Source organism: Actinomadura sp. WAC 06369 (genome assembly GCF_003947565.1).
Classification (GTDB): Bacteria; Actinomycetota; Actinomycetes; order Streptosporangiales; family Streptosporangiaceae; genus Spirillospora; species Spirillospora rifamycini.
Window position 1 is genome coordinate 1 of the sequence record NZ_QHJN01000036.1, and the last position, 54,507, is coordinate 54,507.

At 73.1% G+C, this 54,507-nt stretch carries 60 protein-coding genes and 2 pseudogenes (1 of these 62 only partly in view); 21 read left to right on the top strand and 41 right to left on the bottom strand.

Annotated elements, in window-relative coordinates; translation table 11 throughout:
• Positions 1–170: 170 nt before the first annotated feature.
• The gene (locus tag DMH08_RS12470; RefSeq protein ID WP_233617553.1) at positions 171–1,178 is read left to right on the top strand and encodes an AI-2E family transporter; all 1,008 of its coding nucleotides are present in this window, start codon (positions 171–173) and stop codon (positions 1,176–1,178) included.
• Here DMH08_RS12470 and DMH08_RS12475 read toward each other — a convergent pair.
• The 4 genes from DMH08_RS12475 to DMH08_RS12490 all read right to left on the bottom strand — a co-directional run bounded on the left by DMH08_RS12475 (position 1,138) and on the right by DMH08_RS12490 (position 4,699).
• Complete coding sequence (locus DMH08_RS12475) at positions 1,138–1,959, bottom strand: alpha/beta fold hydrolase (RefSeq protein ID WP_125613896.1); 822 nt, start codon at positions 1,957–1,959, stop codon at positions 1,138–1,140. The two genes, DMH08_RS12470 and DMH08_RS12475, sit on opposite strands and share 41 nt — an antisense overlap.
• A 91-nt stretch (positions 1,960–2,050) precedes the next feature.
• Positions 2,051–2,773: an alpha/beta hydrolase gene (locus DMH08_RS12480; RefSeq protein WP_125613899.1), complete on the bottom strand. Its 723-nt coding sequence runs from the start codon at positions 2,771–2,773 to the stop codon at positions 2,051–2,053.
• Between the two features lie 13 nt (positions 2,774–2,786).
• Positions 2,787–3,104, bottom strand: coding sequence for a hypothetical protein (locus DMH08_RS12485; RefSeq protein ID WP_026402488.1), 318 nt, complete (start codon positions 3,102–3,104; stop codon positions 2,787–2,789).
• A 23-nt stretch (positions 3,105–3,127) separates the two neighbouring features.
• Complete coding sequence (locus tag DMH08_RS12490) at positions 3,128–4,699, bottom strand: 3-hydroxyacyl-CoA dehydrogenase family protein (RefSeq protein WP_125613902.1); 1,572 nt, start codon at positions 4,697–4,699, stop codon at positions 3,128–3,130.
• 55 nt (positions 4,700–4,754) lie between these two features.
• On the opposite strand from DMH08_RS12490, the gene DMH08_RS12495 reads away from it, so the two are divergent.
• Positions 4,755–5,729, top strand: a complete 975-nt coding sequence (locus DMH08_RS12495; RefSeq protein WP_026402486.1) for an LLM class flavin-dependent oxidoreductase — start codon at positions 4,755–4,757, stop codon at positions 5,727–5,729.
• A gap of 58 nt (positions 5,730–5,787) precedes the next feature.
• Here the strand turns inward: DMH08_RS12495 and DMH08_RS12500 are convergent, their stop codons facing one another.
• The 3 genes from DMH08_RS12500 to DMH08_RS12510 form a co-directional block, all read right to left on the bottom strand.
• The gene (locus DMH08_RS12500; protein ID WP_026402485.1) at positions 5,788–6,177 is read right to left on the bottom strand and encodes an SCO5389 family protein; all 390 of its coding nucleotides are present in this window, start codon (positions 6,175–6,177) and stop codon (positions 5,788–5,790) included.
• A 104-nt stretch (positions 6,178–6,281) separates the two neighbouring features.
• Positions 6,282–6,479 (bottom strand): hypothetical protein, encoded by a 198-nt coding sequence (locus DMH08_RS12505; protein ID WP_125613904.1) that lies wholly within the window; start codon positions 6,477–6,479, stop codon positions 6,282–6,284.
• Between the two features lie 131 nt (positions 6,480–6,610).
• Complete coding sequence (locus DMH08_RS12510) at positions 6,611–8,752, bottom strand: MMPL family transporter (RefSeq protein ID WP_125613905.1); 2,142 nt, start codon at positions 8,750–8,752, stop codon at positions 6,611–6,613.
• A gap of 122 nt (positions 8,753–8,874) precedes the next feature.
• Between DMH08_RS12510 and DMH08_RS12515 the strand changes: the two genes are divergently transcribed.
• The 5 genes from DMH08_RS12515 to DMH08_RS12535 all read left to right on the top strand — a co-directional run bounded on the left by DMH08_RS12515 (position 8,875) and on the right by DMH08_RS12535 (position 12,873).
• Positions 8,875–9,483, top strand: a complete 609-nt coding sequence (locus tag DMH08_RS12515; RefSeq protein WP_026402482.1) for a TetR/AcrR family transcriptional regulator — start codon at positions 8,875–8,877, stop codon at positions 9,481–9,483.
• Between the two features lie 41 nt (positions 9,484–9,524).
• A complete protein-coding gene (nucS, locus tag DMH08_RS12520) occupies positions 9,525–10,205 on the top strand; it encodes an endonuclease NucS (RefSeq protein ID WP_026402481.1) in 681 nt (226 codons plus the stop codon).
• 45 nt (positions 10,206–10,250) lie between these two features.
• A complete protein-coding gene (locus tag DMH08_RS12525; protein WP_125613908.1) occupies positions 10,251–11,018 on the top strand; it encodes a WD40 repeat domain-containing protein in 768 nt (255 codons plus the stop codon).
• Positions 11,019–11,043: 25 nt separating this feature from the next.
• Complete coding sequence (locus DMH08_RS12530) at positions 11,044–12,336, top strand: preprotein translocase subunit SecY (protein ID WP_158642297.1); 1,293 nt, start codon at positions 11,044–11,046, stop codon at positions 12,334–12,336.
• Positions 12,337–12,426: 90 nt separating this feature from the next.
• Positions 12,427–12,873 (top strand): hypothetical protein, encoded by a 447-nt coding sequence (locus tag DMH08_RS12535; protein ID WP_034517843.1) that lies wholly within the window; start codon positions 12,427–12,429, stop codon positions 12,871–12,873.
• Between the two features lie 685 nt (positions 12,874–13,558).
• Here the strand turns inward: DMH08_RS12535 and DMH08_RS12540 are convergent.
• Entirely contained in the window at positions 13,559–14,446 is an 888-nt protein-coding gene (locus DMH08_RS12540; protein WP_125613914.1) for a LysR family transcriptional regulator, read from the bottom strand.
• A gap of 171 nt (positions 14,447–14,617) precedes the next feature.
• Between DMH08_RS12540 and DMH08_RS12545 the strand changes: the two genes are divergently transcribed.
• On the top strand, positions 14,618–15,067 hold the full coding sequence (locus DMH08_RS12545) for a carboxymuconolactone decarboxylase family protein (RefSeq protein ID WP_233617554.1): 450 nt from the start codon (positions 14,618–14,620) through the stop codon (positions 15,065–15,067).
• Positions 15,068–15,175: 108 nt separating this feature from the next.
• Here DMH08_RS12545 and DMH08_RS12550 read toward each other — a convergent pair whose 3' ends face one another.
• From DMH08_RS12550 to DMH08_RS12560, 3 genes and pseudogenes are all read right to left on the bottom strand, one after another.
• Complete coding sequence (locus tag DMH08_RS12550; RefSeq protein ID WP_125613919.1) at positions 15,176–16,414, bottom strand: RNA polymerase sigma factor; 1,239 nt, start codon at positions 16,412–16,414, stop codon at positions 15,176–15,178.
• Positions 16,411–16,782 carry a YciI family protein gene (locus DMH08_RS12555; RefSeq protein ID WP_125613921.1) on the bottom strand — a complete coding sequence of 124 codons (372 nt, stop codon included), beginning with the start codon at positions 16,780–16,782 and terminating at the stop codon, positions 16,411–16,413. The genes DMH08_RS12550 and DMH08_RS12555 overlap by 4 nt, the downstream gene beginning before the upstream one ends.
• A gap of 44 nt (positions 16,783–16,826) precedes the next feature.
• A pseudogene (locus tag DMH08_RS12560) lies at positions 16,827–17,477 on the bottom strand (DUF998 domain-containing protein).
• A 154-nt stretch (positions 17,478–17,631) separates the two neighbouring features.
• Between DMH08_RS12560 and DMH08_RS12565 the strand changes: the two are divergent.
• Positions 17,632–18,054: a hypothetical protein gene (locus DMH08_RS12565; protein ID WP_125613924.1), complete on the top strand. Its 423-nt coding sequence runs from the start codon at positions 17,632–17,634 to the stop codon at positions 18,052–18,054.
• 102 nt (positions 18,055–18,156) lie between these two features.
• Positions 18,157–18,888, top strand: coding sequence for a maleylpyruvate isomerase family mycothiol-dependent enzyme (locus tag DMH08_RS12570; RefSeq protein WP_125613927.1), 732 nt, complete (start codon positions 18,157–18,159; stop codon positions 18,886–18,888).
• Here DMH08_RS12570 and DMH08_RS12575 read toward each other — a convergent pair whose 3' ends face one another.
• A complete protein-coding gene (locus DMH08_RS12575; protein ID WP_125613930.1) occupies positions 18,889–19,068 on the bottom strand; it encodes a DUF397 domain-containing protein in 180 nt (59 codons plus the stop codon).
• Positions 19,028–19,879 (bottom strand): helix-turn-helix domain-containing protein, encoded by an 852-nt coding sequence (locus tag DMH08_RS12580; RefSeq protein WP_158642298.1) that lies wholly within the window; start codon positions 19,877–19,879, stop codon positions 19,028–19,030. The genes DMH08_RS12575 and DMH08_RS12580 overlap by 41 nt, the downstream gene beginning before the upstream one ends.
• A gap of 111 nt (positions 19,880–19,990) precedes the next feature.
• Between DMH08_RS12580 and DMH08_RS12585 the strand changes: the two genes are divergently transcribed.
• Complete coding sequence (locus DMH08_RS12585; RefSeq protein ID WP_233617557.1) at positions 19,991–20,383, top strand: ATP-binding protein; 393 nt, start codon at positions 19,991–19,993, stop codon at positions 20,381–20,383.
• 221 nt (positions 20,384–20,604) lie between these two features.
• Here DMH08_RS12585 and aac(3) read toward each other — a convergent pair whose 3' ends face one another.
• From aac(3) to DMH08_RS12600, 3 genes are read right to left on the bottom strand one after another with little or no spacing between them, the layout of a single operon-like run.
• On the bottom strand, positions 20,605–21,480 hold the full coding sequence (gene aac(3) / locus DMH08_RS12590; protein ID WP_125613939.1) for an aminoglycoside 3-N-acetyltransferase: 876 nt from the start codon (positions 21,478–21,480) through the stop codon (positions 20,605–20,607).
• Positions 21,481–21,532: 52 nt separating this feature from the next.
• Positions 21,533–22,489: a class A beta-lactamase gene (gene bla / locus DMH08_RS12595; RefSeq protein ID WP_125613942.1), complete on the bottom strand. Its 957-nt coding sequence runs from the start codon at positions 22,487–22,489 to the stop codon at positions 21,533–21,535.
• Between the two features lie 50 nt (positions 22,490–22,539).
• Complete coding sequence (locus DMH08_RS12600; RefSeq protein WP_125613945.1) at positions 22,540–23,409, bottom strand: LysR family transcriptional regulator; 870 nt, start codon at positions 23,407–23,409, stop codon at positions 22,540–22,542.
• A 130-nt stretch (positions 23,410–23,539) separates the two neighbouring features.
• Between DMH08_RS12600 and DMH08_RS12605 the strand changes: the two genes are divergently transcribed.
• A complete protein-coding gene (locus DMH08_RS12605; RefSeq protein ID WP_125613948.1) occupies positions 23,540–24,409 on the top strand; it encodes an NAD(P)H-binding protein in 870 nt (289 codons plus the stop codon).
• On the opposite strand, the gene DMH08_RS12610 is transcribed toward DMH08_RS12605, so the two are convergent.
• Positions 24,322–25,344 carry a LysR family transcriptional regulator gene (locus tag DMH08_RS12610; protein WP_233617555.1) on the bottom strand — a complete coding sequence of 341 codons (1,023 nt, stop codon included), beginning with the start codon at positions 25,342–25,344 and terminating at the stop codon, positions 24,322–24,324. The genes DMH08_RS12605 and DMH08_RS12610 overlap by 88 nt on opposite strands.
• Here DMH08_RS12610 and DMH08_RS40960 point away from each other — a divergent pair.
• The 3 genes from DMH08_RS40960 (at position 25,300) to DMH08_RS12620 (ending at position 27,199) form a co-directional block, all read left to right on the top strand.
• Positions 25,300–25,746: a hypothetical protein gene (locus DMH08_RS40960; RefSeq protein WP_199747759.1), complete on the top strand. Its 447-nt coding sequence runs from the start codon at positions 25,300–25,302 to the stop codon at positions 25,744–25,746. The two genes, DMH08_RS12610 and DMH08_RS40960, sit on opposite strands and share 45 nt — an antisense overlap.
• Positions 25,747–25,818: 72 nt before the next feature.
• Positions 25,819–26,409: a TetR/AcrR family transcriptional regulator gene (locus tag DMH08_RS12615; RefSeq protein WP_026402463.1), complete on the top strand. Its 591-nt coding sequence runs from the start codon at positions 25,819–25,821 to the stop codon at positions 26,407–26,409.
• Between the two features lies 1 nt (position 26,410).
• Positions 26,411–27,199, top strand: a complete 789-nt coding sequence (locus DMH08_RS12620) for a site-2 protease family protein (protein ID WP_034517839.1) — start codon at positions 26,411–26,413, stop codon at positions 27,197–27,199.
• A 9-nt stretch (positions 27,200–27,208) separates the two neighbouring features.
• Here the strand turns inward: DMH08_RS12620 and DMH08_RS12625 are convergent, their stop codons facing one another.
• The gene (locus DMH08_RS12625) at positions 27,209–27,817 is read right to left on the bottom strand and encodes a TetR family transcriptional regulator (protein WP_026402461.1); all 609 of its coding nucleotides are present in this window, start codon (positions 27,815–27,817) and stop codon (positions 27,209–27,211) included.
• Between the two features lie 102 nt (positions 27,818–27,919).
• On the opposite strand from DMH08_RS12625, the gene DMH08_RS12630 reads away from it, so the two are divergent.
• Positions 27,920–28,741, top strand: a complete 822-nt coding sequence (locus DMH08_RS12630; protein ID WP_026402460.1) for an NAD(P)H-binding protein — start codon at positions 27,920–27,922, stop codon at positions 28,739–28,741.
• Between the two features lie 60 nt (positions 28,742–28,801).
• Here DMH08_RS12630 and DMH08_RS12635 read toward each other — a convergent pair whose 3' ends face one another.
• Positions 28,802–29,338, bottom strand: coding sequence for a PadR family transcriptional regulator (locus DMH08_RS12635; RefSeq protein ID WP_125613954.1), 537 nt, complete (start codon positions 29,336–29,338; stop codon positions 28,802–28,804).
• Positions 29,339–29,472: 134 nt separating this feature from the next.
• Here DMH08_RS12635 and DMH08_RS12640 point away from each other — a divergent pair, with 134 nt between their 5' ends.
• Entirely contained in the window at positions 29,473–30,843 is a 1,371-nt protein-coding gene (locus DMH08_RS12640) for a carotenoid oxygenase family protein (RefSeq protein WP_125613957.1), read from the top strand.
• Positions 30,844–30,861: 18 nt separating this feature from the next.
• On the opposite strand, the gene DMH08_RS12645 is transcribed toward DMH08_RS12640, so the two are convergent.
• The 3 genes from DMH08_RS12645 to DMH08_RS12655 all read right to left on the bottom strand — a co-directional run bounded on the left by DMH08_RS12645 (position 30,862) and on the right by DMH08_RS12655 (position 34,868).
• Positions 30,862–31,350, bottom strand: coding sequence for a GNAT family N-acetyltransferase (locus DMH08_RS12645; protein ID WP_125613960.1), 489 nt, complete (start codon positions 31,348–31,350; stop codon positions 30,862–30,864).
• Positions 31,351–31,352: 2 nt separating this feature from the next.
• Positions 31,353–32,855, bottom strand: a complete 1,503-nt coding sequence (locus DMH08_RS12650; protein ID WP_125613963.1) for an aldehyde dehydrogenase family protein — start codon at positions 32,853–32,855, stop codon at positions 31,353–31,355.
• A gap of 432 nt (positions 32,856–33,287) precedes the next feature.
• Positions 33,288–34,868 carry a GMC family oxidoreductase gene (locus DMH08_RS12655; protein WP_125613966.1) on the bottom strand — a complete coding sequence of 527 codons (1,581 nt, stop codon included), beginning with the start codon at positions 34,866–34,868 and terminating at the stop codon, positions 33,288–33,290.
• Positions 34,869–34,981: 113 nt separating this feature from the next.
• Between DMH08_RS12655 and DMH08_RS12660 the strand changes: the two genes are divergently transcribed.
• On the top strand, positions 34,982–35,608 hold the full coding sequence (locus DMH08_RS12660) for a cob(I)yrinic acid a,c-diamide adenosyltransferase (protein WP_125613969.1): 627 nt from the start codon (positions 34,982–34,984) through the stop codon (positions 35,606–35,608).
• A gap of 75 nt (positions 35,609–35,683) precedes the next feature.
• Here DMH08_RS12660 and DMH08_RS12665 read toward each other — a convergent pair whose 3' ends face one another.
• The 19 genes and pseudogenes from DMH08_RS12665 to DMH08_RS12755 form a co-directional block, all read right to left on the bottom strand.
• Positions 35,684–37,213, bottom strand: a complete 1,530-nt coding sequence (locus DMH08_RS12665; RefSeq protein WP_125613972.1) for a M28 family peptidase — start codon at positions 37,211–37,213, stop codon at positions 35,684–35,686.
• 130 nt (positions 37,214–37,343) lie between these two features.
• Positions 37,344–37,811, bottom strand: a complete 468-nt coding sequence (locus tag DMH08_RS12670; RefSeq protein WP_034517838.1) for a DUF2550 domain-containing protein — start codon at positions 37,809–37,811, stop codon at positions 37,344–37,346.
• A gap of 30 nt (positions 37,812–37,841) precedes the next feature.
• Entirely contained in the window at positions 37,842–38,228 is a 387-nt protein-coding gene (locus DMH08_RS12675) for a F0F1 ATP synthase subunit epsilon (RefSeq protein WP_026402453.1), read from the bottom strand.
• Positions 38,229–38,315: 87 nt separating this feature from the next.
• The gene (gene atpD / locus DMH08_RS12680) at positions 38,316–39,746 is read right to left on the bottom strand and encodes a F0F1 ATP synthase subunit beta (RefSeq protein WP_026402452.1); all 1,431 of its coding nucleotides are present in this window, start codon (positions 39,744–39,746) and stop codon (positions 38,316–38,318) included.
• 3 nt (positions 39,747–39,749) lie between these two features.
• On the bottom strand, positions 39,750–40,643 hold the full coding sequence (locus DMH08_RS12685) for a F0F1 ATP synthase subunit gamma (protein ID WP_026402451.1): 894 nt from the start codon (positions 40,641–40,643) through the stop codon (positions 39,750–39,752).
• A gap of 6 nt (positions 40,644–40,649) precedes the next feature.
• Entirely contained in the window at positions 40,650–42,287 is a 1,638-nt protein-coding gene (atpA, locus tag DMH08_RS12690) for a F0F1 ATP synthase subunit alpha (RefSeq protein ID WP_026402450.1), read from the bottom strand.
• 40 nt (positions 42,288–42,327) lie between these two features.
• Positions 42,328–43,155 carry a F0F1 ATP synthase subunit delta gene (locus DMH08_RS12695; RefSeq protein ID WP_026402449.1) on the bottom strand — a complete coding sequence of 276 codons (828 nt, stop codon included), beginning with the start codon at positions 43,153–43,155 and terminating at the stop codon, positions 42,328–42,330.
• Positions 43,152–43,709, bottom strand: coding sequence for a F0F1 ATP synthase subunit B (locus tag DMH08_RS12700; protein ID WP_125613975.1), 558 nt, complete (start codon positions 43,707–43,709; stop codon positions 43,152–43,154). Before DMH08_RS12700 ends, DMH08_RS12695 begins: the two co-directional genes overlap by 4 nt.
• Positions 43,710–43,741: 32 nt before the next feature.
• Entirely contained in the window at positions 43,742–43,975 is a 234-nt protein-coding gene (atpE, locus tag DMH08_RS12705; protein WP_026402447.1) for an ATP synthase F0 subunit C, read from the bottom strand.
• A 106-nt stretch (positions 43,976–44,081) separates the two neighbouring features.
• Positions 44,082–44,879, bottom strand: coding sequence for a F0F1 ATP synthase subunit A (atpB, locus tag DMH08_RS12710; RefSeq protein WP_026402446.1), 798 nt, complete (start codon positions 44,877–44,879; stop codon positions 44,082–44,084).
• A 61-nt stretch (positions 44,880–44,940) separates the two neighbouring features.
• Positions 44,941–45,165, bottom strand: a complete 225-nt coding sequence (locus DMH08_RS12715) for an AtpZ/AtpI family protein (RefSeq protein WP_034517835.1) — start codon at positions 45,163–45,165, stop codon at positions 44,941–44,943.
• A 108-nt stretch (positions 45,166–45,273) separates the two neighbouring features.
• Entirely contained in the window at positions 45,274–45,693 is a 420-nt protein-coding gene (locus DMH08_RS12720) for a hypothetical protein (protein WP_026402444.1), read from the bottom strand.
• 284 nt (positions 45,694–45,977) lie between these two features.
• Positions 45,978–47,222, bottom strand: a complete 1,245-nt coding sequence (locus DMH08_RS12725) for a glycosyltransferase family 4 protein (protein WP_233617556.1) — start codon at positions 47,220–47,222, stop codon at positions 45,978–45,980.
• 91 nt (positions 47,223–47,313) lie between these two features.
• A complete protein-coding gene (locus DMH08_RS12730) occupies positions 47,314–48,267 on the bottom strand; it encodes a DUF2207 domain-containing protein (protein ID WP_125613978.1) in 954 nt (317 codons plus the stop codon).
• Between the two features lie 863 nt (positions 48,268–49,130).
• Positions 49,131–49,758: pseudogene (locus DMH08_RS41585) on the bottom strand (L-threonylcarbamoyladenylate synthase); the annotation flags it as partial.
• 84 nt (positions 49,759–49,842) lie between these two features.
• Positions 49,843–50,703 carry a peptide chain release factor N(5)-glutamine methyltransferase gene (gene prmC / locus DMH08_RS12740; RefSeq protein ID WP_026402442.1) on the bottom strand — a complete coding sequence of 287 codons (861 nt, stop codon included), beginning with the start codon at positions 50,701–50,703 and terminating at the stop codon, positions 49,843–49,845.
• Positions 50,700–51,764, bottom strand: coding sequence for a peptide chain release factor 1 (prfA, locus tag DMH08_RS12745; RefSeq protein WP_026402441.1), 1,065 nt, complete (start codon positions 51,762–51,764; stop codon positions 50,700–50,702). Before prfA ends, prmC begins: the two co-directional genes overlap by 4 nt.
• A gap of 117 nt (positions 51,765–51,881) precedes the next feature.
• Positions 51,882–52,100, bottom strand: a complete 219-nt coding sequence (gene rpmE / locus DMH08_RS12750) for a 50S ribosomal protein L31 (RefSeq protein ID WP_026402440.1) — start codon at positions 52,098–52,100, stop codon at positions 51,882–51,884.
• Positions 52,101–52,259: 159 nt separating this feature from the next.
• The gene (locus DMH08_RS12755) at positions 52,260–52,913 is read right to left on the bottom strand and encodes a response regulator transcription factor (protein ID WP_125613981.1); all 654 of its coding nucleotides are present in this window, start codon (positions 52,911–52,913) and stop codon (positions 52,260–52,262) included.
• A 69-nt stretch (positions 52,914–52,982) separates the two neighbouring features.
• On the opposite strand from DMH08_RS12755, the gene DMH08_RS12760 reads away from it, so the two are divergent.
• The 3 genes from DMH08_RS12760 to DMH08_RS12770 all read left to right on the top strand — a co-directional run.
• Entirely contained in the window at positions 52,983–53,807 is an 825-nt protein-coding gene (locus DMH08_RS12760) for an SMI1/KNR4 family protein (protein WP_125613984.1), read from the top strand.
• 49 nt (positions 53,808–53,856) lie between these two features.
• Complete coding sequence (locus DMH08_RS12765; RefSeq protein ID WP_125613987.1) at positions 53,857–54,495, top strand: TetR/AcrR family transcriptional regulator; 639 nt, start codon at positions 53,857–53,859, stop codon at positions 54,493–54,495.
• 2 nt (positions 54,496–54,497) lie between these two features.
• The coding region annotated (locus DMH08_RS12770; protein WP_125613989.1) for an enoyl-CoA hydratase-related protein crosses the window boundary (this coding region is incomplete at its 3' end): on the top strand, positions 54,498–54,507 show 10 of its 650 nt. 640 nt of the annotated region lie beyond the right edge of the window.

Sequence of the window (54,507 nt, forward strand, 5' to 3'; positions counted from 1 at the left end):
GATCCGCGTTCCTCGACCGGCCGAAGCGGTTTCCGATCGCCGCGGCGACATCCGTATTAGCGGCGCCCGCAGCCCCGCGACCGGATTCCGGCGGACGCGCGAGTGACGGGGTTCGACGGCGGTTCCCGTTCGGGCGGCCGGGGCAGCCGCTCGGCCGGCACCACCCGTTCGTGTTCGGGTTCACCGCGGCCCTCGGCGTGATCACGGCGTGGATGCTGGTGCAGGCGGCGACGAGCGCGCGGTCGACGATCGTGATGATCGTCGTGGCGCTGTTCCTCGCGATCGGGCTGAATCCGGCGGTGGAGCGGCTGAGGCGGATCGGGCTCCCCCGGGGGCTGGCGGTCGGGGCGGTGTTCTTCGGGGTCCTGCTGTTCTTCGCGGGCTTCGTCGCGTCGCTGGTGCAGCCGGTGACCGAGCAGGTCAACGAACTCCGGGAGAGCATCCCGCAGTTCGTCGAGCAACTCCAGAACAACGACCAGCTCGTCGAATGGGACAAGCGGTACGGGCTGCTGGAGCGGGCCGAGACGTTCGTGAACGGCGAGGACTTCCAGAAGCAGGTCACGGACGCGGCCACGGGAATCGGCCGGGTCGCCATAAACGGTGTGGTCCAGACCGTGACCATTCTGATCCTGACGCTGTACTTCCTGGGGTCGCTGCCGCAGATCAAGACGTTCTTCTACAAGCTCGCCCCGCGGACGCGGCGCGCGCGCGTGGCGCTGCTCGGCGACGAGATCCTGGACCGGATCGGCGGGTACGTCGCGGGCCAGTTCATGATCGGGTTCATCGCGGGCGCGGCGTCGTACGTCTTCCTGTCGATCGTGGGGGTGAAGTACGCGCTGGCGCTGTCGCTGATCGTGGCGGTGACGGCGCTGATCCCGCTGGTGGGCGCGACGATCGGCGCGGTGGTGGTGTGCCTGATCGCGTTCCTGACGGGGTCGCTGACGGACGTGATCGCCTGCGTGGTCTTCTACGTCGCGTACCAGCAGGTGGAGAACTACCTGATCTATCCGCGGGTGATGAAGCGGACGGTGGACGTCCAGCCGGCGGTGACGATCGTGGCGGCGCTGGTGGGGGCGGCGCTGCTCGGGGTGGTGGGGGCGCTGCTGGCGATCCCGACGGCCGCGGCGGTGTCGCTGCTCATCCGCGAGGTCGTCCTGCCCCGTCAGGAGACTCTTTAGCCGTCCGGGCGAGGGCGGCGGTGAACTCGGCGACGGCCTGGTTGAACAGGTCGGGCTGCTCGACGGCGCACAGGTGCCCGGCGCGGGGGATGACGAGGAGTTCGGAGTCGGGGGCTGCGTCGGCCATGGCGCGGGCGTCGGCTTCGGTGGCGAGGGCGTCCTCGTCGCCGACCATGACGAGGGTGGGGACGCGCAGCTCGCGGAGGGTGGCGAAGGAGTCGGGGCGGGCGGCCATGGCGCGCTGCGCCCAGGCGGCGGCGCGCGCCGGGGTGGCCTGGACGAGCCCGCGGACGCGCCCGTAGACGAGGGCGCGCTGCCGCATGGTGGTGGGGCCGACGAGGCCGGGGAGCACCTCGTCGATGAGCACCTGGACGCCGCCGCCGTCGAGGGCCTCGGCCTGCCGGAGCCGGTTCGCGCGGACGGCGTCGGTGTCGGCGGACGCGCGGGTGGCGGCGAGGACGAGCCCGAGGACGAGGTCGGGGTGGCGGCGGCAGAGCGCCATGGCGACGTAGCCGCCCATGGACAGACCGCCGACGACGGCGCGGCGGACGCCCTGGGCGCGGAACATGCGGGCGACGTCGTCGGCCATCGCGTCGATGGACGGTTCGCCGGTGCCGAGCAGGGACCCGCCGAAGCCGCGCAGGTCGGGGGTGATGATGCGGAACCGTCCGGCGAGGCCCTGCCGCTGCTCGAGCCACATCGCGGACGAGAGGGGGAAGGCGTGCAGCAGGACCAGCGGCATGCCGGAACCGACGTCTCTGGCGTAGAGCTGCACGGTCATGCGGGTTCCTCACCTCGGGTCGGGTTCCCGGTAATGGGTACCCGCATCGCGCCCGAGATGATCAGGTCTGGCCGTCATCGGCCGCTCGCGATTACGCGGCGGGGCCGTCCCATTCGGTGGGCAGCGGGTGGGCGGCGGGCGCGACGCGGCGGACGATCTCGTTGAGCACGGTGCGCACGTAGGGTTCGCCGACCCACAGGTGCTTGGCCTTGTCGACGCCGACGACCTCTGCCTGCGGGACGCGCTTGAACCGTTCGCGGGCCTCGTCGGGGCGGAGGTAGTCGTCGAACTCGGGGACGAGCGCGAGGACGGGGCGTCCGTCGGCGCCCCACGCGTCGAGGTCGGCGTCGGTCGCGCGGTGCAGCGGGGGCGACAGCAGGATCGCGCCCTCGACGAGCGGGTCGCGGCCCCACTTGAGCGCGAGTTCGGTGCCGAACGACCAGCCGAGCAGCCAGGGGCGGGGCAGGTCGTGGTACTCGGTGTACTCGAGGGCGGCGGCGACGTCGAACCGCTCGGTCTCGCCCTCGCCGAACTCGCCCTGGCTGGTGCCGCGCGCCGAGGCGGTGCCGCGGGTGTTGAACCGCAGGACGGCGAGGTCGGCGAGCGCGGGCAGCCGGTAGGACGCCTTGCGCAGGACGTGGCTGTCCATCATGCCTTCGGCGGTGGGCAGCGGGTGCAGGCAGACGAGGGTGGCCGCCGGGGGGTTCTCGGGGGGCAGCGCGAGTTCGCCGACGAGTTCGAGCCCGTCGGAGGTGTGCAGGGTGATGTCCTCGCGGCGCGCCGGCAGGACGGTCGCGGCCCGGATCTCCGCCATCGGTCTCCTTCGGTCAGTGGCGCGGGGCGTTGCGGCTCCGCTGGACGCGGGGCGAGCGGCGGGTGCGGGCCCGCCAGCAGGGGCGGTGCCAGTGCCGCCGGTCGTCGGCGCCGCCGCGCTCGTCGGCGGGCCAGGCGACGACGTGCCCGACGCCGGGCGGGATCTCCTGGTCGCAGCCGGGGCAGCGGTACGGTTTGGCCGCGTTCGTCCCGGCGACGTTGCGGACGATCCAGGTGCCGTCCGGCCCGTCCTCGGTGTCCTGAGCCCACATGCCGCCGCCGCCCCGCGGCGCGGGTCCGGGGGCGGAGCGGCGGTTCTTGCGGGGGCTCATGCTTTCCAGGGTAGGGCCGGGTGTCAGCGGAGCGGACGCCCGGCGGTGACGTGCTCGACGAGCAGGGGGGTCGGGGCGAGGGCGGGTTCGCGCGTTTCGGCGTGCAGGGCGCGCAGGGCGCCGACGGCGCGGTCGAGGCCGAGCCGGTCGAGGTCGGCGATGGGGCCGGTGGGGTAGCCGCAGCCGAGCGTCATGGCGGCGTCGATCGCGTCGGGGCCGGCGTATCCGGCGCCGAGCATGGCGGCGGCGTCGTTGAGGTAGGGGAAGCGGAGCGCGTCGACGATGAATCCGGCGCGGTCGCGGCAGCGGACGGTGGTGAGGCCGAGGGCGGCGAGGAGCGCGGCGGCGCGGTCGGCGGTGCCGGGGGCGGTCGCGACGGTCGCGGCGATCTCGGCGAGGTCGCCGTCGGGTTCGGGGAGGCGGAGCCCGACGACGTCGCCGGGGCGTCCGGACGCGACGGCGTGCTCGACGGCCTGCCCGGCGGCGGAGGTGACGGCGAGGACGGTGCCGTCCTTGAGGTTCGCGGTCGCTTCGGCGAGGAGGGCGCGTCCGGTCTCGGCGTCCTGCGCGGCCTCGACGACGAGGTCGCAGTCGGCGAGCCCGTCGGCGGACGTCCGGACCTGCGCGCCCGCGCGGTCGGCGCGGGCGGCGACGGCGTCGGCGAGCGGGCCGGTGCCGAGGACGCCGACGACGGGTGCGGCGGCCGCGCGGGCGTCCGCGGCGGGGGCGGCGGGGTTCGCGTGGTCGTAGAAGCCGCGGCCGGTCTTGCGGCCGAGCAGCCCGGCGGTGACGAGTTCGCGGAGCAGCGGGGAGGGGGCGTGGCGGCGGTCGCGGGACTCGGCGTAGATCGCCTCGAGGACCTCGAGGCAGGTGTCGAGGCCGATGAGGTCCATGAGGGTGAACGGGCCCATCGGCAGCCCGGCGCCGGCGGTCATCGCGGTGTCGATGTCGTCGCGGGTGGCGTGCCCGGACTCGAGCATGCCGGCCGCCTGGTTGAGGTAGCCGAACAGGAGGCGGTTCGCGACGAACCCGGCGCGGTCGCCGATGCTGACGGGCGTCTTGCCGAGGCTCTGGACGAGCGCCGCGACGCGCTCGGCGGCCTGCGGCTCGGTGCGGACGGTGCGGATGACCTCGACCAGCTTCATCACCGGCGCGGGGTTGAAGAAGTGCACGCCGACGATCTTGTCGGGGCGTCCGGTGGTGACGGCGATGTCGGTGACCGACAGGGACGAGGTGTTGGTGGCGAGGACGGCGTCGGCGCGGCACACGCGGTCGAGTTCGGCGAACACGGTCCGCTTGAGGTCGAGCCGCTCGGGGACGGCCTCGATGACGAGGTCGCAGTCGCCGAGGTCGGCGAAGTCGGTGGACAGCGCGATCCGGTCGAGGATCTCGCGCTGCGCGTCCTCGGTCAGCCGGCCGCGCTTGACCGCGCGTCCGGTCGAGGACTCCAGGTGCCCGCGCCCGCGCGCCAGCGCGTCCGCGTTGATCTCGATGCCGACGACCGCGAGGCCGCCGCGGGCCAGCACCTCGGCGATGCCCGCGCCCATGGTGCCCAGTCCGACGACCCCGACCTTGCTGAACGAACCACTCGTCATGGTTCGCAGTCTGGCAGAGGGCTCCGCCGGGGCCGATGCCGGGTACGACCGGGACGTGCGCTTCGGAATCTTCCTTCTCGCCGCCCGCTTCCCCGGCCAGGACGACGCCGCCGCCCTGGCCCGGACGGTCGACGCGGCCGTCGCCGCGGAACGGGCCGGCTTCGACGACGTGTGGCTGGCCGAGCACCATTTCATGACGTACGGGGTCGTGCCGTCCGCGACGGTCATGGCCGGGCATCTGCTGGGGGTGACGCGGCGGATCCATGTGGGGACGGCCGTGAGCGTGCTGTCCACGCAGCACCCGGTGGCGCTCGCGGAGCAGGCGGCGCTGCTGTCGCTGGTGTCGGGCGGCCGGTTCCGGCTCGGTGTCGGGCGCGGCGGCCCGTGGCGGGACCTGGAGGTGTTCGGGACCGGGCTCCCCCGCTACGAGGGCGGCTTCGCCGAGTCGCTCGATCTCCTGCTGGAGTGGCTCCGCTCGGAGCGGGTGGCGTGGGACGGCGAGCACTTCCGATTCCGCGAGGTGCCGGTCGTCCCGCGCGCGCTCGCCCCGCCGCCGGTGGCGGTGGCTTGCACGTCGCGCGAGACCGAGCGGCTGGCGGCGTCCCGCGGGCTGCCGATGCTGCTGGGCATGCACGTGGGCGACGCGGAGAAGGCCGCGGCGGTCGAGCGCCACGGCGTCCCGGACGTCCCGCACGTCTCGGTGCACCTCGCGCAGGTCGCGGACACGCGGGACGAGGCGGTGGGGCTGCTGCTCGACGGGATGCCGCCGTGGCTCGGGCCCGGTCTGGACGGGTACGTCCCGGTGGACGATCGTCCGCGCCCGTCCCGCGACCCGGTGGGCTACACGCGCCGCATGTGCGACCTGCACCCGGTGGGGTCCCCGGACGACTGCGCGGCGGCGCTCGCCGCCACCGCGGAGCGCACCGGCATCGACCACGTCGTCCTGCTCGTCGAGGCCGCCGGCTCGCACCGCGCGACGCTGGAGAACATCGCGCGCCTCGGCGCCGAGGTCCTCCCCCGCCTCCGCTGAGCGCGGACGGCCCCGCCCGACGCGGGTCGGGCGGGGCCGCCGCGGCGGGGCCTCGGCCTCAGCAGTCGCGCAGTTCCGGCGACTGGTTGAGGATCTGCTCGCGCGCGGTGACGAACGCGGCGAGCGCCGCCGGGTCGCCGTCCGCGGGGAACACGGCGACGCGGTGGCAGTTCTGGAACGCGAGTTTCACGCCGTAGTAGCGCTCCAGGGCGCCGCGCATGGCGTCGCTGGCGAGGACGCGCAGCAGCTGGCCGCGCGCCTGCTCGTCCGGCGGCGGCGTCAGGTTGTCGGCGAAGTCGCCGCCGTCGACCTGGAGCCGCGCCACCAGGCCGCTGACCATCTCCCACGCGTACGGGAGGGACGTCCTGATGCATTCGACGAACGCGGCGTCGTCGACCTCGCCGCGCCGGGCCGTCTCGAGGAGTTCCGGGGTCACGTCAAGGGACATTCTGGGGTCCTTTCGCAGACGGATGACACCGGTGCTCGACGCTAATCACGCGTTCCGGCAATTTCCAGGCTTGACAGCGGCCCTGACTTGCGCGTGCCGGACGATCAGCGCGCGGGCGCCGTGCCGCCGCGGCGGGGCGCGGCGGCGCGCGGCCTGCGGATCCGGCCGGGGACCGGCATCCGGTCCGCCCAGTACTCGCGGGCCCGGCGCGCCGCCCGTCCGGCGCGGGCGGCGTCGCCCTCGGCCCGCATGTCCCGCGCCCGCTCCCGCATGAGCGCGTACATGATGTCGTTGTGGTACACGACGTTCCCTCCGTCCGCCGGGCCGCGTGTCCGGCCCGACATCCAAAAGGTTCGTCCTAAGGCGCCCGCCCCCGCATCGGCACGACGCCTTACTTCCGCACCACCGGACGCCTTAGCCGCGTCCCGGCCCCTTACGGCCGGGACGCGTACTCCGCGGACGGCGTCGCGCGCGCCTGCTCCGGGTCCGCGGCCTCCAGGTCGGCGCCCTCCAGGTCCATGCGCGGGACGATCCGGTCGAGCGGGCGCGGGAACCACCAGGCGGCGCGGCCGAGCAGCGCCATGGCGGCGGGCACGAGGCCCATCCGGACGACGAACGCGTCGACGGCGACGCCGACCGCGAGCGCGAACCCCATCGCCTGGACGATCGGGTCGGGCGAGGCGACGAACCCGCCGAACACCGCGATCATGATGAGCGCGGCGGCCGTCACGACGCGGGCGCCGCCGGCGAACCCCGAGACGACGGCCGTGCGGGCGTCCGCGCCCTTCGCGTACTCCTCGCGCATCCGCGACACCAGGAACACCTGGTAGTCCATGGCGAGGCCGAACAGCACGCCGATCAGCAGGATCGGCAGGAAGCTCGCGACCGGCCCGACCTTGTTGACCGGGACGAGGCCGGCGAGCCACCCCCACTGGTAGACCGCGACGACGGCGCCGAGGGACGCGGCGACGCTGAGCAGGAAGCCCGCGACGGCCTTGAGCGGGACGAGCACCGAGCGGAACGCGAGGGTCAGCAGGGCCAGCGAGATCACGGTGATGACGGCGAGGAACGGCGGGAGCGCGTCGCCCAGCTTCCGGGAGACGTCGATGTTCGCGGCGGTCGTGCCGGTGACGGCGACGCCCGGTTCGGCCCGCATCGCCTCGACGAGGTCCTCGGTGGCCGCGGTGTCGGGGCCGTGCTCGGGGATGACGGTGACCGCGGCGGTGCGTCCGTCCGGTGAGGCGCCGGGCGGCAGGACGGCCGCGACGCCGGGCAGCGCGGAGATGTGCGCGACCGCCCGCCGCGCCGCGTCGGGGCCGCCGTCCACGACGGCGATCAGCGGGCCGTTGAAGCCGGGCCCGAACCCCTCGGCCGTCAGGTCGTCGGCCTGGCGGGCGGTGGTGCTCGCGGGGAAGGAGCCGGCGCCGGGCAGGCCGAGCCGCAGGTCCTGCGCGGGGACGGCGAGGACGCCGACGAGCGCGAGGCCGCCGAGCAGGACGGGCACCGGGCGGCGCACGACGAGCCGCGCCCAGCGCGCGCCGAGCCCGGCGCCGTCCGGGGCGCCCCCGCGCAGCCCGGGGACGCGGAACCGGGTGACGGCGCGGCCCGCGAAGCCGAGCAGCGCGGGCAGCAGGGTGACGGCGGCGAGCACCGCGACGACCACCGCGCCGGCCGCCGACAGGCCCATCACGGTGAGGAACGGGACGCCCGCGACGGCGAGCCCGGCGAGGGCGACCACGACGGTGGCGCCCGCGAACACGACGGCGCCGCCCGCCGTGCCGACGGCGAGCGCGGCGGCGTCCTCGGGGTCGAGCCCGGCGGCGAGGTTCTGCCGGTGCCGGGACAGCACGAACAGCGCGTAGTCGATCCCGACGGCCATCCCGATCATCAGGGCGAGCACCGGCGCGGTCGAGATGATCTCCAGCGGTCCGGTGAGCGCGTACAGCCCGGCCATTCCGGCGCCGACGCCGGCGAGCGCGCTGAGCAGCGGCAGCCCGGCGGCGACCAGCGAGCCGAACGTGATCAGCAGGACGACGACCGCGACGCCGACGCCGATGGCCTCGCCGGCCCCGCCGACCTCGACCGCCGGCATGAAGGCGTCCCCGCCGAACTCCACGCGCAGGTCACCGGACGAGGCCCGCGCCGCGTCCCGCACCGCTTCGCGGGGCGCCTCCCCGAGGTCGTCGACGCGGCGGTCGAACACGACCTGCACGATCGCGATGCGCCCGTCCGGCGAGACCGCCCGCGCGGCGAACGGGTCGACGGCCTCCGCGACGTCCGGGACCCGCCCGACCGCCTGGACGACCGGGCGGACGTCGCGCGGGTCGAGCCGTTCGCCGTGGGGCGCCGCGACGACGACGCGTCCGGAGGCGTTCGCGTACTCGGGGAGGGTCCCGGCGATGCGGTCGAGGGTCTGCTGGGCCTCGGTGCCGGGGACGCGGTACTCCTCGCTCACCTGCCCCGAGTAGGCGGCGGCCGCGCCGCCGAGCGCGGCGAGCAGCGCGAGCCAGCACGCGAGCACGGCGGCGCGCCGCCGGTAGGCGAGGCGCCCCAGCCGGTGCAGCAGGTTCGTCATGCGGTCGTCCCCCTTGAACGTCGGTGGTCCCGCCGCAGACTGTACGTGCGACTTAGTCACTCGAACAAGTCGGATGACAAGGTGAGCGACGCCACGTCCCCGGGCGTCGGTAACCTTGGGCCATGGCGCACGTCCCCGCCGCCGAGCGGCGTCCCCAGCTCGTCGAGGCGGCCATCGACCTGATGGCGCGCAAGGGCGTCGAGGCCGGCAGCACGCGGGCCATCGCCGCCGAACTGGGCGTCGCGCAGGCGACCGTCCACTACACGTTCGGCACCAAGCGCGACCTGTACGGCGCGATCGTCGAGCGGCTCGCCGGCGAGATGGTCGACCGGGTGTGCGCCGCCGCGCCCGCCGAGGCCGCGCCGGGCGCGGCGGGGTTCGCGACGTCCGTCCGGATCATGGCGCGGGCGCTGTGGGACGCCTACGCCGAGCGGCCCGGACGGTTCCGCGTGTTCGACGAGCTGACCGTCATCGGCTCCCGCGACCCCGACATCCGGGAGGCGCTGCGCGAGCACCAGCTCGCCATGGAGCGCACCGCCGCCGACCTGGTCACCGGCCTCGCCGCGGAGACCGGCGTCGCCCTCGCCACCGACGCCGACGCCCTCGCCCGGTTCTTCCTCAACGGCTTCGACGGCCTGGTCGAGCGGCACCTGATCAGCGACGACGGCACGCACGAGGGCGACCTCGACCGGCTGATCGCCGCGGTGATCCACCTGGCCGTGCACGGCTGAACCGGGCGCCCGCACCCGCCGTCCGCACTAAGCTCGGGCGGGTGCGTCTCGTCATCGCCCGCTGCAGCGTCGATTACGCCGGCAAGCTCACCGCCCATCTCCCGATGGCCCCCCGCCTGGTCCTGATCAAGGCGGACGGGAGCGTGAGCATCCATGCCGACGATCGCGCCTACAAGCCGCTGAACTGGATGAACCCGCCCTGCTCCCTGCGCGAGGAGCCGTACACCGAGAACGGCGCCGTCGCGCGCTGGACGGTCACGCACGGCAAGTCGGGCGAGCGGCTGATCCTCACGATCGAGGAGTTCCTGCACGACAGCAGCCACGAGCTCGGGCTGGACCCGGGCCTGCGCAAGGACGGCGTCGAGGCCCACCTCCAGGAGCTCCTCGCCGAGCACATCACCACCCTCGGCGACGGCTACACGCTCATCCGGCGCGAGTTCCCGACCGCGATCGGCCCGGTCGACATCCTCTGCCGGGACGCCGACAGCGCCACGGTCGCGGTCGAGATCAAGCGCCGCGGCGAGATCGACGGCGTCGAGCAGCTCACCCGCTACCTCGAACTCCTCAACCGCGACCCGCACCTCGCGCCCGTCCGCGGGGTGTTCGCCGCGCAGGAGATCAAGCCGCAGGCGCGCGTCCTCGCCACCGACCGCGGCATCCACTGCGTGACGCTCGACTACGACGCGCTCCGCGGCATCGAGCACGAGGGCACCCTCTTCTAGGGCCGCGCGCCGCTTCACCAGAAAGACACCTTCGTTCGCCAGGCTGTGCGCCGACGCGCACGCGGACGAACGGGGTGGACGGATGACGGACCGGGTCGGCCTGCGCGGCGCGCGGGCGGCGGCGACGCCGCGATCCGGCTGTGGGATCCCCGGACCGGCGCCCTGCTGCGCACGTTCGGCGGGCCCCGCACGTCCGTGGCGTCGCTGTGCCTGAGCGCCGACGGGACCCGGCTCCTGTCCGGCGACCACTCGGGCGAAGTGCGGCTGTGGGACACCGGCACCGGCGAGTGCCTGCGGGTCCTGCCCGACAATTACGCGCTGCTCGACCCCGACCGGTGGTCGCCGGACTTCCGCGGCTGCACCCGCATCGCCCTGCCCGGCGGCGGCACCCTGCCGGACGACGTCGTCATGGGCGGCGCGCACGTCCGGTTCGGGCCCGGCGAGCGGTCCGCGGTGGTCGGCGGCGTCGACGGCATCGTCCGCATCTGGGACCTCGGCACGGGCGCGGTCGTCCACGCGATGGACTGCGCCGGCGGGGCGCGCGGGCTCGTGCCGGACGCCGTCCGGATCGAGGCCGTCGCGGTCGCGGGCGACCGGCTCGCCGTGTCGGCCCACTGGGACGGCGTCCACGTGTGGGACGTCTCCGGCGGCGGGCATCTCCGGATTCTCGGCGAAGGGGACCACGCCTCCTGCGTCGCGGCGCCCGCCGACGGCCGGTTCGTGGTCGCGGGCCACCGCGACGGCGCCGTCCGGGTGTGGGAACTCGACTGGGAGCCGTCACCGCGCGTTCACCCGGGCGGGACTGACACCTAAAGAACAATCGTGTACAAGTAAGCGGGTGAGGGCCCTCCTGCGCACCCCCCGCGTGCGGACGAAACTGCTCGTCACGGTCGTGGCCGTGCTGCTCTACCGGATCGGGCAGAACGCGCCGAGCCCCGGCGCGGACGTCGCGGCGCTCCGCGACGCCGCCGCCGCGGCCGTCCGCGACGACCCGGTGTACGCGCTGTTCGACCTGCTGACCGGCGGCGCGCTGCTGCACCTCTCCGTCCTCGGCCTCGGCGTGCTCCCGCACGTCGCCGCCGCCGTCACGATGGGTCTCCTCACCGGCGCCGTGCCCCGCCTGCGGGCGCTCGCCGCCGAGCCCGGCGGCGCCGCCCGGATCCGCCGGTACACCGATGTCCTCGCCGTCGCGGCCGGCGCCGCGATGGGCACCGCCGCGGCCGCCGCGGCCTCCCGGGGACGCCTCCCCGGCGGGGACGTCCTGACCGGCGCGGGCCCCGCCGCCGTCGCGGCGTCCCTGACGGCCGGGACGGCGGTCACCGTGCTCCTGCTCCGGCTGATCGACGCACGTGGATTCGGCCACGGCCTCGCCCTCCTGTTCTTCACGCAGGTCAGCGCCGTCTTCCCCCGCCTCCTGGCGGACGTGCGGGACACCGGGGGCACCGGCGCGTTCGCCGCCGCGCTCGCCGTCGTCCTGCTCACGGCCCTGCTCACCGTCGCCGCGCTGACCGTCCTCACGCAGGCCGAACGGCGGGTGCCCGTCCAGTACGCCCGCCGGATGGTCGGCGTCCGCGCGCCCCGCGGCGGGAAGGTCCACATCCCCGTCCCGCTCCACCGCACCGGGCTCCGCGCGGTGCTGATCGCCCTCGCCGTCCTGCACGTGCCCGCGCTCGCCGCCCGCCTCTGGCCGGGCGGCGGGCTTCCCGACGGCCTCTGGACGGCGCCCCTGCACGGCAGCGCCTGGTTCCTGCTCGCCCTGTTCACGCTCGCCGTCCTCGCGAGGTCCGCCTCCTCGCTGGGGACCCTGGACGTCGCCGGCACCGCGAACCGGCTCGCGCGCGAAGGCGCGTTCGTCCCCGGGATCCGCCCCGGACGCCCGACCGCCGACTACCTCGCGTACGTGCGGTCACGCGTCGGCTTCACCGCACCGCTCGTCCTCGGGCTCCTCGCCGTGCTGCCGCACGCCGCGCTCGCCCTCCTCGGCGTCGGCGCGCCGCACCTCGGCACGTCCGTCCTGATCGTTCTCGGCGCCGGGCTCGGCACCGCCACCCGGACCGTGCGGCAGGCCGTGGCCGAACAGAAAATGCACGAATACGCGCCCTGCCTTCGGACGGGTTCCGCCGAGAACTGAATTGTTCGGCGAACGGACCGGAGGCGTTAACGCGAAGCGCCGTCCCTGCTGCGAAACTGCGACCGTCCGACCAATCGAAAGGGTCCCCCCATGTCCCGCAAGATCCGGGCGGCCGCGGCGTGTCTGCCCGTCCTGACTATGGCCGCGGCCTGCCCGAACGAGCCCCTGAACGCGCTGTGGCAGATCCAGCCGGGCATGACCGTCTACATCGACGGATGGGACCAGGACAACGAGGTGGGCGACCAGGCATTGGTCGAGCAGAAGACCTCGCAGATGTGGGTGATCCCCCGGGACGCGGAATTCCGCAACTCCCGGAGCAACGGCTTCACCGTCGAAGTGCAGCTCGACCGCAGGCGCGGTTTCGTCGTCACCGACCTGGGCGGCGTCCGCGTCGGACGCGACCACGACTACTGCCTCGAAGAGGGCGAGACGTACGTGACCCTGGACGTCCGCCCCGAGACCCTCCGCTGGGAGCCCGCCCCGGACGACGTCGACGTCAGCGGCGACGACTGCGTCCTCGACCCCGCCGGCGACTGACCCGCCACGGGCCCGGTCGTGCCGAGGTTGCCGAGTGAAGCCCTCCGGCTCCTCCGCGACTGCGCCTGCCGCTTCTGGGACGACCGCGGCACCGGGGGGACGCCGATCCCGCCACGGTCACGATCGGCCGCTCCCTCGTCGCGTCCTTCGAGTTCCGCCTGTGCACCGACGTGGAGCACGAGGTGAATTCCGGCTGGGACCACGACTGGGACGGCCCGCCGTTCAACGGCGCCGAGGAGGAGGACGGGGACGAGGTGACCGCCCCGGCCGCCGAAGCCGCCCGCGCGGCGATCGACGCCGACCCCGGTGACCCGCTGGTGCCGATCCACCTCGGCCACGCCCTCACCTGGCTCGGCGACCGCGACGGGGCGACCGCCGCCTACCGCGAGGCACTGCGCCGCGACCCGGGCGACGGCCTCGCCGGAACCCGCCTCGAACAGCTCGACGCGGAGGTCCCGCGCTTTCCCGCGCCGGAGCCGCGCCCGTGTCGCCGCGCGGCCTGGACGTCCAATGGGTCGACCGCCACGACGAGCGCGTCCGCACGCCCGAGGGGCCCGAGCACGTCGTCGTCCCGGGCACGAAGGTCAAGGCGCGCCTCGCGTCGGGCGCCCGGATCACCGCCCGCAAGGGCACGGGCCCGCAGCCCGCAGCGCCCTACGCCGTCGCCTGGCGCCCGTCCGGTCGGTCAGGGGCGGGGGCCGAGGTCGCGGATGGTTCCGGCGAGGGCGCGGACGGCGTCGTTCTCGGCCTCACGGCGCCAGACCAGCGCGTACGACAGGGGCGGCGTGTCCGGCAGGGGCAGCCACCGGATGTGCGGCATGGACCAGTACTTCGTGACGTGGGCGGGAAAGCCGTGGACGATCTCGCCCGTGCTGACCAGGTGGATGAGGTCGTCGCCGTTGGTGACGATCTGGCTGCGCTCGATGGGACGGCCCCGCGGCGTCTGGAACGGCAGGTAGCGGTCCTCCCAGTAGTCCGGCATGGCGGGGGCGGTGGCGTGCCGGCGCCCGGCGAGCGCCTCCAGCGGCACCGACGAGCGCGAGGCCAGTTCGTCCTCGGCGGACACGGCGAGCAGCCGCGCATCGGTGAACAGGACCGGGCCCACCGCCAGGTCGGGTTCCTCCACGGGCAGCCACACGATCAGGGCGTCCAGCTCACCGGCGCGGAGCCGCGCGAACGGGTCGGTGAACGGGGCGCGGCGGATCTGCAGCCGCCACTGCGGGTGCCGGGAGCGGAAGGCGTCCCAGAAGGGGTGCAGGTCGGCGGTGTTGAACGGCAGCATGCCGACGCGCAGGACGGCGGTGACGCCGCGGGCGGCCAGCCGGGCGCGTTCCAGGCCGTCGAGCAGGCTCGCGTAGACGGGCCGGAGGTCGTCGTGGAGCTGGCGGCCCAGCGCGGTCAGGCGGATCCGGCGGCGGTTGGAGCGGTCGAACAGCCGCCCGCCCAGGTGGCGCTCCTGCCGCGCGATCGCCTGGCTGACCCGCGCCTGGGACACGTGGAGGCGGTCGGCGGTGCGCCCGAAGTGCAGCTCCTCGGCCAGCGTCAGGAAGATCTCGATGTCACGCAGCTCCACCGGCGTCCCTCTCGGGTCATAACCCCTGCGTTATCGGCATGTGCGCGAAGTTTACGTTGATCGCGGCCCGCGCCCCGACGAAGGTTGGTGATGCCGCCGGCGGCTCTTCACCGACCCGCCCCTTCGGGGGCCGTGCCACCCCCGCGAAAGGACCCGACAATGCAAGCGCGCATGACCAATCCCGCCTTCGTGCTGCCCGACGGCATGAAGGGCATCGGCGCCATCTTCAAGGCCGTGAACCAGGGCGGTATCTCCCACGAACTGCAGGAGATCGTCGGCCTGCGCGCCAGCCAGATCAACGGCTGCTCGGCGTGCGTCCACGCCCACCACGCCAACCTGGTGAAGGCCGGGGAGTCCGCCGAGCGGATCGCCGCGGTCGCCGCGTGGCGGGAGGCGCCGTTCTTCGACGACGCCGAGCGGGCGGCGCTGGAGCTGACCGAGGCGGTCACCCGGCTCGCCGACCGCTCCGGCGACGCCGTGGACGGCGAACTGTGGGACCGGGTCGCCGACCATTTCGACGAGAAGCAGCTCGCCGCGCTCATCCTGCTGATCGGCGTGACGAACATGTTCAACCGTCTCAACGCGTCCATCAAGGAGCCCGCCGGCACCTCCTGGACCTGACCCGGCGCGGCACCGAGCCCGGCGGCCGCTCCGCCCGGGCCGGTGCCGCTCCCCCGCCCGTCCCCTTCGGAGCGGCACGCGGTCACCGCGGGCCGGCGTCCCTGCCGCTCAGCCGAGGCCGTCGGCCTTGCCGAGCAGGTAGCGCTTCTCGACCTCGTTCCCGGTCAGGTCGGCCGCCCGGCGGTAGAGGTCGGCCGCGCGCGCGGTGTCGCCGGTCATCTGGAGCAGGTGGGCGCGGACCGCGTGCTCGCGCTGCACGGCGAGCGGATCCAGGTCCAGGCGGTGGCGCCGGACCAGGTCGTCCAGGAGCGCCAGGCCGCGGGCCGGACCGTAGGCGTGCGCGACCGCCACCACGCGGCTGAGCCGGACCGGCGCCGTAGGAGTGAGCCGTTCGAGCCACAGATACAGCACGGCGATCTGGGCCCATTCGGTTTCGTCGGGCGAGGACGCCGCGGCGTGCACGGCGGCGATGGCGGCCTGGATCTGGTAGGGCCCCGGCCGGTCGCGGTTCCAGACGCCGTCGATGAGGGCGGTGCCCTCGGCGATCAGGTCGCGGTCCCACCGGGTGCGGTCCTGCTCGTGCAGGGGGACCAGGTCGCCGCCGTCGGTGCGGGCGGTGCGCCTGGACTCGGTGAGCAGCATCAGCGCCAGCAGACCGGTCGCCTCGGCGTCGCCGGGCAGCGCGGCGCACAGCATGCGGGTCAGCCGGATCGCCTCGCGGGTCAGGTCGACCCGGGCGAGCCGGTCGCCGGCGGTGGCGGTGTAGCCCTCGTTGAAGACCAGGTAGAGCACCCGCATCACGGCGGCGATGCGTCCGTCGCGGTCGGCGTCGGTGGGCGGCGCGAAGCGCGCTCCGGCGCGGGCCAGCCGCTGCTTGGCGCGGCTGATCCGGGCGCCCATGGTGGACTCGGTCGTCCCGTGGGCGCGGGCGATCTCGGCTGTGGTCAGGCCGCCGACCGCCCGCAGCGTGAGCGCCACCTGGGAGGCTGGCTCCAGCGCGGGATGGCAGCACAGCAGCAGCAGGGTCAGGCTGTCGTCGGTCTCGCGGACGGGGCCCGCCCGGCGCTCGGGTGCCTGCATCGCCGACTCGGCCGCGCCGACCTCCCGCTCGCGGCGGTGGCGGGCCTGGTCGGAGCGGATCAGGTCGACCATGCGCCGGTACCCGACACGGATGAGCCAGCTCCGCGGATTCTCCGGGACTCCCTCGTCCGGCCAACTGCGGCTCGCGGCCAGCAGCGCCTCCTGCACCGCGTCCTCGGCGACGTCGAACCGGCCGAAGCGGCGGACGAGCGCGCCGAGCACCTGCGGCGCCTCGGTGCGCAGCAGGTGCTCGAGCTCCCGGTTCACGCCCCGAAGTCCTCGCCCATGATCGGGCGGATCTCGATCGGTTCGCCGAGCGCCTCGACGATGCGCGCGGCGATCTCGACGGCGCGCTCCCGGCCCGTCACGTCGATCACGGCGAAGCTGGCCAGGACCTCCTTCAGCTCGGCGAAGGGGCCGTCGGTGGCGACCACCGTGCCGCCGTCGCGGCGGACGGTGGTGCTGACCGCCGGATGCCCCAGGCCCTCGCTGGTCACGAACTCACCGGACGCGATCAACTCCTCCTCCAGCTTCCGGTAGGTCGCGAACGCGGCCAGCGCCTCTTCCGAGGGGACGTCGGCGGTGGCGGCGTCCCACGCGTCGACCGGGGTGTAGGCGAGTAGCAGGTACTTCATCGTGAATCCTTCGATCGGTCGTCGCGGGCAACGTTACGGTCGCGTCAGGCGGCGGCCCGCCGCAGCCACACCGCGAGCACGGTCGTCCAGGTAAAGGCGACCGCGCCGTTCACCGCGATCTGGATGCTCATGTAGGCGGGCGTCATCGGCACCAGCAGCACCAGCGCGGCGACACCGCTCAGCACGGCGGGAGCCGGGGCCCGGCGGCGGGCGCACCGGACGGCCAGCACGATCGCCGCGACGGCCAGCGCGGCGAACGCCACCGCCGCGGCGGCCGAGTGCGCGACGCCGTGCCAGGACATCTGCGCGACCGGCCCCTCGGGGGTGCCGGCCGGGAAGCCCTTTTCGGGGTCCATGGTGAAGACCCCAGCCGCCACCAGCCCGGCGCCGAAGACGCCTACCAGGATCGGCAGCGCCCGCCGTCCGAGCCCCTCGGTGAGCGTGCGCCGGGCGCCGGCGGCCAGCCCCAGCGCGCCCGCCCCCGCCAGGACGAAGGTGAGGATCTAAATCCACCCCAGGTCGCCGGTGGACAGCTGGCTGATGGGGTGCCGGGTGATGTCGAAGCCCTCGCGGGTGAGCATCTGCGCGATCGCCGAGGCGAAGAAGAGCGGCCCGGCCAGCGCTCCCGCGAGCAGCAGGCGCCCGGACGTCCGAACGGTCTCGCGGACGGGAACGGCGGCGGTGGTGGCGGTCATGTCGTTCTCCCTTTCGGTGGGTTCTCGCTCGCTACCTCGGACCCGGGCCGGGGTTCTTGACGCCACCCGACTGTGATTCAGATCACATCACCCAGGCGTCAAAGCCCGGCAGACCGCTCCGAGGTACCGGCGAGCAACCGCACAGGAGGACGACATGATCGAGAACCAGCAGCCCAGCCCCGCAGTGAAGGCCCTCGACCGTCTGGTCGGCACCTGGAAGGTCACCGGCGGCGCGGAGGGCACCGTCCGCTACGAGTGGATGCCCGGCCGGTTCTTCCTGGTCCAGCACGTCGAGCTCACCCAGTTCGGCGAGCCCGTCACCGGCATGGAAGTCATCGGCAACCTGCGCCCGTTCGGCGAGCCGACCGGGGCGGACGTGGTGTCGCGGTACTACGACTCGGCGGGCAACACCTTCGACTACGTCTACGAACTGGAGGGCGACAAGCTGACCATCTGGGCCGGAGCCAAGGGCAGCCCGGCCTACTACGAGGGCACCTTCGACGCCGACGGCACCACGCTCACCGGCGCGTGGGTCTACCCCGGCGGCGGGTACGCCTCCACTTCGACCCGCATTTGATCGCGATTCCCGGACAGGGCGGCACCGCGCCCGGCGCCCGACCCGCACGGGCCGGTGCCGCTCCCCTGGCCGAACCGAACCCGGTTCGGTACCGTGGCGGCCATGGACGTCTTCGACGATCTGGCCGCGGAGTTCGATCAGCTCGACGAGGTCCTCACGGGCCTGGACGCCCCCGCCTGGGACCGTCCGTCCGCGTGCGCGGGATGGTCGATCGCCGACGTGGTGATCCACCTGGCCCAGACCAACGAACTCGTGCTCGCCTCCGCCGCCGGACGCGACTCGGTGTTCGACCGCGAACCCGGCGTCGCCCTGGACGACACGGTGGACCGGCTCGTCGCGGACGACCGCGGCGCACCGCCCGAAGCCCTGCACGCCCGCTGGCGGACCTCGGCGCACGCGTCGCTCGACGCGCTGCGGGACTGCGCCCCCGGGACGAAGCTGCTGTGGGCGGCCGCGCCTCTCTCGCCCCGGACGCTCGCCACGACGCGGATCGCCGAACACTGGGCGCACGCGCTCGACATCACCGGCCCGCTCGGCGCCGCCTACCCCGACACCTCACGGCTGCGGCACATCGCCTGGCTCGCCCACCGCACCCTCCCGTACGCGCTGGCCGCGGCGGGCGAGCAGGCCGCGCCCGTCCGGTGCGAGCTGACCGCCCCCGACGGCGACCGCTGGGAGTTCGGCGACCCGGAAGCCGAGTCGGTGATCCGCGGGCCCGCGTCCGAGTTCTGCCGCGTCGGCGCCCGCCGCCTCCCCGCCGAACGATCGACGCTGGTCACGGAAGGCCCGGACGCCGCCCTCGCCCTCCGCCACCTGCGGAACTACGCGCTCTGACTACCGCTTCAGCTCGTCCAGCAACGCCCGGAACGCGGCGACCCCGAGCACGAGATGCCCACCCTCAGGCTCCTTGCTGTCCCGCACCCCGATTCCACCGGGCAAGGGGGCGACTTCCACGCACTGAGCGGACGTTCCTTCAGCGGATCGACTCGATTTCCGCCATACGGGAGCGCTCATGTTCCAAAGCCTCCATGGCTCGATGGATCGTCTTTGCCGTGGAGTCTACGGGCAGGGCCTTTGCTCCGATGCGGTCAAAGCGCACCCGCAGGCCACGCGCGGCCTCCACGTCCATGACGAGCCGACCGCCGGTCGCAGCCTCGATGTAGCCGACCTCGCCCTCTCGCACGGTGATGACCTTGAAGGAGCCGTCCAGCCCTTCAGAGGCGCCCGATTGCCGGGGGACGATGCGCATGGTGACGGTCGGCCGCTCGGCCAACTCAAGAAGGTGGGCCAGCTGGCCGAGCATGATCTCTGTCCCGCCCACCGGCCACGTGAGGATGTTTTCCGTCAACAGCACCCAGAGTTCCGGCGGGTCGGTGGTCGCCAATCGCTGTTGCCGTCCGAGGCGTTCGGTGATCGCCTTCTCCACGTCCGCGTCGGCATTTCGCCCGGCCAGCAGAAGAGCGCGGGCATACTCAGGCGTTTGAAGCAAGACGGGGACCGTTTGGCCGTCGAACATTTGGATGCGGGAGGCACGCGCCTCGAACTGCGTGTAGTTCGAGAGCCACTGCGGGTCGGGCGCCAGGCGGGCGTACCAGAGGGCCACGGTGAAGAAAGGGCCCAGCCGCCACTCTTTGTCCAGCTTCGCGGCCTGCTTGTCCTGGAGGCGCGCCTCTCCCGTCTCCAGTCTGGAAATCGTGGCGCGCGAGCAGTTGAGCAGCTTGGCCACCGCGTCGCCGGAGAGGCTGCGCTCGATGCGTTGATAGCGCAGCTGGTAGGCGATCCACGCCCACATGCTGGTCATCGGGTCGGGGGGTTCGTTCGTCATCCGGCGTGACCTTTCAAGATCAGCAGATTTGCGGGTCTTGCGGGGGCACGCGACAACGCTAAGCCGCCGAGCGCACTCTGTCACCGGAAATCGACAATCGGTGAGGTGACCATGTCCGGCGAGCCACATACCCTCGTGATCAAGGCGGATCCGGGGGCGATCAAGCAGGTGCGCGACTTCGTCGCGATGACGTTCGGGGCGTGGCGGCTGGACGACGACGTCGCCCGGACCGTGATCAGCGAGCTGGCGGCCAACGCGATCCGGCACGGGTCGCGGGCGGGCGACCCCGTGGTCGTCCGGGCCTACCGGCGGGACGACGGCGCGGCCGTGGTGGAGGCGTGGGACGTGTCGGACGCGCCGCCGATCGTCCGTCCGGTGGACTTCGCCGCGGAGTCGGGGCGCGGGCTGCTGCTCATCGAGGCGCTCGTGCGCCGCTGGGGCACCCGTCCGCTGAGCGAGGGCGGGAAGGTCGTGTGGGCCGAACTCGAACCGGTGCCCGCGTGAACGAGGGCGTGCTGCTGCTCTTCCTGCGGCGGCTCTTCCCCGAGTGGACGATCACGCGGGACCGGGGCGGCGTGTGGCGCGCGACGGGCCGCGTCCACATCTCGGCGTCCTCCGGCGACGGCCTGCTGGAGATGCTCGCCGTGGCGGAACCCGCCGCGGCGGAGCGGGTGACGCGCTTCTTCGGCTCTGGCAACGAGCCCTCCGGGAACAGGGCGCCGCGCTCAGGGCTGCACCGGGCGCTCCCGCTCCGATCGCCCGAGTCTGGTCTCGATCCAGTCGACGCCGAAGGCCACGACGTCGGCCGCCTCGAACAGGTGGCTGGTCGCGGCGCCTACCCGGCCGTGGCGTCCGTGCCCGGCGGCGATCATGTCGCGGGCGATGGCCTCGAAGGGGTCCGTCCCCTCGGGCACGACGGGGGTGTAGTCGAAGGCGCCGTTCTCGGAGTCGATGTCGTGGAAGCGCCGCCAGACGCGCTCGCCGTCCACGGTGATCGGCTGCTCGTAGTCGACGAACCGCTTCCCCGGCGCCTCGGCGAGGGCCTCCGCGTGGTGCAGGATCGTGAGGGTGTCGAGCGGTGCGCCGAGCAGCAGCACCCGTCCGCCTCCTGCGGCCAGGCGGGCCAGCGGGCTGCCGGGGCCGTGCGGGTCGTCCCACGGGTGGTCGTCCATCAGGGCGTGGGCGGCCGGGCCGAGCGCGGCGAAGCCGGCGTCGGGGTGACGGCTGCGGACCGCACCCGGCCAGCGGCGCAGTGCCTCGACCAGTCGGCCGTTGTGGTGGTCGGCCTCGCTGACCCGCGGGTCGTAGGCGGGGTGCTCGGCGCGCACGGCCGCCTGCCACTCCGCGGGCCAGTCGGTGAACTCGTAGGGCGGGGCGTCGTTCCAGCCGCAGGTGACCATGAGCGTGCCCGCCGCGCCGACCGCGTCCCGCAGCGCGTTGATGACCGTCGGGGGGCCGCCCGCGACGTACCCCAAGGCCGACATCCGGGTGTGGAACATGACGATGTCGCCCTCGGCCAGGCCCAATGCGCGCAGATCGCGGACGAGTCCGCCGCGGGTGACCGGGCCGCCGGAGCGGTCGAGGAGCTCTAGCTCATCCATGATCGGAAAATATGCGCGGCGGCCGCGGCCGGCCAACCGGTTTTCGGCGCGGTCAGAGGCGGCCGAGGGCTCGGGCGAGGGCGGTCGCGGTTTCGGCGATGGCCTTGTCGTCGTGCGGGGTGTCGTCGGTGGTGCGGTTCGTGAGGACGGCCAGGACCATCGGCTCCTCCGTTCCGGGCGACCACACGAGCGCGATGTCGCCCGCCGTCCCGTGGTTGGACGCGCCGCCGGTGCCGGTCTTGTCGCCGACCGTCCAGTCCGAGGGCAGCCCGGCCTTGATGCGGTCGGCGCCCGTGAGGCTCGCCTTCAGCCAGCCGACGAGCCGTGCCCGGTCGCTCGGGTGCAGGGCGTTGCCGGTGGTGAGGCCGGTGAAGGTGCGGGCGGCGGCCGCGGGGGTGGTCGTGTCGCGGACCTGGCCGGGCTCCCACTCGGTCAGGTGCGGCTCGGGACGGTCGAGGCGGCTCACCCGGTCGCCGTTGGTGCGGAAGAACCGCGTCAGGCCGGACGGTCCGCCGATCTGGTCCAGCAGCTTGTTGCCCGCGAAGCCGTCGGACTTGGTGATCCCCGCGCGGCACAGCTGCGCGGGCGTCATGCCGGTGTCGGTGTACTCGGTGGTTTCCGGCGAGTTCCCGGTGAGCCCGGTCATGTCGCCGGGCGTCCAGCGGACCACCTTGTCCATGAGCCCGGGGCTGTCGGTGCGCGCCTTGTGCAGGACGGCGGAGCACGCGAACACCTTGAACATCGAGTTGAACGGGAAGCGCTCGCCGGCGCGGTAGCCGACGGTCTTGCCGGTGGCGAGGTCGATGCCCGCCGCGCCGATGCGCACGCCGCGGGACTTCTCGATCTCCGCCAGCGTCTCGTCCAGGGCGGTTTTCGGGGCGATCTTGCCGGTTTCGGCCACCGGGATCGCGACGCGGGGCTCGGTCGGGGCGGCCCCGCAGGCCGCGCCGCCGAGCAGCGCGCCGGTGGTCAGTGCCGCGGCGCCCAGCCGGAGAAAGGGTCGGGTCATGCGGGCTAGAAGATCACCGACCGTTCGAGCATGTCCAATATTGATATTGCTCAGCACTCGATATGGGAAGGCATATGGTCGCTCGTCGCGAGGGACGCGGCGGCGCGGACGAGCGCGGCGACGGCCCTCGAACGGGACTGCCGCGGCCACGCGATGACGAGCACCGCGGGAGGCGCGTCGGGGACGGGACGGTAGGCGACGCCGGGGCGCGGGTACCGGGCGGCGACGGACGCGGGCAGCAGCGTGACGACCTCGCCGAGTTCGACGAGCTTCAGCAGGTGGGGCAGGTCGCGGACGCCGTGCCGCTCGACGATGCCGTCGAGGAAGCGGCGCAGCCCGTCCGGACGGGACGGCTCGACGCCGGGCAGGGCGAGGTCGGCGAGGGCGGTCCGGTCGCGCGCGGCGAGGGGGTGCGCGGCCGGGAGGGCGGCCACGCGGGGCTCGGCGGACACCGGTTCGGTGTCGAGCCCGGTGCGGTCGAACGGCTCGCCGATCAGGGCCGCGTCGGCCTCGCCGGTGCGCAGCAGCCGCGTCTGGTCGCCCCAGCCGCACAGGCGGACGGCGACCGGGAGGGCGTCCGGTTCCGTCGCGTACTTCTCCAGGAGGGTCTCCAGGAGGCCCGCGTCGCCGTCGGGTTTGGCGGCGAGGACGAGTTCGGGGGCGGCGGCGCGCCGCGCCCGGCGCCCGGCCGCGTCCAGGGCGTCGAGGGCGGCGCGGGCCTCGGCGAGCAGGACGGTCCCCGCCGGGGTGAGCGCGACGTGGTGCGTCGACCGCTCGAAGAGGGCGACGCCCAGTTCCCTCTCGAGTGCGCGGATCGCCCGGGAGAGGGGCGGGGAGGAGATGCCGAGGCGTTCGGCGGCGCGGGTGAAGTTGAGTTCTTCGGCGACGGCGACGAAGTAGCGCAGCGGCCTGGACTCCACGGACGTCCTCCGATCGGTATTGCCCTCAGGGTAATGCGCGCGTCCGAAGCGATCCTTCAGCCGCGCCGCGCGGGCGGGCATCGTCGGAGGCGCCCGGTTCCGGGCGCTCCCCTTCCGAACTGGAGATCCCATGATCGTCGTCACCGCCCCCACCGGCCGGATCGGCCGCCTGCTCCTGGACCTCCTGCTGGACGCCGGGGAGGACGTCCGCGTGATCGTGCGGGATCCCGCGCGGCTGCCCGAAGCGGTGCGCGGGCGCGTCGAGACCGTGCGGGGATCGCACGCCGACGCCGAGGTCGTCTCGCGGGCGTTCGCGGGCGCCGACCGCGTGTTCTGGCTCGTCCCCCCGGACTTCTCCGTCGCGGACGTCCGGCGGTACTACGCGGACTTCACCGCCGCCGCGTGCGACGCGATCGAGCGGCGGGGCGTCGAGCGGGTCGTCGCGGTGTCGAGCCTGGGCCGCGGCTTCCCCGGCCCCACGGGGCACCTCGCGGCGGCGCACGCGATGGAGGGCATGCTGGAGAGCACCGGCGCCGGCTTCCGGGCGCTCCGGATGCCGTTCTTCATGGAGAACCTGCTCGGCCAGACCGCCTCGATCGGGGCGGGCGAGTTCCGCCTCACCTCCGGCGCGGACCGGACGCTCGCCCTGTGCGCCGTCCGCGACATCGCCGCCGCCGCGGCCGAGCTGCTGCTCGACGGCACGTGGGACGGGCGGGACGGCGTCCCGGTGCTCGCGCCCGGCGACCTCAGCCCCGTGGACATGGCGCGCACGATGGCGGAGGTGCTGGGACGTCCCGTCCGGTACGTGGAGACGGGCCTCGCCGAGTACAGGGCCGCGCTGCTGCGGAACGGGGCGGCCGAGGGCACCGCGCAGGCCGTGATCGACATGGCGGACGCGCAGAACCGGGGCATCTACGACGTGGGGCCGGACGTCAAGCGGTCGCCGACCGGGTTCCGTGAGTGGTGCGAGGACGTCCTGCGACCGGCCGTCGCGGCCTGACCCGGGCCGCCCGGCAGGCGGGACCGGGCGATCTTGCGGAAGTCGGCGACGAGGGGGTTGCGGTCGCCGGCGCGGGCGGCCAGGGCGACGTGGCCCGGGGCGAGGCCCTCGATGGGGACCGTGGTGAGGTCGGGGCGGAGCGCGTGGTGGCGCGGGCGGGGCATGATGGCGACGGCCTCGCCGGCGGCGACGAACTCGAACTTGTCCTCGATGGCGTCCATGAGGGGGCCGTCCGGGGCGGGGCGTCCGTGGGGGCGGGGGTTGAGGCGCCAGAACGCCTCCCAGTCCGGGTCGGGATCGGGCACCCGCGGCATGGGCTCGTCGGCGATGTCGTCGAGGGTGACCGACTCCTTCCCGGCGAGGCGGTGGTCGAGGGGGACGACCAGGACGCGCGGCTCGTCGTAGAGGACGGTGACGTGCAGCCCGTCCGTCGGGAAGGGGAGGCAGGCGACCACCGCGTCGACGCGGTGGTCGAGCAGGGCGGAGCGGGGCTCGTTCCACGCGACGTGGACGGTGCGGACATCGGCGTCCGGGTGCCGGCGGCGCAGTTCGCGGACGGCCGGGGTGACGATGACGCTCGTGCAGCCGATGGTGATCCGGGACGGCTCGGCGGCGGCGCGGGTCGCGGCGGCGGCCTGCTCGGCCGAGCGCAGCAGGGCCCGGGCGCGGGGCAGGAAGACCTCGCCCGCCTCCGTGAGCCGGGTGCCCTGGGGCGTGCGGTCCAGCAGCCGGGCGCCGAGCCGCCGTTCGAGGGCGCGCACCTGGCGGCTGAGGGACGGCTGCGTGATGTGCAGGGCCTCGGCGGCGCGGCCGAAGTGGCGGTGCTCGGCGACGGCCGTGAAGTAGCGGACGAGACGGAGGCGGCGACGCTCGCGCTGGCCGATCGGGGGGTGCGGTCGTCGATCGTCCGGCTGCCGCCGTCCGTGCACGGGCACGGCGACCGGGCGTTCGTCCCGGCGCTGATCGCCTGCGCGCGGGAGCGGGGCGTCGCGGGCCACGTGGGGGACGGGGCGAACCGCTGGCCGTCCGTCCACCGGCTGGACGCGGCGCGGCTGTTCCGGCTGGCGCTCGAGGGCGCGGCGCCGGGCACGCGGCTGCACGCGGCGGACGACGAGGGGGTGCCGCTGCGCGACATCGCGTCCGTCATCGGGCGCCGCCTGGACGTGCCGGTCGTCGGGGTCCCGCGCGGGGAGGCGGCGGCGCACTTCGGCTGGATCGGCTTCATGGCGTCGCTCGACCTTCCGGCGTCGAGCGCGCTGACCCGCGAGCGGCTTGGCTGGAAGCCCGAGGAGGTCTCGCTGCTCGCCGACCTGGAGGACGGCCACTACTTCGGCTGACGGCCGGACCTCCCGCACGGGCGACTTCCTGCGCATCACGGGCAGGCGCGGGCGCCCGGTAGTGTTCAGGGCATGCCCCCGGTCGCCTCCGACGCCACCCGTGAGCGCATCATCGACGCCGCCGAAGAGTGCTTCGGCCGGTTCGGAGTGGCGAAAACCACGGTCGAGGACATCGCGGCCGCGGCGAAGCTGTCCCGGGCGACGGTCTACCGGGCCGTCACCGGGGGACGCGACGAACTGATCCTCGCCGTCGTCGTGCGCGACCTCCTGCGCTTCCTCGACTACCTCACCGAGCGGCTCCGCAAGGAGCGGTCGGTCCCGGAGGCGATCGTCGAGGGCACGCTGGACGCGGTCGAGTACGTCCGCGGCGCGCCGACGATCGCGCACTTCCTCGTGCCGGAGGCGGCGGGGCACATGCAGGCGGCCGTGGCGGGGGCGGCCGAGCACGTCCTCGACCTGTGCTGCGAGTACGTCCGGCCCCACTTCGAGCGCGCGCAGCGGCAGCGGACGCTCAGGCCGGACATCGAGGTGGAGGGCACGGTGGAGTTCCTCTTCCGGATCATCACCTCGCTGATCGTGATGGACCGCGACCGGGACGCCGACGGGCTGCGCCGCTTCCTGCGCACCTACGTCGTGCCCGCCATCGCGGCGGAAAGGGCATGACATGACGGACATCGCGCACGGCACGCGGGGAGGTTCGGCGGTCCGGCCGAGCCCGGTGTTCCTGCTGATCGTGGCGGCGACCGCCCTGGCGGGGCTGGTGACGTGGCGGTACGGGCAGATCACCGAGCAGCCGGCCCGGATCGCGCTGTTCGTGTTCGTGCTGGCCGGGTGGATCCTGTCGCTGTGCCTGCACGAGTTCGGGCACGCCTACACGGCGTTCCGCTCGGGCGACCACAGCGTCGCCACCAAGGGCTACCTGACGCTCAACCCGTTCAAGTACGCCGACATGGTGCTGAGCTTCGCGATCCCGGTGCTGTTCATCCTGCTCGGCGGCATCGGCCTGCCGGGCGGCGCGGTGTGGATCGACCGGCACTCGATCCGCGGGAAGATCCGGCACAGCCTCATCTCGGCGGCGGGCCCGCTGTCGAACATCCTGTTCGCCGTCGTCCTGGCCGTCCTGCTCAACACCCTCGCCGACGACTCCCACAGCGTCTTCTGGGTGGGCGTGGCGTTCCTGGCGTTCCTCCAGGTGACCGCCGCGATCCTGAACCTGCTGCCGATCCCGGGCCTGGACGGCTTCGGGATCATCGAGCCGTACCTGCCGCGGAGCTGGGTGCGGCAGGCGAGCCAGTACGCGGGGTACGCGTTCCTGGTGCTGGTCGCGCTGCTGTGGCTCGGCCCCATCAACGAGGGCTTCTTCAACCTCGTCTACTCCATCACCGACGCGATCGGCCTGGAGGAGCTCCAGATCGCGATCGGCCACGCCCTGTTCCAGTTCTGGCAGGACTGACCCGGGGCCTCAGCCCGCGAGGTGGCGGACGATCCGGGCGAGCTGCTCGGCGTAGCGCTCGCGGAACGCGGGCGACGCGGGGTCCTCGCCGAGGACGTCCCGGACGACGGTCGGCCGGGTGATCGGCAGTGACACCAGCGCGTGCAGCGCGAGCATGACGTAGCCGGGGTCGAGGTCGCCGGCGATCTCGCCGGCGGCCTTGCGGCGCGCCATGTCCGACAGGTCCTCGGGCGGGTGGGACGGGCCCTCCCCGGGGTCCTCGGTGAGGCCGCGCCACGCTTCGAGCCGCGAGCCGCGCGGGTCGTCCAGCGCGTTGCGCAGGTACCGGACGACGAGGTCGTGCAGCGGCACGCCGGGGTCGTTGAACTCGGCCTCCCGCTCCAGCCAGCGGCGGCCGAGCTCGCGGTACAGGCCCGCCTTGCCGCCGAAGTGGTAGCTGATCAGCTGCTTGTTGACGCCGGCCCGGTCGGCGATGTCCTGCACGCGGGCGCCCGCGTACCCCTTGGCGGCGAACTCGTCCAGCGCCGCCTCCAGCAGGAGCCTGCGCGTGCGCTCGGCGTCGAGCCTGCGCTCGTCCGGTTCCGGCGCCCGCCGCGCCCGTGCCCTGCGTTCCGTCACGCGGCCATCGTAGCCGCGCGCCCACCGCTTCATCCATTCGGTTGACAAGTTCATCCACTTGGATGAACCTGGAGCGGTTCCCCACGGAAAGCGAGAACCGCCATGTTCCTCGTCACCGGTGCCACCGGTAACGTCGGCCGCCACGTGGTCGGCGAGCTGCTCTGCGCGGGCGCGAAGATCCGCGCGCTCACCCGCGACCCGGCGACCGCGCGGCTGCCCACCGAGGTCGAGGTCGCCCGCACCGCCGACATGCCGCTGGACGGCGTCACGGCGATCTTCATCAACCCCGCGGCGTTCCGGGACGGCCTCGGCGACCTGCTCCCCCGCGCCGCCGGGCACGGCGTCCGCCGCGCCGTCCTGCTGTCGTCGGCCGCCGCGCTCGACCCCGACCCGGCCAACGACCTCGCCGCCCACCACCTCGCGTTCGAGGCCGCGATCGAGGACTCGGGGCTCGAGTGGACGTTCGTGCGCCCCGGCGAGTTCGCGTCCAACGCGCTGGGCTGGCGGGACGCGATCCGCGCCGGGCGCCCGGTGCGGGCGCCGTACGCGGCGGGCCGGTCGGCGCCGGTCCACGAGCGCGACGTCGCCGCCGTCGCGGGCCGCGCCCTGCTCACCGACGCGCTGCTCGGCGCGCGTCCGGTGCTGAGCGGCCCCGAGGCGCTGACGGACCCGGAGAAGGTCCGCGCCATCGCCGAGGCGACCGGCCTCCCGGCCGTCTTCGAGGAGATCACCCCGGAGGAGGCGCGCGAGGAGATGTCGGCGCTGCCCTATATGCGGGAGGGCCTGGTGGACGTCCTGCTCCGCCTGCGCGCGGGCTCCGTGGACGCCCCCGCGGAGCCGACCGGCGAGGTCGAGCGCATCACCGGACGTCCGGCGCGCACGTTCGCCGACTGGGCCGCCGACCACGCCGACGACTTCCGCTGACGGCCGGACGGCCGGGCCGCCACGCCCCCGAGGGCGGCGGCCCGGCCCGGAGGGCCCGCGCTAGCGGGCGGGCTCGTCGAACGACCGCATCTCGGCGCGGGCCCACTCGAACCAGTCGCGGCGCATCGCGAGGGACCGCCTGCCGTACTCGATGACGAGCCGCCCGTAGCGCGAGAGGTCGTCGTCGTCCCAGTCGACCTTCCCGTCGAGGGCGGCGAGGTCGTCCAGGGCGCCGTCGAGCCGGTCGGTCTCGGCCCGCATGTACTCCTGCGCCTCCTGCGGGGTGGCGCTGCCGAGCAGGAAGACGCGCAGCAGCGTCTCGTCGCGCATCGGCTTCTTGGGTTCGGCCTCCACGAGCCAGCGGTGCAGCTCGGCCCGCCCCGCGTCGGTGATCGCGTACTCCTTGCGGCCGCGCGGCCCCTCGACCGCCGCGTCGATGAGCCCCGCGTCGGCGAGCTTCCCGAGTTCGCCGTAGACCTGGCTCTGCGTGGCCGGCCACACGTTCGCGAGCGAGATCTCGAACATTTTCAGCAGGTCGTAGCCGCTGGCCCCGTCCAGTTCGGCGATCAGTCCCAGCACGGCGTGTCGCAGGCTCATGGCGTCCACCCTACCTTCCCGTCTTGACATGTCATAACTGGAATGTCTACGTTCGACCTGTCAATAGTGGAATGTGCTCCCCCGAGGCGACCCCGGACCGCGCCGGAGCCGTCCGACGAAAGGCAGGCCCCACCATGACCCAGGACACCGGCACGACGCAGGACACCGGCACGACGCAGGACACCGGCATGTGGCTCGACGGGCATCTCGCCCCCGTCCCGGACGAGATCGAGGCGTCCGACCTCCCCGTCACGGGCACCCTCCCGCCCGATCTGACCGGCCGCTACTTCCGCAACGGCCCCAACCCGCCGCCGGGGCGGCCGAGCGGCCACTGGTTCACCGGCCCGGGGATGCTGCACGGCGTCCGGCTCCGCGCGGGCCGCGCCGAGTGGTACCGCAACCGCTGGGTGCGGACCCGGGAGTTCACCGAGGACGCCCCGTACGTGCACAAGGACGGGACGCTCGACCTCGCCGCCGTCCCCGCCAACACCCACGTCGTCCGGCACGCCGGCGAGATCCTCGCGCTGGTGGAGGCCGGGCTCCCGCACGCGGTGACCCCCGACCTCGAGACGCTCGGCCCCCGCGACTTCGGCGGGCGCCTCACCACCGCGATGACCGCGCACCCCAAGCAGGACCCGGCGACCGGCGAGCTGCTGTTCTTCGGCTACGGCTTCCTCCCGCCGTACCTCACCTACCACCGCCTCGCCGCGGACGGACGGCTCGTGGAGAGCCGCGAGATCGACGTGCCCGCGGGGACGATGATGCACGACTTCGCCGTCACCGAGAACCACGTCGTCTGGCTCGACCTGCCCGTCGTGTTCGACCTCGACCTGGCGATGGCCGGGCGGTCCATGCCGTACCGCTGGGACGACGGGTACCGGGCGCGGCTCGGCGTCATGCGCCGGGACTCCGCCGGGGACGTCCGATGGTTCGACATCGACCCGTGCTACGTCTTCCACGTCGGGAACGCGCACGAGGACGCGGCGGGCCGGATCGTCCTCGACGCCGTGCGGTACGCCCCCGGCGGGTTCACCGCCCTGTGGGAGCGGATCGGCGGCTCCGCCGACCCGGTCCGCGCGGCGGCGCTGTTCGACAGCGCCCGCCTGCACCGCTGGACGCTCGACCCCGCGACCGGACGCGTCGCCGAGGAGCGGCTCGACGACCGGGCCGTCGAGTTCCCCACCCACGACGAAACGCGAACGGGCCTGCCGAACCGGTACCTCTACACCGTGGCCGACAACGCCATCGTGAAGTACGACGTGCGGGACGGTTCGTCGACCGCGCACGAGTTCGACGGCGACGTGCACGTCGGCGAGGCCGTGTTCGTCCCGGCCGAGGGCGCGCGCGCAGAGGACGAGGGCTGGCTGCTGTCGATCGTCTCCGGCGCGTCCGCCACGGACCTCCTCGTCCTGGACGCGACGGACGTCACCCGGGCCGTCGCGTCCGTCCGGCTGCCCCGCCGGGTCCCGGCCGGGTTCCACGGGAACTGGTTCCCCGACGCCTGACGCCTCGCGGGGACGGGGTCAGGCGATCTCGACGAAGCCGAGCCGGTGGTACAGGAGGCGGGCGCGGCGGTTGCGGCGGGTCACGGCGAGGGTGAGGGTGCCGTGGCCCCGCTCCGCGACGGCGTGCATGACCGCGAGGACCAGCTCGCGGCCGAGCCCGCGGCCGGTGTGGGACGGCGCCGTGAACAGGAACGCGAGCAGCGGCTCGTCCCGGTAGACGGTCACGAGGGCCGCGGCGACGGGACGTCCGTCCGGTTCGGCGACGAACGACGCGCCCGGCAGGAACGTGCCGTACTCGCCGGCCAGCGTCCGCCGCAGTTCCCGCAGGGCGCCGTCGGGGCCGCCCACGTCGCCCTCGTCGGGGGTGCCGCGGTAGGCGTCCCACATGAGGGCGGCGAGGACGGGCAGGTCCGCGTCGGCGAACGGGCGGAACCCCTCCGGAGGCGGCGGCACCGGGCGCAGCGCGGCCCGCCAGCCGCTGCGCACCGGTGCGGAACCGCCGTCCATGGTCACCGCTTGTAGCGCTTGGCGTGCAGCATGTTGATGAGGCCGAGGACGCGCGCCATCTCCTTCTCGGAGCGGCCGAACGACGTCAGGTTCATGGTCGCGAACCGCTGCCGGGTGATCGCCTTCGGCCGGGCGAACTCGCGCAGCCCGTCCGCGCCGTGGATGCGGCCGAAGCCGGACTCCCCGACGCCGCCGAACGGCAGCGCGGCGACCTGCGCGAACGCGGCGAACGCGTTGATGGACGTCATGCCGGACCGCATCGCGCGGGCCGCCTCCATCGCGCGCGACTTGCTGCCGGAGAAGATCGTCCCGGCGAGCCCGTAGCTGGTGCGGTTCGCCTTCTCGACGGCCTCGTCCAGCGACGCGACCCGGTGCACGGTGATCGTCGGGCCGAACGTCTCCTCGCAGACGGCGGCGGAGTCGTCCGGGACGTCGGTGAGGACGACCGGCTCCACGTACGGCTTGCGGACGGACTCGGGCCCGCCGACGACGGCCTTGCCGCCCTTGTCGAGGGCGTCCTTGATGTGCCGCTCGATGATGTCGAGCTGGCCGGGCATCGTGATCGGGCCGTAGGCGGCCTCGCGGTCGAAGCCGGGGCGCAGCTCGCGGGCCTTCTCGGTGAGCTTGCCGAGGAACGCGTCGTAGGCGCGGTCGACGACGTAGACCCGCTCGACGCCGATGCACGTCTGCCCGGCGTTCGACATCGCGCCCCACAGCGCGGCGTCCGCGGCGGCGTCGAGGTCGGCGTCGCCGTCCACGATGCAGGCGTCCTTGCCGCCGCACTCGGCGACGATCGGGGTGAGGTTCTCGGCGCAGGCCGCCATCACCTTGCGGGCGGTGGGCGCGGAGCCGGTGAAGGCGAGCTTGCCGATGTGCGGGGACGACGCGAGCGCGGCGCCCGTCGCGCCGTACCCGGTCACGACCTGGAGGACCGGGTGCTCGGGGACGACCCCGGCGACCAGCTCGGCGAGGTACGTCCCGACGCCCGGGGTGAACTCGGACGGCTTGAACACGACGGCGTTCCCGGCGGCGAGCGCGTACGCGATCGAGCCGATCGGGGTGAAGATCGGGTAGTTCCAGGGGCCGATGACGCCGACGACGCCGAGCGGCTGGTACTCCAGCGTGCACTTCTGGTTGATCGCGATCATGCCGGGGAAGACGGTGCGCGGCCCGAGCACCTTCTGCGCGTTGCGGGCCGCCCAGTCCAGGTGCGAGATCGCCATGATGGTCTCGAGCTGCGCGTCGGCGACCGGCTTGCCGGTCTCCTGGTGGATGATCTCCGCCATCCGGTTGAGGTTGCGCGCGAGGGACCCCTTGATGTTGAGCAGCCGCAGCCGGCGCTCGCGCCAGCCCAGCTCGCCCCACCAGCGCGACGCCTCCCGGGCCCGGTCGATCGCGGCGGCGACGTCCGCCCCGTCGTGGACGGGGTGTTCGGCGACGACCTCGCCGGTGGCCGGGTTCAGCGACGCGAACGTCTTCTCGGTGCTCTCCGTGGCCACGGACATGGGAACCTCCCGGGAGGCAGTAAGTGCTCGCTTGCATGCGTAGTACTCGTTAGTAAAGCACCTTATGCCGCGTCTCCACGAGTCCTACCCCCGCGGATAAGCCGTCCGGGCCGTCTAAGGCGGTCCTGAGGCCCCGGGATAAGCCTTCGTCCCGATGCGGCGGCCCCCGCCTTAGGACGAACCTCGTAGATGTCGGGCCGCGAGGGCCCGGCGGAACACGAGGAGAACGACATGATCCGTCCGGAGATCACCCGGGACTTCATCGACGACCGCGTCCTGCAGCGCCGGCGCGAGGCCCGCCGGGCCCGCCGCGTCCGGCTCGCGAAGGCCCTGAAGCGTTGACTGCCGCGGGTTGTACGCGCACGGCGCGCGTCCCGCACAGAACGCCCCCGTCCGGACGGACGGGGGCGTTCCTCGTTCCGGACGGGCGCCTCAGCCGACCGCCGCGGGCTCCAGCGGCGCCTTCCCGCGGATCAGGTCGGCCGCGCGCTCGGCGATCGCGACCGTCGGGGCGCCGGTGCCGCCGCGCGGGACGGACGGCATGACGGACGCGTCGACGACCCGCAGGCCCTCGACCCCCCGCACGCGCAGCTCGCCGTCCACGACCGCGCCCATCGCGCACGTGCTCGTCGGATGGAACAGCGTCGCGCACTCGCGGCGGACGAACGCGGCGATCGCCGCGTCGTCCGACACCTGCTCGCCGGGGGCGAACTCGCCGCCGAGCAGCGACGCGAGCGGGCCGGTGTCGGCGATCGCGCGGGCCTGCTTCACCCCCGCGACCAGAAGGGCGAGGTCGGCGTCGTCCGCGAGGTACGCGGGGTCGATCAGCGGCTTGGCGTGCGGGCTCGCGGAGCGCAGCGCGAGCGTCCCCCGGCTGCGGACCGCGACCGCGCCGACCAGCACCGACAGCAGCCGCTGCGACGGCTCGACGAGCCCCTGGCCGATGAACGGGGTCGGCAGCACGTGGTATTGCAGGTCCGGCGCGGGAAGCCCCTCGGACGTCCGGACGAACCCGCCCGCCTCCGCGACGTTCGACGCGTACGGGCCGCGCCCCAGGGCGGAGTACAGCGCGAACGCGCGGGCGTTCGTCTGCTCCCACAGGTTCTTGGTCCGGGGCGTGGCGAACATGACGTTCACGAACGGGTGGTCTTGCAGGTTCCGGCCGACGGGCGCGTCGACGAGCACCCTGATGCCGTGCTCGCGGAGATGGTCGGCGGGCCCGATCCCCGACAGCATGAGGAGCTGCGGGCTGCTCACCGCCCCGCCCGACAGCACCACCTCCCGGTCGGCGCGTGCCGTCAGCGACTCCCCGCGCGCCTCGTACGTCACGCCCGCCGCCCGCCCGTCCTCCACCAGGACGCGCGTCGCGAGCGCGTCGGTGAGGACGGTCAGGTTCGGGCGGTGCTCGACCGGGTGCAGGTACCCGTCGGCCGCCGACCAGCGGCGCCCGCGCTTCTGCGTGACCTGGTAGAAGCCCACGCCGTCCTGGGCGGGGCCGTTGAAGTCGGGGTTGGCGGCGAGCCCGTGCGCCTTCGCCGACTTCACCCACGCCTGCGTGAGCGGGTGCTTGAAGCGCGGGTCCTCGACGCGGAGCGGGCCGCCGACGCCGTGGTACGGGGTCTCGCCGCGCTGCTGGTCCTCGGCCCGGCGGAAGTACGGCAGGAGGTCCGCGTAGCCCCAGCCGGCGCAGCCGTGCTCGTCCCGCCAGGCGTCGTAGTCGGCCGGGGCGCCCCGCGTGTAGACCATCGCGTCGGTGGACGAGCTGCCGCCGAGCGTCCGCCCCCGCGGCCAGGACACGCCGCGGCCCGCGGCGTGCTCCTGCGGGACGGTCGCGTGGTCCCAGTCGTACGGGCCCTTGGCCAGCGACGCGACGGCCGCCGGGACATGGATCTCGGGGGCGTCGTCGGGCGGGCCCGCCTCCAGCAGCAGCACCGTGACGGACGGGTCCTCGGTCAGCCGGGCGGCGAGCACGCACCCCGCGCTGCCCGCTCCCACGATGATGTAGTCGAACACGGCGCACCTGCCTCCCGCGGGCGGACGACCCCACCCCCCGGCACCTGACGGACGATGTCGTCGCACACTACCGAACGCCCTTCGGCGCGGAGCCCGGCGCTAGGGTGGCCGGCATGGCGAAGAACAGGGAGAACCCCGTCGTCCTGTCCCGGATCTACACCCGGACGGGCGACGACGGGACGACCGCGCTGGGCGACGCGTCCCGCACCCGCAAGACCGACCCGCGCCTGGCCGCCTACGCCGACGTCGAGGAGGCCAACGCCGCGATCGGCGCCGCGCTCGCCCTCGGCTCCCTCCCCGAGGACGTCGCCGCGCTCCTCGTCCGCGTGCAGAACGACATGTTCGACGTCGGCGCGGACCTGTGCGCCCCGGTCGTCCCCGACCCGGAGTACCCGCCGCTGCGCATCGACGCGTCCTACATCGAGCAGCTCGAAGCGGCCTGCGACGAGCAGAACGAGAAGCTGAAGCCGCTCCGCAGCTTCATCCTCCCCGGCGGGACGCCCGGCGCCGCGCTGCTGCACGTCGCGCGGACGGTCTCCCGGCGCGCCGAACGCTCCGCGTGGGCGGCCGTCGAGGCGCACGGCGCCGCCGCCCCGGACGACCCCGAGGCCGCGGCGGGCGGCGTCAACCCGCTGGCCGTGAAGTACCTGAACCGCCTGTCGGACCTGCTGTTCATCCTCTGCCGGGTCGCGAACCTCGACCACGGCGACGTCCTGTGGAAGCCCGGCGGCGAACGCTAGGACGACCGGGCATGCGAACGGGGCGGGGCCGATCGTCGGCCCCGCCCCGTTCCTTGCCGAACGTCCGGTCGGCGGTCAGCGCAGCAGGCGGCCGCCGCTCCACAGCGAAGCCGCCTGGCCCGGCGCCGCCGGCAGCAGCCGGGCGTCGCCGTTCACCGCGACCGTGCTGGCCGCGAGGAGCTGCGTCACGTGCGCCACGCCGTCGACGTTCGTGTCCAGCAGCTTCATGTTCACGTTCTTCATCCGGTCGCACTTCTCGTGGTAGCACGGGTCGTAGGTCTTGCCCGCGCGCCCCCCGTACGCCTTCGCCTCCGCGGCCGTCTTCACGCCGTCCGCGCCGGTCGCGATCCCGCCCGCCGGGATGCCGTGCTCGATGAACGGGCCGTAGTCGGAGCGGCCGTTGAAGACGCTCTCGGCCGTCGCCAGCTTGCGGCCCTTGTAGTACTCGCGGAACATCCGCTCGATCGCCGCCGAACCGGCCGGCGGGACGGTGCCCTGGGCGAGCGAGTGGTCGCCGTCGTACACGCCGCGGATGCCGTTCACCGAGCCGAGCATGTCGAAGTTGAGGTTCGCGGCGATGTGCCGCCGGTCGGACGGGTCCATCTTCTCGACGTAGTGGGTCGACCCGCGCAGGCCCTCCTCCTCGGCGCCCCACCAGGCGAACCGCACCCGGTTCCGCAGGCCCTTCTCGCCGAGCGCGCCGATCTCCTCGGCGACCGCGAGCACCGCCGCCGAACCCGTCCCGTTGTCGTTGATGCCCGCGCCGTCCGGCACGCTGTCCAGGTGCGCGCCCACGACGACCACGTTGTCCTCGCGGCCCCGCTTCGTGTCGGCGATGACGTTGCTGGACGACCGCTTCCCGTGCTCGGTGTCCGTCTTCACCCGCAGCGTCAGCCCGCCCTTCGCCGCGGCCTTCGCGAAAGCCGCGCCGATCTCGTGGCTCGTGGACAGCACCGGCAGCTTCGCCGGCTTCGACACCGTCCCGTTGATCGGGCCGTTCTCATCGGGCCTGTTGTAGATGACGGCCGCGGCCGCACCCGCGCTCCGCGCCCGCTCCGCCTTCGTCTCGAACGAGCACTTCCCGCGCTGCATGAGCGCGATCGCGCCCTTGTCGAACCCCTTGAAGTCCTTCTTCTCGCACCCGCTGGTGCCCTCTTCGCCCTTCGGCGGGACGTCCACGGCGATCACGCGGGCGGTGACGTCACCGGACCCCGAGTACATCATCGAGGCGAAGTCCACGCCCGCCTTGTACGCCTTTTTCTTGCTCTTGCCGCCCGTCCGGGCCATCACCGGCTCCGAACGCTGCTCCCAGTACGGGTAGGTGAACTTCTGCACGGTCGGCGAGAAGCCCGCCTTGCGCAGCCGCCCGACGACGTACTTCACCGACAGGTCGTACCCGGACGTGCCGGCCGCGCGGCTGCCGCCGTTGTAGTCGGCGATCTCCTGGAACGCCTCCAGGTGGCGCCGCACGTCCTCGACCGTCACCAGCTCGGCGAGGTCGGGGCGGGCCGGCGCCGCGCCCGCGGGCGGGACCGCGGACAACGCCAGGAGGGACACGGTCGCGGCGGGCAGCAGCACGGCCGACCCACTGAGCAGCTTGCGCACTTGGACTCCTGCGAACGGGAAGAGACAGCTGACCAGCAGCGATCATCTCCGCACGCTCCGTGACCGGCAAGTCGCCCGGCCGGGCGCGGGGAGAACCGATACCGCGCCCTTACCCGCCCGTGCCGAACGGCTACTCCGGGACGTGCAGGTCCACCGGGAAGCCGGGGGGCGCCGCCTCCAGCCACGCCAGGAAGCCGGTCAGCGCGGACGCGCCCATCGCGAGCTCGACCCGCAGGTCGCCGTCGCGGACCTCGATGATGCCCACGTCCGGCAGCAGGCCGTCGGCCTCCTCCGGGTCCGGGCGCCTGCGGTTGGACACGACGAGGCCCCGGCGGTGGATCACCTGCCGGGGCCGTCTGCTGAAGCCGAACACGCGGTGCCAGTGCAGGACATCGCCCTTGTAGCGGCCGATGCCCAGCCGCCACACTCCCGGGGCGCCGCCCTCCTCGGCCGGCAGCTCCCGCAGGCTGCACTCGACCGCGCCGCCGCCGCGCACGAACAGGCGGCGGCGTACCGCCATCGCGAGGAACACGAGCGCGCACACCGCGGCGAGGGCGGCGAGCACCGCGCCGACGTCCACTGCCAGGTGCTCGCCCAAGTCCCCCCGCCGTTCCGTCCGGCCTCGATACTAGGCTTCGATGCCCGCCGCGCGCAGCCGGGCGCGCGCCCGCCGCTCCGCCGTGCCGTCCTCGTCGCCGGACGCCTCCGCCTCTTCGAGCGCGCGCTTCGCCGCGTCCACATCGACCTCGTGGCTCAGCTCGGCCTGCTCGGCCAGGACCGACACCTCGTCGGCCGCGACGGAGAAGAAGCCGCTGCCGACCATCGCGGTGACCGGCTCGCCGCCGTCGGCGGGCTCGATCTTGACCACGCTGCCGTCGAGGAGGACGCCGAGCACCGGGGCGTGCCCGGGCAGGATGCCGAGCGCGCCCTCGATGGTCTGCGCGACCACCATCTTGGCATCGCCGGACCAGATCTCGCGCTCCGGCGAGACCAGCCCGACCTTCAGGGTTGCCACGTCACAATCCTCCGATTACCGGATCGGTTGCCGCGGTTCCGGTGCGGCCGGGCCCCGGAGTCCGGAACCCGGCCGCACCGGAGCGGACTACTTCTCCAGCTCCTTGGCCTTCTTCTCGACGTCCTCGATGCCACCGCACATGAAGAACGCCTGCTCGGGGATGTGGTCGTACTTGCCCTCCGCGATGGCCTTGAAGGACGCGACCGTCTCGTCCTTCGGCACGGTCACACCGGGCTGGCCGGTGAACTGCTCGGCCACGTACATCGGGTGCGACAGGAAGCGCTCGATGCGCCGCGCCCGGTTGACCGTGACCTTGTCCTCTTCGGAGAGCTCGTCGATACCGAGGATCGCGATGATGTCCTGCAGCTCCTTGTACTTCTGCAGGATCCGGATCACTTCCTGGGCGACCTCGTAGTGCTCGTTGCCCAGCACCTGCGGGTCCATGATCCGCGAGGAGGAGTCGAGCGGGTCGACCGCCGGGTAGATGCCCTTCTCGGTGATGGCCCGGGAGAGCGTCGTGGTGGCGTCCAGGTGCGCGAACGTGGTGTGCGGCGCCGGGTCGGTGATGTCGTCGGCGGGCACGTAGATCGCCTGCATCGAGGTGATCGAGTGACCGCGCGTCGAGGTGATCCGCTCCTGCAGCACGCCCATCTCGTCCGCCAGGGTCGGCTGGTAGCCCACCGCGGACGGCATGCGCCCGAGCAGCGTGGAGACCTCCGAGCCGGCCTGGGTGAACCGGAAGATGTTGTCGATGAACAGCAGCACGTCCTGGTTCTGGACGTCCCGGAAGTACTCGGCCATCGTCAGCGCCGACAGCGCGACCCGCAGACGGGTGCCCGGCGGCTCGTCCATCTGGCCGAACACGAGCGCGGTGTCCTTGAGGACGTCCGCCTCGTCCATCTCCACCCAGAGGTCGTTGCCCTCACGGGTGCGCTCGCCGACGCCCGCGAACACCGAGGTGCCGCCGAAGTTGCGGGCGACACGGCGGATCATCTCCTGGATGAGGACCGTCTTGCCCACGCCGGCGCCGCCGAACAGGCCGATCTTCCCGCCCTTGACGTACGGGCAGAGGAGGTCGATGACCTTGATGCCGGTCTCCAGCATCTCGGTCTTGGACTCCAGCTGGTCGAACGCCGGCGCCTTGCGGTGGATGCCCCAGCGCTCGTTGATCTCCAGGGAGGCCGTCGGAACGTCCAGCGTGTCGCCGAGGGCGTTCCACACGTGGCCCTTGGTGACGTCGCCGACCGGCACCGAGATGGACTCGCCGGTGTCGATGACCGGGGCGCCGCGGACGACGCCGTCGGTCGGCTTCATCGAGATGGCCCGCACCATGTTGTCGCCGAGGTGCTGCGCGACCTCCATGGTCAGGGTCTGGACGTCGCCGCCGATGTTCGCGTCGACGCGAAGGGCGTTGTAGATCTCCGGGATGGCGTCGGCGGGGAACTCCACGTCGACGACCGGGCCGATGACACGGGCGACGCGCCCGGTCGCGGTCGCCGTCTCTACCTGTGCAGTCATTGTCTACTCCCCGCCAGAATCGGCGAGCGCGTCAGCGCCACCGACGATCTCGCTGATTTCCTGGGTGATCATGGCCTGCCGCACCTGGTTCATCTGGCGCGTGTAGACCTCGACGAGTTCGTTCGCGTTGTCGGTCGCCGACTTCATCGCCCGCTGCTTCGACGCCTGGAAGGACGCCGCAGACTGGAGCAGCATGTGGAAGATGCGGCTCTCGACGTAGTTGGGCAGCAGCAGGTCCAGCGCGGCCTGCGCCGACGGCTCGAACTCGTACGCCGGCGGCACCTTGTCGCTGGTGACCTCGTCGAGTTCCAGCGGCATCAGGCGCGTGACCCGGACCTCCTGCGTCAGCCGCGTGACGAACTCGGTGTAGACCACGTGGATCTCACCGACGCCGCCCTCCGCGTCCGTCTTCAGGAAGTCCTCGGTCAGCCGCCGGCCGATCCGCTCCGCCGAGGCGAAGTCGGGCCGGTCGGTGAAGCCCGCCCACTGCTCCTGGATGTGCCGGTCGCGGAACCGGTACCAGGTGATGCCCTTGTTTCCGACCACGTACGGGACCGGTTCGCGGCCCTCGTCCCGCAGCCGCTTGATCAGCGCCTCCGCCTCGCGGATGACGTTGACGTTGTACGCGCCGCAGAAGCCGCCGTCGCTGGTGACGATCAGCACGGCGCTGCGGTTGTCGGTCGGCTGCTCCTGGAGCAGCGGATGGTCGACGCCCACGTGATGGCTCACCAGCGCGGACAGGGCCTGCGTGATCTGGTCGGCGTACGGCTTGGACGCCGCCACCGCCTGCTGGGCCTTGACGATCCGCGAGGTGGCGATCATCTCCTGGGCACGAGTGATCTTGGCGGTCGACTTGACCGACCTGATCTTCTGCCGGAGTTGGCGAACCTGGGCCATCGCCCGTCAGCCCTTCTTGACGCGGGTGATCGTCTCCTGGCCGACGGCCTCCTCGTCGATCGCTTCGACGTTCTCCTCCGTCGCCAGCAGCTCACCCTCGCTGGTCTGGAAGCCCTTCTTGAAGGAGGCCATCGTGCGCTCGAGCGCGCCCAGGCCGTCGTCCGAGAGCTGGCCCGTCTCGCGGATGGAGGTCAGCAGACCGCCCTCCTCGCGCTGGACGTGGTCGATGAACTCGCGCTCGAAGCGGCGGATGTCGGCGACGGGGACGTCGTCCAGCTGGCCGGACGTGCCGGCCCACACCGACACGACCTCCTGCTCGACCGGGAACGGGTTGCCCTGCGGCTGCTTCAGCAGCTCCACCAGGCGCGCGCCCCGGTCCAGCTGCGCGCGGGACGCGGCGTCCAGGTCGGACGCGAAGGCGGCGAACGCCTCCAGGTCACGGAACTGCGACAGCGCCAGCTTCAGCGAACCGGCGACCTTGCGCATCGCCTTGATCTGCGCGGAACCGCCGACTCGGGACACCGAGATACCGACGTTGATGGCCGGCCGGACGCCCTGGTTGAACAGGTCCGTCTCCAGGAAGCACTGCCCGTCGGTGATCGAGATGACGTTCGTCGGGATGTACGCCGACACGTCGTTGCCCTTGGTCTCGATGATCGGCAGACCCGTCATCGAACCGGCGCCCAGGTCGTCCGACAGCTTCGCGCAGCGCTCCAGCAGACGCGAGTGCAGGTAGAAGACGTCGCCCGGGTACGCCTCGCGGCCCGGCGGGCGGCGCAGCAGCAGCGACACCGCGCGGTACGCCTCGGCCTGCTTCGACAGGTCGTCGAAGACGATCAGGACGTGCTTGCCCTGGTACATCCAGTGCTGGCCGATCGCCGACCCGGTGTAGGGGGCGATGTACTTGTAGCCGGCCGGGTCGGACGCCGGGGCCGCCACGATCGTGGTGTACTCCAGCGCGCCGGCCTCCTCCAGGGAGCGGCGCACGTTGGCGATCGTGGAGCCCTTCTGGCCGACCGCGACGTAGATGCAGCGGACCTGCTTGCTCTCGTCGCCCGACTCCCAGGCTTCCTTCTGGTTGATGATGGTGTCCACGGCGACGGTCGTCTTGCCCGTCTGCCGGTCACCGATGATCAGCTGGCGCTGGCCGCGGCCGATCGGCGTCATGGCGTCGATCGCCTTGATGCCGGTCTGCAGCGGCTCGCTCACCGACTGCCGCTGCACGACGGTGGGCGCCTGCAGCTCCAGGGCACGACGCTCGGTCGTCTCGATCGCGCCCTTGCCGTCCAGCGGGTTGCCCAGTGCGTCGACGACGCGGCCGAGGTAGCCGTCGCCGACCGGGACCGAGAGGACCTCGCCGGTCCGGCGGACCTTCTGGCCCTCCTCGATGCCGCTGAAGTCACCCAGGACGACGGCGCCGATCTCGCGCACGTCCAGGTTCAGAGCCAGGCCGCGGGTGCCGTCCTCGAACTCCAGGAGTTCGTTCGCCATCGCGGAGGGCAGCCCCTCGACGTGGGCGATGCCGTCGCCCGAATCGACGACGGTGCCGACCTCTTCGCGCGCGGCGGCCTCGGGCTCGTACGACTGGACGAAGCGCTCCAGCGCGTTCCGGATCTCATCCGGACGGATCGTCAGCTCCGCCATGATTCCTCTCTTGCTCCCTTTGGGGTCAGCTCTGCCGGCCTCAGCCGGTGCCGAGCCGCCGGCGGACGTCGTCCAGCCGTCCGGCGATCGTGCCGTCGATGATCTCGTCCCCGATCTGGATCGACAGACCGCCGATCGTGGACGGGTCGAGCTCGATGTTCAGGTGTACCTCGTGGCCGTACGCGGCGGCGAGCACCGCCGCGAGTCGCGTGCGCTGCGCCTCGGAAAGCTCGACCGGCGTGCGGACCAGGGCCACCAGCCGCTGCCGGCGCCGGGTGACGAGCTTGCCGTACTCGGCCAGCCCGCTCTCCAGGCTACGTCCTCGCGGCCGCAGAACGACCTCGGTGACCAGGGCCGATGTGGCCGCGGTGACCTTGCCGTCCAGCAGCGCGCCGAGCAGCCCGGTCTTCCGGTCGTCCGGCAGGGCGCGGTTCGTCAGCGCGGCGCGCAGTTCCGCCTCGCCCTCGACGAGCCGGGAGAACCGGAAGAGCTCGTCCTCCAGGTCGTCGATCCGCCCGTCCGCCTCGGCGCGGGCGGCCTCGGCGGAGACCGCGAGGACCTCCACCGCGTCCGCCAGCTCCGAGGACGTCGACCAGCGCAGCGCGACGACGTCGGCGACCAGCCCGAGAGCGGCCGGCGTGACCTTGCCCTCCAGCAGGATCCGGACGAGCTGCGCCTTGTCGGCGCCGTCCCGCGAGGGGTCGGACACCGCCCGCCGCAGCCCGTGCTCGCGGTCGATCAGGTGCAGCACCGAGAACAGGTCGCCGCCCAGCCGGGCCAGGTCGGCGTCACCGGAGGCAATGACCGCCTCCAGCCGCTCCCCGGCCTCGGCCAGCGACGCCCTGCTCACCGCTCCCGTGATGGTCATGATGTGATCTGCTCCTGCGTGCGAGCACGGTCCTCGAGCTCTTCGAGGAACCGGTCGACCACCCGGCTCTGGCGCGCGCTGTCCTCGAGGGACTCGCCCACGACCCGCCCGGCGAGGTCGACCGACAGCGTGCCGATCTCGGCGCGCAGCGCCGCGAGGGCCTGCTGGCGCTCCGCCTCGATCTCGGCCTTGGCGGCCTCGGTGATGCGGTTCGCCTCGACCTGAGCCCGCTCCTTGGCCTCCGCGATGATCGCGGCGGCCTGCTCCTCGGCCTTCCGGCGCGCCTCGGACGCGTCGACCGCGGCCTGCTTCTCCCGGGCCTTGTACTCCTCGAGCGTCGCCTTGGCCTTGGCCTGGGCCTCCTCGGCCCGCTTCAGGCCCCCCTCGATCTCATTGGACCGCTCTTCGAGGGTCTTCTGGATGCGCGGGGTGAGGATCTTGCCGACGACGATGAGGACGACGAGGAACGAGAAGATCCCGACGACCAGCTCGTAGGGGTGCGGAAGCAGAGGGTTGTTCTCCTCCGCCGCGAGGACGGAAGTCGCTGTGATCATGTCTACAGCCCCTCCTCAGGTTGAAGCCCGGATCAGATGCCCTGGAAGATGAACGGCGCGACCAGACCGATGAGGGCCAGCGCCTCGGTGAGGACGAAGCCCAGCATCATGTTGGTGCGGATGACGCCGGTCAGCTCCGGCTGGCGGGCGATCGCGTTGACGCCCTGGCCGAAGATGATGCCGATGCCGATGCCGGGGCCGATGGCGGCGAGGCCGTACCCGATCGCGGTGACGTTGCCTTCGACGGCGGCGAGCACTCCCGTCATGGGTTCTTTCCTTTTCTGTCGGCCGGCGGAGTGTCCGCCGGTCTGGCTTATCGAGGTTGTCTGTTTGGGACGCTCCGCCGGGGGGCAGAGCGACACCGTGTGGCCTTTAGTGGTCCGCGTGCAGGCCGCTCTGGATGTACATGGCGGCCAGCATCGTGAACAGGAACGCCTGCAGGAACTGGATGAGCAGCTCGAACGCGGTCAGCAGGATGGTGACGAGCACGCCGATGATGCCCACTCCGAACCCCATGGCCGTGGGCTTCTCGAACAGGAACCAGAAGCCGACGAGGCTGAAGAACGCCAGGATCATGTGACCGGCGAACATGTTGGCGAAGAGCCGCACCGCGTGGGTGAAGGGCGCCAGGATGAAGGTCGACAGGTACTCGATCGGCACCAGCAGGAAGTAGACGGGGAGGGGCAGCCCCTTCGGGATCATGTCCGTGAAGTACTTGCCCGGCCCCTGGTGCTTGATGCCCAGGTACACCTTGATGAAGTAGATGAACAGCGCCATCACGATCGGGAACGCGATGTGCGAGGCGATCGGGAACTGGATCACCGGGATGACCGCGAAGATGTTCCAGACCCAGATCAGCAGGAACACCGACATGAGCAGCGGCATCCACCGCTCGGTGTTCTTGCCGAGGAACGGGCGGGCGATCTCGTCGCGGACGAACACGTAGCCGATCTCGCCGACGTTCTGCACGCCCCGCGGCACCAGCTTCGGCTTGGCGAACGCGCTCCAGCAGAAGACGCAGACGACGAGCGCGCCGACGATCGCGAAGAGCACCGGCTTGGTGAGCCACTCGGGGCCGCCGGCGAACAGGGGCGGGAAATCGAAGAGCTCCGGCCCCGGGGCCTGGAACTCCCCTCCACCGGTGGAGGCGAGGACCGTCTGCGCGTTCACGCGGCGTTCCCTTCATCAATGTGGCGATGGATCACGAAGGCTTCCTCGGCGGCGGGGCCGCTCAGGCGGAATGGCGACCGTACTTCACGTACATCAGGTAGATGGCGAGCCCGATGCCGATGACCACGCCGACCGGGGTGAACCACACCTGTCCCGTCCACTTGGCCAGCAGCCAGCCGAGACCGCCCCAGATGATCATCCCGGACAGGAGGTAGCTGGGTGTGGACCAGGCGGCGTCGGCGAATTCCTTCTGACCGTCCTCCGGCCGACGCTTCTGCTCGCTCATCGCGCTCCGGACGATAGCAGGCCACCATGGCGGTGGTCATATTGGAGTAGTCCCTGGCGATCGGTCGCGGCGCCGCCCCTCCGGACGGCACCGTCCGTGACGGGCTCATCACGGAACCTTGTCCAGGGCGCCCTCGGGCTCGTCAATGTAGGGCCTCCCCCGCTGCAGCGTGACCCGGAACTCCGCCGCGATCCACGTCAGGGCCAGTCCGATGACCGACCAGGCGAAGACCGTCGTGTTCCAGAGCGACACCCCGTCGATGAGCGTGACCAGCACCATCACCGCGAGGATCTTGACGACGTAGCTGGCGAGCGCGGCGAGCATCATCGTCTGCGCGGAGATGCGGCCGGCCCACGACACCACCACGGCGCTGAGGGAGAAGAAGGCGATCACCACGACCGCGGCCAGCGCCGCACCGAAGAGCCCCTTGGTGCCCGCGGTCAGCAGGCCGATCAGGACGGCACCCACGCCGACCGCTGCGGTCGGGATCGCGGCGCCGCGGAGCATCCGGGCGTCGGAAGGTTGCATGAGGGCTCCGGCTGGTCACGTTGAGTGTTCGTCTCTTGTTCGTGAAAGGTATCACAAGCGTCCGGAATGTCCACAATTACCCTCTAGGTAATGCGATGCCCGGACGGTGCGGACAGAGCCGACCTTAAGCGAACACGCCGAGTGACATGTCCTCAGACGTCTGATCGTTACCGGCGAGTCGCCTTCGGGCCCCCCGCCCGGGGGGCTGCGTTCGCCTTCGAGTGGCGCAAATCACGGAACCGGATTCGGTTACGGGGAGTCGGGTGCCGCGGCCGGACGGGCCGTCAGACCGGCATCTCCGTGCGCACCGCGGGTTCGGCGCCGCCCTCGGCGTCGTCCGCACCGGACGCGCGCTTCCGCCCGCGGCGCCGTCCGCGCCCCGGGCCGGCCAGCACCAGCACCACGCCGGCGACCGCCACGACCAGGGTGATGCCGAGGGTGAGCCAGGCCGCGTCGAAGATCGCCAGCCCGACAAGCCCGGACGCCAGCAGCCCCACCCAGAAGTACATGATCAGCACGGCGCGGCGGGTCGAGTGGCCGAGCTGCAGCAGCCGGTGGTGCAGGTGCTGCTTGTCCGGCGAGAACGGCGACCGGCCCTGGTTCGTGCGGCGCCACACGGCGAGCAGCATGTCCATGAACGGCACCGCCGCCACGGCCGGGACCAGCAGCAGCGGCACCCAGAACGGGAACAGCCCGTTCGCGAGGACGGCCGGGTCGAACTGCCCCGTCAGCATGATCGTCGACGCGCTGAGCAGCAGCCCGATCAGCATCGACCCGGTGTCGCCCATGAAGATCCGGGCCGGGCTGAAGTTGTGCGGCAGGAAGCCCGCGCAGATCCCGAACAGCACCGCCGCCGTCAGCGTCGCGCTCGTCAGCGTCGTCATGCCGTTCGCCTTCGACAGCAGGTACGCGTACGAGAACAGCGCGAGCGCCGCGATGCCCACGACGCCCGCCGCCAGGCCGTCCAGCCCGTCGATGAAGTTGACCGCGTTGATCGTCGCGACCACGACGAACACCGTCAGCGGCACCCCGTACGCGGGCGGCAGCGACAGCGACTCCCCGTTCGGCAGCGGGATCACGTAGATCTGGATGCCCTGCATGATGAAGATCCCGGCGGCGGCGACCTGCCCGGCGAACTTGGTGAGGGCGTCGACCTCCCACCGGTCGTCGGCGATGCCGACCAGCACGATCAGCCCGCCGGATATCAGCAGCGCCTTCGCGACCGTGATGTCGCCGTCCTGCAGGACCTTGCGCATCTCCGGCAGCCCCGTCGCCACGACCAGCGCGGCGACCATCCCGCCGAACATCGCGAGCCCGCCCAGCCGGGGCGTCGGGATCACGTGCACGTCCCGGTCGCGCGGGACGGCCTGCGCCCCGAACCAGACGGCGAACCTGCGCACCGAGGGAGTCAGCACGTAGGACACGAGAGCGGCGACCAGCATGGTCAGCAGGTACTCCCGCACGCCCTTGCGCCTCCCCTCACCGGTCTCCGCGCCGCCACCGAACGGACGCGCGCGTCCAGCCGGCACACGTCCCTTGATACGTAGACGGCCCTCCCGGGCGATCAGTTCGCCCCGAGACCGACCAACTGTAATCCCAACCCGCGACCGCCCGCGTGCCTTACGGCTCTCCTACCCTGTGGGCGAAAACGATTCCAACGCCCACCGTGAGGAGCGCGAGCCCCGCCAGCGACGCGTCTCCCAGCGAGAACGCCCAGGGTCCGCCCGCGACGACGTCGTCCGCGGCGTCCGCGGCGACCAGCAGCGCGCCCGCCGCCGCCAGGCCCGTCCCCGACCGCCGCCGCGGCGGCCGCCGCACCACCAGCCCCGCCGCGGCCACCGCCAACGCGAGCACCGCCGTCCCCAGCCACGTCCCCGCCCAGTGCGGCCGCGCGTACGCGGGCGGCGGCGCCGTGACCGCCCGGTCGGGCAGCCGCACCCGCACCCGCATCCCCTCGCCCGCCGCCAGCCCGTCCTGCGTGAAGGCGATCGCGTACCGCCCGTCCCGGTCCCCCGCGCAGCCGACGCTCGCCCCCGGCCTGCCCGCGCGGCACCGCACGTCCCGCAGCCGCACCGGCGCCTCCACCCGGACCGCCGCGTGCTCGATCGGGACGTCCCAGCCCGTGCCGATCGCGTCCCACCCGAGCTCGTCGAACCCCGCGCGCGGCGTGAACGCCCGCAGCACGTCGTACTCGATCACGTACGCCTGCCGCCCGCGCACCTCGGGCCCCCGGGTGCCGACCCCGATCCGCAGCTCGTGCCCCAGCTTCGTCGTCCGCACCCGGGCCGGCGCCCCGGTGGACGAACTGGCGCGCACGTCCCGCACCTCGTACAGGCGGTCGCCGACGCGGTACCGCAGGCGCCGCACGAGCCCGCGGCCGCCGTCGGCGAAGTCGAACGTGATCGTCTCCCGCACGTGCAGGACCCCGTCCGCGCGCAGGGCCAGGACCACGTCGTAGGTCGGGATCCGCGGCCGCACCGCCGGATCGGCCGCGGCGGGCACGACCAGCAGCGCCACCAGCAGCACGCCCGCCCCGATCCCGGGCCCCCGGACCCGGCCACGCACGTCTCGCATCGTCGCATCGCTACCCGGCGGCCGCGGGCCCAACGCACCGATGCCGAGAATCCCCGGGTTTTGGACGAACCCCCTGGCTCCGGGGTTGCGTCCGGGATGCCCCGGAATTGCCGCGAGGGCACGCCGCACCGCCCGACGGGCAGCCGGGCGCCCGCCCCAGGGCGCCCCCGCAGGGCCGTGAGCGCGCCCGTCCCGCACGTTCCCCGACACCTCGCGGGTACGGGAGGCCCCACACTCCCCGCCCGCCTCGAAGCCTCCAGGGCGCCGCCAGGACCCCACGCGGGCCCGGCCCCGGAGGGGCCTCTGGCCCGTGCGGGGACGCGCACGGACGGGCCGTCCGTTCACGCCGTCACGTGCGCCGTGCGGGCGCGCGGACGGCGGGAACGCGGGTGGCAGGGACGGCTGGGGTGTGCGGGCGGGGGTTTGCTAGCGCTTCTCGTCGGCCGGGGAGGAGTCCGTGGTCTTCGCGGCGCCGTCCTCCGCGTCCTTCGCGACCTTCGCGACCTTCGCGGGCTCGTCGGCGGTTTTCGCGGGTTCGTCCTTCGTCAGGGACGGGACGTCGCCACCCTCCGGGACGTCCTCGGGCTCGGCGGCACCCTTCGCGGACTCGTCCTTCGTCAAGGACGGGACGTCCCCGGGCTCCGTGGCGTCCTTCGCCGGCTCGTCCTTCGTCAGGGACGGGACGTCGCCGTCCTCCGGCTCGTCTGCCGGCGATGCGTCCTTCTTCAGGGACGGCGGCGCGGGGGCGTCGGACGGCTCGGCCGCGTCCTTCGCGGGCGTGTCCTTCGTGAGCGACAGGGGCGCCGACGCGCCGTCCGGCTCGTCCTCGTCCTTCGCGTCGTCCTCGTCGTCGGTGAGCAGGATGCCGACGACGGCGCGGATCTTCTCGACCGGGACGGCGCCCGCGCGCAGCAGGCGCGGCACCGAGCCGGTCAGGTCGATGATCGTGGAGGGGTCGCCGTGCCCGGACGCGCCGCCGTCCAGGTAGACCTCGACGGAGTCGCCGAGCATCTCCTCGGCCGCCTCGGCGTTCCGCGCGGCGGGCGAGCCGCTCAGGTTCGCACTGCTGACCGCCAGCGGGCCGGTCTCCTTGAGGAGCTCCACCGCGAGTTCGTGCATCGGCATCCGCACCGCGACCGTGCCCTTGGTCTCGCCGAGGTCCCACATGAGGCTGCGGTTGGCGCGGCACACCAGCGTCAGCCCGCCCGGCCAGAACTCGTCGATCAGGTCCTGCCCGTAGGGGCCGAGGTCCTCGACGAGGGCGGTGGCGGCGCGCACGGACCCGACCAGGACGGGCGGGGGCATCTCCCGCCCCCGGCCCTTGGCCTTCAGCAGCGCCGAGACCGCCGCGGGCGTGAACGCGTCGGCACCGATGCCGTACACCGTGTCCGTCGGCAGGACGATCAGCTCTCCGCGTCGCACCGCCGAGACCGCCTCCGCGATCCCCCGCGTCCGCTCCATCGGCTCAGCGCAGTCATAACGTCGGCTCACGACCCCAGTTTCCCACGCCCGGCTTCCGGCTCGGGCCGCGTCCGCCGCCGCGGCGGCCCCGGCCCGCCGCGCCGCGCGGAGGCGTCAGTCGGCGACCATGCGGGCCGTGACGAACCGGTCCCGGTCGGTGAGGTCGCGGCGGTTGCGGACGTCGCGCCAGCCGTTCTCCTCGGGGAACGTCCAGTAGACGGCGTTGCCCTGCAGGTCGCTGTGCTCGACGGCGACGTGGCCGCCCGGCCGCAGCAGGCGGCGCGCGGTGCGCTCGACGACGCGGATGGCGTCGAGCCCGTCGTCCCCGCCGCCCCACAGGGCCGCGGCCGGGTCGTGGTCGCGGACGTCCGGCGGGACGTACTCCCACTCGCTCATCGGGATGTACGGGGGGTTGCTGACGACGAGGTCGACCGTGCCGTCCAGCTCCGGCAGCGCGGACCCGAAGTCGCCGAGGTGCAGCCGGACGCGGCCGCGCTCGTCCAGTTCCTCGATGTTGCGGGTGGCGTGGACGAACGCCGTGGGGTCCTTCTCTACCGCGTGCACGCGCGCGCGGGGGGCCTCCAGGGCGATCGACAGGGCGATCGCCGCCGATCCCGTGCCGAGGTCGACGACGAGGGGGTCGCGGACGTCCATGTCCCGCAGCGTCTCCAGCGCCCAGCCGACCATCACCTCGGTCTCGGGGCGGGGCACGAACACGCCGGGCCCGACCTTCAGCTCCAGGTAGCGGAAGAACGCGCGGCCGGTGATGTGCTGCAGCGGCTCGCCGGCCTCGCGCCGGGCGACGAACTCCCAGAACCGCGCGTCGAACGAGCCGTCCGGGACGCCGTGCAGCTCGGACCGCTTGACGCCGTGCACGGCCGCGGCGAGCTCCTCGGCGTCGGCGCGGGGGGAGGCGGCCCCCGCCTCGGCGAGCCGCGCGGTCGCCCTGGCGATCTCGTCGAGCAGCAGCGTCATGATTCCTGGGCTTCGGCCAGCCGGCGTTCCATGTCGGCGTCGACGAGCGCCTGCGTCACGTTGTGCAGGTCGCCGTCCAACACCTGGTCGAGGTTGTACGCCTTGTATCCGACGCGATGGTCGGAGATCCGGTTCTCCGGATAGTTGTAGGTGCGGACCCGTTCCGAGCGGTCCACCGTGCGGACCTGGCTCTTGCGTTCGGCCGCCGCCGCCGCGTCCGCCTCCTCCTGCGCGATCGCCAGCAGCCGGGACCGCAGGATGCGCAGCGCCTGCTCCTTGTTCTGGAGCTGGCTCTTCTCGTTCTGGCACGACACCACCACGCCCGTCGGGACGTGCGTGATGCGCACGGCCGAGTCGGTCGTGTTGACGCTCTGCCCACCGGGACCGGACGAACGGTAAACGTCGATCCGCAGGTCGTTCTGGTCGATCTGGACGTCCACGTCCTCGGCCTCGGGCGTCACCAGGACACCGACCGCGCTCGTGTGGATCCGCCCCTGCGACTCCGTCGCCGGGACCCGCTGCACCCGGTGCACGCCGCCCTCGAACTTCAGGCGCGTCCAGACCCCCTCTTCCTGGGAGCCCCGCGCCTTCACCGCGACCGTCACGTCCTTGTACCCGCCCAGGTCGGACGGGTGCGAGTCCAGGACCTCGGTCTTCCAGCCGACCCGCTCCGCGTACCGCAGGTACATGCGCAGCAGGTCGCCCGCGAACAGCGCCGACTCCTCGCCGCCCTCACCGGCCTTGACCTCGAGGATGACGTCCTTGGCGTCGTTCGGGTCGCGGGGCACCAGCAGGCGCCGCAGCCGCTCCTCGAGCTCCTCGCGGCGCTTCTCCAGCTCGGTCGCCTCGGCGGCGAACGTCTCGTCCTCGCCCGCGAGCTCCCGCGCGGCCGCCAGGTCGTCCTCGGTGGCGGTGAAGTCCCGGTAGGTCTCGACGATCGGCTTCAGTTCGGCGTACCGCTTGCCGAGCCGCCGCGCGAGCGCCTGGTCGGCGTGCACGGACGGGTCCGCGAGCCGCTCTTCGATGCCCGCGTATTCGCTGATCAGATCGTCGAGATTCACGCTGTGTCCTGGCCGTTCCGGCCCGGGGACCCGTGGCGGCCTCCGGATGCAGGCTTCGGACGGCCCGGAGCCCGCTCGGGTCCCCGGGCCGTCCCTGGTCGCTGGTGCGCGCTCGTCCTACTTGTCGGCCTTCTTCTTGCCGAAGCGCTGCTCGAAGCGCGCCACCCGGCCGCCGGTGTCCAGGATCTTCTGCTTGCCCGTGTAGAACGGGTGGCAGTTCGAGCACACGTCCGCGTGGATGACGCCGTTCGGGGCGGTGCTGCGCGTCTCGAAGGTGTTGCCGCACGTGCACGTCACGGTCGTGACGACGTACTCGGGGTGAATGTCGGCCTTCATGGGTTTCTCCTCGCCTGGGGCGGTCGCCGGGCGCCCCCGACACGCATGGCCGAACCATGGAAGGTGTGGGAGGCGTGAACCGGTACCGCAGCGGTTGCACTCCAAGTGTGCCAGATACCAGAACGTGCCGAGGTCACCGGGCATTCCCCCGCGTCCCCTTCAGCCGCCGGCGCGGCCCAGGTAGGTGAGGACGGCCATGACCCGCCGGTGCTCGCCCTGCGCGGGCTGCAGCCGCAGCTTCGCGAAGATGTTGGAGATGTGCTTCTCCACGGCCCCTTCGGTGACGACCAGGTCCGCGGCGATCGCACCGTTCGCCCGTCCCTGCGCCATCAGCCCGAGCACCTCCCGCTCCCGCGGCGTGAGCGCCTCCAGCGGGTCCCCGTCCCGCCGCCGCCCCAGCAGCTGGCCGATCACCTCGGGGTCGATGACGGTGCCGCCCGCGGCGATCCGCCGCACCGCGTCGATGAACTCGGCGACGTCCGCGACCCGCTCCTTCAGCAGGTAGCCCACGCCCTCCGCGCCGCCGCCGATCAGGTCGGTCGCGTACCGCTCCTCCACGTACTGCGACAGCACCAGGATCGGCGTCTCCGGCCGCCGCTCGCGCACCGCGAGCGCCGCGCGCAGCCCCTCGTCCGTGAACGACGGCGGCATCCGCACGTCCACGATGGCGAGGTCGGGCTTGTGCTCCTCGACGATCCCGAGCAGCCCGGGCCCGTCCCCCACCGTCGCGACGGTCTCGATCCCGGCGTCGTCGAGCAGCCGGACGAGCCCCTCGCGCAGCAGCACCGAATCCTCGGCGATCACAACCCGCATCCGTCCATTATCCGGGGACCTCCACCCGTTCGGGACGTCCCGGGCGGGCCGCGGTTAGAGTCGGCGCCCATGACGGAGCTCGAAAGGCTGCTCGCGCTCGTCCCGCCTCCCCCTTCTCCGGCGGAGACCGACTGGACGCGGGCGGAGGAGGCGCTCGGGCTAACCCTCCCGCCCGAGTTCACCGCGATCGTCCGGCGGTACGGGCCCGGCACGTTCTGCGACGAGTTCTCCCTCTGGTCCCCCGAGAAAGCGATCGAGGAGAATCCCGGCCGGCTCGAAGACCTGCGGCTCATGCTCGGCCACTGCCCCCACCCCGTCCACCCCGAGCCCGGAGGGCTCGTCGCCTGGGGCTCGGACTCGGTCGGCGGGACACTCGCCTGGCTCGCCGACCCCGCCGGCTCTCCCCCGCACTGGAAGACCGTCTACTGGACGCGCGACGACGACTTCGAGTACCCGGCCGGCGGCGTCGCCGCCGTGCTCACCGCGCTCATCGAACGCCGGACCGCGAGCATGCGGGACCGCGGCGCGGACGTCGACGGCCCCTGGTTCGATCCCCGCCGCAGTGACGTCCACGTCTATCTGCGCTTGGCCGAGGCGGACGGCGCACCGCCCTACGAGGAGCGCCTCCGCATCCTGCGCCGGAGCCTGGCACCGACCCGCGCCCGCGGCGGCTTCGCCAACGGCGGCGCCCGGCAGGACCACTTCGCCACCGCCGACGGCCGGTGGAAGCTGACCTACGAGACGGCCTACGGCCACCAGATCCGGGTCGCCTACCCACCCGCCACGGACGCGCAGGTACGCGGCGCGCTGCTCCCCGCAATCGAGGTCATGGGCTGCCGCATCGACGCCGTCGTCCCGGTCCACGGCACCGCCCACTGGCCCGAACTGGGGTGACCGGCAGGGGGCGAAATAACAGAGCAGGCGCTCTGTTACTCTCGCGGTCATGGCACGCCCCCGCAGGTACGACCCCGAGCTGATCATGGACGCCGCCGAACGGCTGGTGGCCGACTCGGGGCCGGACGGCGTCACCGTCCGCGGCCTGGCCGCCGCGACCGGCGTGTCGAACGGGGCGATCTACCACGCGTTCGGCTCCCTGCCCGTCCTGCTGGGACGGGTGTGGCTGCGGGCCGCCGACGCCTTCCTGGACCGGCAGACCACCGCGGTCCGCGAGTCCGCGTCGGCGGTCGACGCGGTGGTGGCGGCGGCCGACGCACCGGCGGCGTTCGCCCAGCGCCGTCCCGCCGCCGCCCGCATGCTGATGGGCGTCCGCCGCGAACAACTCCTGGGCCCCGACCTGCCCGAACGCCTGACCGCCGACCTGCTCGCCCTCGACCGCCGGCTGCTGGATTTGCTGACCCGGCTGTCCCGCGACATGTGGGGCCGGGCCGACGCGGCGGCCGTCGCGGTCATCACCCTGTGCGTCGTCGACCTGCCCACCGCCGCGTTCCGGCGCGCCCTCACCGCCCCGACGTCCGCCCGCACGCCCGTCGACACCGACGCCCGGCAGCGGCTGGAGGCCGCCGTCCGCGCCGTCCTGACCATCCCGCCACCGTCCCGGCCTTCCGCTACGACCAAGGATTGACCATGCCCGAAC

Excerpts from the sequence above, each read along its gene's own strand:
- DMH08_RS12475 (WP_125613896.1), bottom strand. The coding sequence starts at position 1,959 with ATGACCGTGCAGCTCTACGCCAGAGACGTCGGTTCCGGCATGCCGCTG.
- DMH08_RS12565 (WP_125613924.1), top strand. The coding sequence starts at position 17,632 with ATGATCGAGAACCAGCAGCCCAGCCCCGCAGTGAAGGCCCTCGACCGT.
- DMH08_RS12580 (WP_158642298.1), bottom strand. The coding sequence starts at position 19,879 with ATGACGAACGAACCCCCCGACCCGATGACCAGCATGTGGGCGTGGATC.
- DMH08_RS12635 (WP_125613954.1), bottom strand. The coding sequence starts at position 29,338 with ATGAGCCTGCGACACGCCGTGCTGGGACTGATCGCCGAACTGGACGGG.
- DMH08_RS12615 (WP_026402463.1), top strand. The coding sequence starts at position 25,819 with ATGCCCCCGGTCGCCTCCGACGCCACCCGTGAGCGCATCATCGACGCC.
- DMH08_RS12605 (WP_125613948.1), top strand. The coding sequence starts at position 23,540 with ATGATCGTCGTCACCGCCCCCACCGGCCGGATCGGCCGCCTGCTCCTG.
- DMH08_RS12510 (WP_125613905.1), bottom strand. The coding sequence starts at position 8,752 with ATGACGAACCTGCTGCACCGGCTGGGGCGCCTCGCCTACCGGCGGCGC.
- atpA (WP_026402450.1), bottom strand. The coding sequence starts at position 42,287 with ATGGCGGAGCTGACGATCCGTCCGGATGAGATCCGGAACGCGCTGGAG.
- DMH08_RS12760 (WP_125613984.1), top strand. The coding sequence starts at position 52,983 with ATGACGGAGCTCGAAAGGCTGCTCGCGCTCGTCCCGCCTCCCCCTTCT.
- DMH08_RS12570 (WP_125613927.1), top strand. The coding sequence starts at position 18,157 with ATGGACGTCTTCGACGATCTGGCCGCGGAGTTCGATCAGCTCGACGAG.
- DMH08_RS12555 (WP_125613921.1), bottom strand. The coding sequence starts at position 16,782 with ATGAAGTACCTGCTACTCGCCTACACCCCGGTCGACGCGTGGGACGCC.
- DMH08_RS12490 (WP_125613902.1), bottom strand. The coding sequence starts at position 4,699 with ATGACGAGTGGTTCGTTCAGCAAGGTCGGGGTCGTCGGACTGGGCACC.
- atpE (WP_026402447.1), bottom strand. The coding sequence starts at position 43,975 with ATGACGGGAGTGCTCGCCGCCGTCGAAGGCAACGTCACCGCGATCGGG.
- DMH08_RS12765 (WP_125613987.1), top strand. The coding sequence starts at position 53,857 with ATGGCACGCCCCCGCAGGTACGACCCCGAGCTGATCATGGACGCCGCC.
- DMH08_RS12755 (WP_125613981.1), bottom strand. The coding sequence starts at position 52,913 with ATGCGGGTTGTGATCGCCGAGGATTCGGTGCTGCTGCGCGAGGGGCTC.
- DMH08_RS12575 (WP_125613930.1), bottom strand. The coding sequence starts at position 19,068 with ATGAGCGCTCCCGTATGGCGGAAATCGAGTCGATCCGCTGAAGGAACG.
- DMH08_RS12515 (WP_026402482.1), top strand. The coding sequence starts at position 8,875 with ATGGCGCACGTCCCCGCCGCCGAGCGGCGTCCCCAGCTCGTCGAGGCG.
- DMH08_RS12620 (WP_034517839.1), top strand. The coding sequence starts at position 26,411 with ATGACGGACATCGCGCACGGCACGCGGGGAGGTTCGGCGGTCCGGCCG.
- DMH08_RS12730 (WP_125613978.1), bottom strand. The coding sequence starts at position 48,267 with ATGCGAGACGTGCGTGGCCGGGTCCGGGGGCCCGGGATCGGGGCGGGC.
- DMH08_RS12535 (WP_034517843.1), top strand. The coding sequence starts at position 12,427 with ATGTCCCGCAAGATCCGGGCGGCCGCGGCGTGTCTGCCCGTCCTGACT.
- DMH08_RS12720 (WP_026402444.1), bottom strand. The coding sequence starts at position 45,693 with ATGCAACCTTCCGACGCCCGGATGCTCCGCGGCGCCGCGATCCCGACC.
- DMH08_RS12650 (WP_125613963.1), bottom strand. The coding sequence starts at position 32,855 with ATGTCCGTGGCCACGGAGAGCACCGAGAAGACGTTCGCGTCGCTGAAC.
- DMH08_RS12480 (WP_125613899.1), bottom strand. The coding sequence starts at position 2,773 with ATGGCGGAGATCCGGGCCGCGACCGTCCTGCCGGCGCGCCGCGAGGAC.
- DMH08_RS12715 (WP_034517835.1), bottom strand. The coding sequence starts at position 45,165 with ATGAGCGAGCAGAAGCGTCGGCCGGAGGACGGTCAGAAGGAATTCGCC.
- prmC (WP_026402442.1), bottom strand. The coding sequence starts at position 50,703 with ATGACGCTGCTGCTCGACGAGATCGCCAGGGCGACCGCGCGGCTCGCC.
- DMH08_RS12700 (WP_125613975.1), bottom strand. The coding sequence starts at position 43,709 with ATGATCACAGCGACTTCCGTCCTCGCGGCGGAGGAGAACAACCCTCTG.
- bla (WP_125613942.1), bottom strand. The coding sequence starts at position 22,489 with ATGACCCGACCCTTTCTCCGGCTGGGCGCCGCGGCACTGACCACCGGC.
- DMH08_RS12485 (WP_026402488.1), bottom strand. The coding sequence starts at position 3,104 with ATGAGCCCCCGCAAGAACCGCCGCTCCGCCCCCGGACCCGCGCCGCGG.
- atpD (WP_026402452.1), bottom strand. The coding sequence starts at position 39,746 with ATGACTGCACAGGTAGAGACGGCGACCGCGACCGGGCGCGTCGCCCGT.
- DMH08_RS12585 (WP_233617557.1), top strand. The coding sequence starts at position 19,991 with ATGTCCGGCGAGCCACATACCCTCGTGATCAAGGCGGATCCGGGGGCG.
- DMH08_RS12640 (WP_125613957.1), top strand. The coding sequence starts at position 29,473 with ATGACCCAGGACACCGGCACGACGCAGGACACCGGCACGACGCAGGAC.
- rpmE (WP_026402440.1), bottom strand. The coding sequence starts at position 52,100 with ATGAAGGCCGACATTCACCCCGAGTACGTCGTCACGACCGTGACGTGC.
- DMH08_RS12695 (WP_026402449.1), bottom strand. The coding sequence starts at position 43,155 with ATGACCATCACGGGAGCGGTGAGCAGGGCGTCGCTGGCCGAGGCCGGG.
- DMH08_RS12685 (WP_026402451.1), bottom strand. The coding sequence starts at position 40,643 with ATGGCCCAGGTTCGCCAACTCCGGCAGAAGATCAGGTCGGTCAAGTCG.
- DMH08_RS12545 (WP_233617554.1), top strand. The coding sequence starts at position 14,618 with ATGACCAATCCCGCCTTCGTGCTGCCCGACGGCATGAAGGGCATCGGC.
- DMH08_RS12660 (WP_125613969.1), top strand. The coding sequence starts at position 34,982 with ATGGCGAAGAACAGGGAGAACCCCGTCGTCCTGTCCCGGATCTACACC.
- DMH08_RS12630 (WP_026402460.1), top strand. The coding sequence starts at position 27,920 with ATGTTCCTCGTCACCGGTGCCACCGGTAACGTCGGCCGCCACGTGGTC.
- DMH08_RS12645 (WP_125613960.1), bottom strand. The coding sequence starts at position 31,350 with ATGGACGGCGGTTCCGCACCGGTGCGCAGCGGCTGGCGGGCCGCGCTG.
- DMH08_RS12500 (WP_026402485.1), bottom strand. The coding sequence starts at position 6,177 with ATGTCCCTTGACGTGACCCCGGAACTCCTCGAGACGGCCCGGCGCGGC.